Here is a 57671-nt window from a genome sequence, read left to right as displayed (position 1 = left end):
TTAAACTTGAGGATGCTGACTCGTTGGAAATGAACCCACAAACTCATAATCCTGTTATCAACCTAATGGAGGAACAAAAGAACGTTACTGAAAAAGGTGGTACAATGCGTTTAGGTGCTTATGAATGTCATTTAAAAGAAGGATCTAATTGTGCAAAAGCATACAAAAAATTAGATATTACAGAACGTCACCGTCACCGTTACGAATTTAATAACGAATATCTTAAACAGTTTGAAGATGCTGGTTTAAAAGCTACAGGTTTTAACACTGAAACAGGTTTGGTAGAAGTTGTTGAAATTCCAGATCACAAATGGTTTGTTGGTGTACAATTCCATCCAGAATATAAGAGTACCGTTATAAACCCACATCCTCTTTTTGTTGAGTTTGTAAGAGTTGCTAAAAGCGATAAATAATATAAAATTATCAATAAGATAGGTTAAAATATAGAACCGTTAACACAAACGGTTCTGATATTAAACTATATAAACTGAAAACGAATAAATGGATAAAAATTCAATTTGGGGATTAGTCATTATTGGAGCCATTTTGATTGGGTATACTTACCTAACCAAACCATCGGCCGAAGAAGTACAGGCTCTAAAAACCCGCGACTCTATTGCTAGAGTTGAAGAAGCACACGATCTAGAATTAGAGACGGAAAAATTAGCTACTCAAAAAACCATTGAGGTTGAAAGGCAAAAAGATCCTGCAAGCCTACAAGAGGCATTTGGTGTATTTTCTTCATCGGCAGCTCAAAAAGAAGAATTTATTACTCTTGAAAATAAACTTGTAAAAATTAAGGTTAGCAACAAAGGGGGACGTATTTACTCTGTTGAGCTTAAAAATTACAAAACTCACGATTCATTACCATTAATCCTTTGGGAAGGTGATAAGAATCGTTTTGGTATGACTTTCGATACTGACGGTAAATCGATAGACACTCAAGATTTATTCTTTACTTCAGATGCTGGTTTTGACAATATTGATGCAAGCTCTAGTCAAAAGGCCTTAAGCATGAAACTTAAGGCTAGTGACGATCAATACCTTGAGTATGTATACACCCTAGCTCCAGATAGCTACATGCTTGACTTTGATATCAAAGCAATTGGTCTTAAAGATATTATTTCTCGAAGCGAAAAAAACCTAACATTCAACTGGCAAGCCGATCTTTATGGTAAAGAAAAAGGTCGTAAGAATGAGGATATGTACTCCGCTCTTTATTTTAAACCCAATGAAGGTGATGTAGATGAATTAAACGTTAGTGGTGAAGATGAAGCATCTGTGGAAGATTTAACGCCAGAAATTAAATGGATTGCTTTTAAGCAACAGTTCTTCTCTTCGGCTCTTATTTCTAAAAACACATTTAAGGTACAGAGCTTGAAATCCGTGGATATGGGTAAAGGTTCTCCTATTATAAAGAATTACGCAGCCGAAATTTTACTCCCTTATAATGGTGAAGTGAAAGAAAGCTACCCTATGAAATTCTATTTTGGTCCTAACAAATACAAAACGCTTCGTAAGTACGGAAAAGACATCCAACTTGAAGGAGTAATCAACTTAGGCTGGGGCATTTTTGGATGGGTTAATAGATACGTTGTAATTGAAGTATTCGATATCCTTGAAAGATTTATAGGTAATTATGGTTTAATTATTTTGATTCTGACTATTCTAATCAAACTGGTTCTGTCTCCTCTAACTTATAAGTCGTACTTATCAACGGCTAAGATGAGAGTCTTGAAGCCTCAAATTGATGAAATAAACGAGAGAATACCAAAAGATAAATCAATGGAGCGTCAGCAAGCTACCATGGCCCTGTATAAGAAAGCTGGGGTAAATCCGATGGGTGGTTGTTTACCAATGGTAGTTCAATTCCCTATTTTGATTGCTTTATTCCGATTTTTCCCTGCATCTTTTGAACTTCGTCAAGAAAGTTTCCTTTGGGCAACAGATTTATCGTCTTATGACTCGATAGTAACTTTACCTTGGGATATTCCTTGGTACGGAGATCATATTTCTTTATTCTGTATTTTGATGGCAATCACCAACTTAGTTTACACTAAGATGAATGGTCAAATGCAATCGTCAAATCAGATGCCAGGTATGCAAGCTATGATGTATATGATGCCAGTTATGTTCCTAGTTTGGTTCAATAATTATGCATCAGGTTTATCGTACTACTACTTTATTGCAACTTTATTTACAATCGTTCAAACTTGGGCAATTCGTAAATGGATGGTTGATGACGATAAGGTATTAGCTATGCTTGAAGCATCGAAGAAAAAGCCAGTTACTAAATCGAAATTTCAAAAACGTTTAGAAGAAGCTGCAAAAATGGCAAACAAGAAAAAGAAATAAGTTAAATCTTATTATCTGAATATAAAAAAAGAGTCTCAAACGAGACTCTTTTTTAATGTCCTAAGCTAGTGAAACCTTCTATATTAAGGAAAGCTAGAATGTCAAACTTAAACCTATAAGCGTCCGTCAAAATCGTTCCTGAAAGATACTGTGATTAAATCAAACATAAATAAGGGTAAAGGAAATTCAGTTTACCCCAACTATAAAGGGAGACTGAATTTCAAACATTCCCTTTTAGAGAACTAATAGGCATCGAAACTATTATCCCGAAAGATTTAAGGCTTACTTTCTCTCTGTTTTAAAGAGAAAGAAGAGCGTAAAACCTCCCAAAAGGAAGATTATACTACCAGCAAAGATTAAGGCCTCTCCAATGCTAAAATGATCACTATACCAACCCAAGAAAGGCGCAATAATGGCAAATAGAATACGAATAATAAAGTTCCGTAGCGATAAAACAGTTGCCCGCATATCAGAACTCGTAATTCGATTGATATAATCCTTAAGAATAGGTGTCGCTATACCTCTTACAATATAGAACCAGAATAGACAAATTATGCCCAACTGAGTAGTCGTTACACCTGAAAAAACAAAACCACTTGAAACTCCAATTAAAATAAATAATGAGGTTCCTATCTTTCCCAAACGACTTTCAATTCGATATGCAAACAAAGCTGTGAAACCAACCGTCAAATTCAGCAAAGTCCAGATAATACCTATTCGACTTACATCCATATCGAACTGTTTTAAATAGGGCTGAACAAACCACGCCAAAGAGAGCGTTGCACAACCAATTATAGACGAATACAAGATATTTAGTCGCAATTCTGAGTTATCCCATAAGGCATATCGAACGATCTTTAAAACGTGTACAAATCCATTTTTAGTTTGATTCTTTTTCTTTTCAACTTCCAACAGCAAGAAAGATGCAGGTACAGCCATAAAGGCGATAAAAATTTGGAATATAAAAGGTGTTCGCAAACTAATTAAGGCAAGACTACCGCCAGCAATACCTGCCAGAGCTTCGGCAAAATTACCAACTGACATCATTCTACTCTCCTGCTTTAAATAAGTACCCTCCTTCTTGTCCTGCAACAAGCTATCGTAAAGCAAAGCTGAATCGGCTCCCGAAATAAAACTTGATCCAATTCCCAAAACAATCTCAGCCAATAAAAATCCATAAAAATCGGAACTAAAGCTATAAACAACAAAACCCAAACATCCCAATATACTACCTAGTATTAATGTTTTCCTCCTACCCCATACATCAGCAAAATATCCCGAAGGAATCTCCATAATAACAACTGCAACCGAATAAAATGCTTTTAGAGTTAAAACATTCTGCATACTAAGTCCGTTCTCTTGATAAAAAAGAACAATAATAGGCATCGTAAGCATAAACCACTTTGCCAACTTAATAATATAGAGTTTGGGAATATTAGAAGAATAGCTTCTAAGCATTAATATTTGTTTTTTTGTGTTCGAAAAAGGTTAAAACATGCGAATTTAGTAAAGGGTTTGACGGAAATAGGCATGTATCTGAAAAAAAAAGATGAAAATATAAAAATAGATATTCTGACAGTTAGATATTTAAGTCAAACTCACCAAAAAGCCTAAGAAAAAGCTCTAAATTATTTGTGTGAGACAATAATTAATCCCTATATTTGCATCGCATTAAAAGAAAAATGGTCCAGTAGCTCAGTTGGATTAGAGCAATAGCCTTCTAAGCTATAGGTCCCAGGTTCGAGCCCTGGCTGGATCACTTAATTTTTTTGCAACAATACATTACAAGGATGGTCCAGTAGCTCAGTTGGATTAGAGCAATAGCCTTCTAAGCTATAGGTCCCAGGTTCGAGCCCTGGCTGGATCACAAAAAGACGATACGAAAGTATCGTCTTTTTTTGTGCCTAAAAATTCCACGTCCTCCTTTTGAAACTGATCCAAAATTGAGTTAAGCATCAACAAGTTTAGTACTCACTTTTATACTGTTTAAATTCTAACTCGTTTCCATATTTATTTAGACTTTAATTATGTACATTTACTTGTTATATAATTAAGCAGAAACTAAATTATTCAAAATAAAACCTGATGCTGCCTGCTGCACCTAAAGAATTGAAACCAAACAGATAGTCTATTTAAATAAAATCTAAAATTTAACAAAAAAACTTATTACTATCAACAATAGAAGAGTTTTTAAATAAATCACACATTATCTTACTTCTGCTAAATGTATTATGCAGTCAAAAAAATAATAGCAAATTATAATGATTCAAGAATACAAAAAGGGAAACAAAATTTATAAATTCATAGATGATTCAGTAAATTATTACGAGAATGTTTTTACTGTACTAGTAGGTAAAAATGGAACAGGTAAAAGTAGACTATTAGGAAATTTAATCAGAAATAATATAAACGAATCTAACAATTATTATCTTAAACAAAAAGAATTAGGTTTCGCATCATGTGGAGAAGGTGTTATCAAAAGCACAAAAAAACCAGCTAAAATAATTGCAGTTTCTACAAGTCCATTTGACAAATTTCCACTCCAAAATTTATATAAGTCTAGAGAATTAAATCAAGACAACTACTGCTATGTAGGTATAAGAGATTTACGACATCACAACTTTAGTTTAGCATTTATGTCTAAAATAATTGGTTCTTTAATGAATATTGCTCACTATAAACAAAACCAATTTTTTAAAATCTCTGATGTGTTAAACTACTTAGGTTATTCTGATAGAATTCATGCAAGTTTTGATGTTCAATTAACACGTCGAAGTTTCGATGAGTTAATTGCAAATAAGAAAATTCCATATGAATTTGAAAAACTATTCGAATTAAGAACTCGATCTAATAATCGTTTTTTTAGAAATGAAAATAATGAGATTGATGTTCATAAAATAGAAAAGATCATTAACATTCTAAATAATTTCGATGATTGGAGAAAGAAAAAATACGAAATAACAATTTCTGTTTTAGGCATAGATAATATATTTGATTATCAAGATTTCAGTTTCTTAGTTGAATCAGGCATGTTAAAACTAAGAAATGTTGGATTAAAGAAATTAGATTCACAAAATGTATTTAGAATAAGTGAAGCCAGTTCAGGTGAACAATGTATTTTCACTACTTTCTTGGGAATTGCTTGTGAAATTCAAGATAACAGCTTGATATTTATTGATGAGCCAGAAATTTCATTGCATCCTTCATGGCAAGAAAAATATATTACTCTTCTAATGACTACATTTCGTAGTTACAAAAACTGCCATTTTATTATTGCAACACATTCTCCTCAGCTAATTTCTAGACTTGATACTGATAACTGTTTTATTTTAAAAATGGATAATTCTGAACTAAAACCAGCAAAAGAATATATCAATCATTCTATAGATTTCCAATTAGCAAGTATTTTTAATGCTCCTGGATATAAAAATGAGTATTTAAATAGATTAGTTTTTTCAATAATGGCTAAAATAGCCAAAACAAAAGTATTTGATCAAGAAGATCTCTCAAATTATAAAATTATAGAATCCCAAATAAGTTTTATGGAAGATAATGACCCCCTAAAAAACTTATTTTATTTGTTAACTGATTTAAAAAGAAAATATGCCTGATATTACCATTCCTGTGCATTTTAATTCTAAGGAGAGTAAAATAATATCAGGAAAGATGAATAATCCCCAATTCACTTATAAAGACTGGGGAGATGAAGATCTACAAGCAATAAGAAAACATATAAGAAATCACTATCGGGATCAATCTGGAATTTGTCCCTATTGTAGGAAAGATATTTCAATTCGTTCAGTATACAATGCAAATATTGAACATATAGTACCAAAATCAATAGCGCGAGGTTTTATGTTTAAACCTAAAAATTTATGTGTTATATGTTGTGATTGTAATGAAATTAAGAGAAATCAAGAAGTTGAAGAAGAAGAAACAAATCCTTTAAGTAGAGTAAAAGAGTATACAAATTATCCAAGCTCTTCAAATTCTTTTAAGATTGTACATCCTCATTTCGATAATTATGATGAACATATTTTAAAGTGTGGTGATATATATATTGATAGATCTAAAAAAGGTAGTTTTACGATTATGACATGTGAATTAAATCGTAAGGCACACAAATATGGAATAGAGACATCATTACTAGAAAAATCCGAATTAATAACTATGATGCATGAGTTTGAATCTACAACTAGCTTTACAAAAGAGATGTCTGTGATAAATAAATTAAGAGAATATTTTATTAGACTATAAGTCATAATTATAGATGAAAGTTTATTGTTGAGAAATATCAAGTAATAAAAATTAAATTAAAAAAACAATCTAATCGATGTAAGGGTTATGGTTTAAGCCTAATTTCAAAATAACGATATTTAATGAATCTTTTAATTTATCAAACACACAGTACCTCAACAAACAAGCTAGTTTAATTACTTAAGTTATGATACTAAATAAATCACAAAGGAGAATAAACAGATGTTTTATTCTCCTTTTTTTATGGATTAAATTCTAAAAAATTCTCCTCTAATTATAGAGAAGGATGTATATTAATTTATTTTGATTGTGCAGATCAATCTAATCTTAAGAAAACTTGAGTAAAATCAAATTAAGAAAACAGCTCCTATTGTAAATTACTTGAAGATAGAGCTTGTAGGAATCTTTTGCTGAAAACATGATACCAAATTTAAGTCAATAAGGATTCAATTATTTTTATCATCCTCCAACTTTTCAATTTGACCTCAGCCTCAACTTATTTAAAAAATTTACTATAAAAATGGGAAGTATATATAAACAAAAAATCGCCACCAAATAAATGGAGGCGATTCTTTAACCTAGAGGGTGGAAGCCCCTTGATCTAGGAAAGGTTTTTATTGTGAACACGGAGGGATGACTCCTCTCTTCGTTCGTCATGAATATATTACGAACCCCTTTTAGGTTCTCATCCCTTCTACTTAGTGGGATATTCAATCTATATGTGAACACGGAGGGATTCGAACCCCCAACCTCCTCGGCCGTAACGAGGTGCACTATCCAGTTATGCTACGCGTCCATTATGTTTTTCGAATCAGAATTCTGAATTATTTCCTGATTCCTATAATATACAAATCGTTATTTGTATAAACCTTTATTGTGAACACGGAGGAATGACTCCTCTCTTCGTTCGTCATGAATATATTACGAACCCCTTTAGGTTCTCATCCCTCCTTCTTGGTGGGAAATTCAATCTTTAAGTGAACACGGAGGGATTCGAACCCCCAACCTCCTCGGCCGTAACGAGGTGCACTATCCAGTTATGCTACGCGTCCATTAAATTTTTCGAATCAGAATTCTGAATTATTTTCTGATTACCTATAATATACAAATCGTTATTTGTATAAACTCTTATTGTGAACATGGAGGGATGACTCTTCGCTTTGCTCATCGAGAACATGTTAACTCCTCTCTTCGTTCGTCATGAATATATTACGAACCCCTTTAGGTTCTCATCCCTCCTACTTGGTGGGAAATTCAATCATTCTGTGAACATGGAGGGATTCGAACCCCCAACCTCCTCGGCCGTAACGAGGTGCACTATCCAGTTATGCTACACGTCCTTTTCTTAATTGCGATGCAAATATAAGGTTTTTTTTTCTAATGCTGCAAGCATTTTTACATCAAAACTATACACAAACCCCTTTATTCACTATAGAAAGCTGAATCTAAAGAATATACAAATCAAAAAAAAATTATAGTCCAACGAAATCTACACCTTTAAGCTTAATTTTTATTAAAACATCTGCTTGCAGAATTGTTCTAAAGCTAAAAAAGGCTAATTTTAATATCTAAATCATAAACCTCAATTAATAAGTCAACTTTGTAAATATAAAATTACTAAAATGAAGAAATTCCTTAAAATTTTTGGTGGCGTAATGATAGTTCTTATACTGCTATTAGCTCTACTTCCTTACCTTTTCAAAGATCAAATTATGGATCGTGTAAAAGTAGAAATGGACAAAGCAGTTGATGCAAAAATTGAAATTGCAGATGTTAGCTTATCTATGTTCAAAAACTTCCCAAAACTATTTGTCGAAATTCAAGGCATATCGGTTGTAGGAAAAGGTGATTTCTCGAATGATACTTTGGCCTATGTAGGTAGTTTGTACACAGCTATTGATTTAGGTTCTGCAATTTCGGGCGAGCAGCTTAATGTTGGGGCTATCGTTTTAGCAAAAACAAAGGTAAATGCACTCGTCTTAGAATCTGGCAAAGCAAACTGGGATATTTCTAAATCAACAACCGAGAAAGAGGTCGCTGAGGACGAAAGCTCTGAAGCTTCAGATTTCAAAATTATATTCGAAGAAGTTCGTGTTGAAGATTTCGCTTTGGAATATCACGATGCGACTCTAAAAACAAACCTCGTTCTTGCTGATCTGGATTTAAACCTAAATGGAGATTTCTCAGCTAAAGAAACCAATTTAAACATTAATTCTAAGGCTACAGGTATCACCTTAGATTACGAAGGTGTCAAATACCTTAACAATGCTAAACTAGGTCTAGAAGCCGCTTTGGGTGCCGATTTAGAGAATATGGTTTTTAACTTCAAAGAAAATAAGTTAACTCTAAACGATTTGGAATTTGGTATGACGGGTAATTTTGCCATGCTGAAAGATGCCTACGATATGGACATCAAACTAGATGCTAAAAAGACTGATTTTAAATCCTTATTATCTATGATTCCTGAGACCTTTATGAAAGATATTAAAGGTTTAGAGACATCGGGCAATTTAGTTCTGAATGCTTTTGTTAAAGGAGAATACAGAGAAGATCATATGCCTGCTTTTGGAGCCAAATTAAAAGTAGCCGATGCCAATATCAAATATCCTGAGCTTCCAGAAACCATCAACAATATTAATATTGATGCTGAAGTGAATCACCCTGGTGGCGATTTAGATGCTCTTGTTGCCGATGTGAATGCATTCCATCTAGAAGTTGCCAACAACCCGATTGATGCTGAGATTCACATAAAAACACCAATGAGCGATCCTGAGATTAGTGGTCTTTGTAAAGGTGTTATTGACTTCGCCAAGATTCGCCACGCCATTCCAATGGATAGCATTAAAATTGCAGGTATCATAACTTCAGATATTAGTTTCAACGGTCGTTTATCTGCTATTGAAAAAGAAGAATATGAAAAATTTATGGCTAAGGGTGATGTTAAACTTAAAAACTTTGAATTTACCACACCTGACTTCCCTCAGGGTATTCGCATCATTAGTTCTGTTTTAAGTTTTACGCCACAGTTCATCAACTTAAGTTCATTCAATTCTCTTATTGGAAAATCGGATGTTCAACTTAAAGGTAAACTTGAAAACTACATTCCTTATGCCTTAAAAGGAAAAACACTTAAGGGTAATTTCAATATGACATCTAAGGTATTCGACCTAAACGAATTCATGACCGAAAGTGAAACCGAGACTGTTGAAAGTGCAGATACCATTCCAATGTCTGTTGTTCCTGTTCCTGCAGATTTAGATATCAAGTTTGTTGCAAACATGCAAAAAATCAAATTTGATAAAATGGATATCGAAAATGTGAAAGGCTTAATCGTTGTTAAAAATTCGGTAGCTAAACTAACAAACCTTTCAATGGATATGCTAAAAGGACAAATGACCATGAATGGTTCTTATAGCACCAAGGATATTAAAAAACCTAATTTCGATTTTGGTTTAGATGTTAATAATTTCGACATCAAATCAACTTACGAATCATTGACCATGGTGAAAGAAATGATTCCTATGGCATTAAATTGTGAAGGGAAAGTTTCTTCTGATCTAGAAATAAAAGCTCAATTAAACGAAGAAATGAATCCTGTGATGAATACTTTAAATGGAAAAGGAGCATTCCACTCACAAGGCATCATCATAAAGGATAGTAAAGCTTTTGTTGCCCTGGCTAAGGCTCTTAAAAATGATAGCTACAAACGTATTTCGGTTTCAAAATTCGATATGGATTTTGTTATCACTAACGGTAATATCATTGTAAAACCTTTTACTACAAAATTGGCAGGGCATCCAGCAACAATCTATGGTACTCAATCAGTTGATGGTAAACTAGATTTTACAATGGATATGAAACTTCCTAAAGAAGAACTAGGTAGTGATGTAACTAAATTTCTTGACAAAATACCTGGTAACAAAAGCATTGAAAAACTTGATGTCTCTGTTAAGATTACGGGAACAGTTGACGATCCTAAAGTTAACTTAGATTTAAGCAAGGCAATTAAGCAAGCCAAAGATGCAGCAATGAAAGAATTGAAGAAAAAAGGAACAAAAGAACTTGAAAAAGCAGCTAAAAACTTATTAAAAGGTTTCTTTTAGACTTCTTAAAAAAGAAAACAAAGGGCTGATTCTGAGAATAGAATCAGCCCTTTTTCATTTCTAAAAAGGAAGCCCGGCATGCAGAACACGTCGGGATTTTTCAATAAAATAGATTATATATATTACATAGCTAAACCTAAGATTGTTAATAGAGCACCTGCTACAACAAAAACGACAACAATTCCAATTAAGCTAATAACAAGACCTGCTACTGATAATCCCATTCCTGTTTTCACTTTTTTAGCTTTAGAAATTCCCATAGCACTAAAAACAAGTCCTAATAGCCACATAACCCAACCTATAAAAGGAATCCAACCTAGAAATAATGTTAGTAAAGCTAGTACAAAACCTGCTGTTCCAATTCCATTACTTCTATTATCTACTATTTGAACTGTTTGTTCACTCATAATTCTAATTTAATATTCTGCCTTACCTTATTTTAGGGATTTTTCAGGTCAATTACTTATCCCACACACCGTAATATAAATTTGCTTTAAAATATGTGGCGTCAAAATTAAGGAAATCAATATCAAATTTCGCATATCAATAAAATATTAAATACAATAATCCGAAATAAACAGTCACTCAACATCAATTCGATTTCAGAAAACTAATAATCTAAAAAAGAGCAGCTGCGCAAAACGCAACCACTCTTTAACTTAACAACTAACTAAATTCTTATAAACCCACAAACGTAAAAATTTATGAGTATACACGAGACTCAACCTTTGAATTCTCCTAATGTGATAAAATTGGAAATAATAGGGTTTTCCTTATCAGCCCAAATCTGTTTACTACAAGAAACAATTTGAACACAATCTTATAAAATAATCTACTGGCTTTGAAGGCAATTTACGAACAAAGCCAGTAGAAATAATTGTGTTTTGATAATTACAATATCATTTTTAATCTCGAAATTATTCTTAAGAAATTAAAATTCTAAGAATTGATTTTTTATTACAAACCACTTTCCGACATATACATCATAAACCAAATTGTAGGATCGTCCTTTTTAACTAAGGTGAAATTTACATTGTCTTCTGAAAACAAACTAAATCCACTATCAGAAAATAACACATCCATGATCGCTTGCCCCTCTGGAGTTGTTAAACGGTCTTCAATATGATATTTAAACATGTTTGAATACTTATCGACATAAGTATCAAATTCAAATTTAATCTCACTTTCAGACATTTTTGTAATTTCATTATCTTTCAACTTCGCATATGGATAATCATTAGGCTTAAATTTGAATGTTATACCGCTATAAGAGTAATATCTTGAAAATTGAATTTCGGCAAATAGAGGATACAACTCACTGAAAGGATCCATGATTGCTTTGAAATTTTTCCCGTAAGAACTAATGGTTCCATATTTAGAATTGATAAATGCATCGGCAACACCAGCAATCTCTGCAGGAGGCAATGGAGAAATAATAAATTCAGCCGTTGATTGATCCGATGGTGTTTTAAAAGAATTATCAGTCGCGTTATAATCTAATCTGCTAACTACATTTCCATCAACCTCTAAAGAGTCAATAAAAGACATCCCTGTCTTATCAAATTTTACACGTAGAATACTCTTGTTTATTTCAACCCCATCTGCAGTATTCTTATACTCTGTAGTTGACACAGCACGATAATACGAATCATATATAAATGAAACTTTCGTACCATCTTCAAACTGAAGAACTGGAAACGCATAATCACTGAAATACGTTTTTCCAATTAGTGCTTCTTCTACCTTAAGCACTTCATTCAATGCATCAATATGTGATTTTGTATCGGCCTTTGTAAAAATAAATGAACCTTTATTTACTTTTCCCTCGCAAACAATCTTATCATCAGAAATTTCTTTTACCAAAAGCTCAACATCTCCACCTAAACCAGTTCCTCCACTATTGTTTGGATTCGAGAAATAATTCATCTGAGAAAACGTAGTAAAAGCGATCGTCATTCCCTGTGTATAATTAATCTCATACAAAGAAGAATCTATTTCTGCTTCATAATCATAAGGGCTAAAATCAGTACTTAAATACACCTTACCATCGTCGTTAAATGTTACATAAGCACTGTAAGCGCCTTTATTTTCAGCTCCAGGAATAACTTCAATTACCCAACCATTTTCAGAGCTCGTTAAAATATCTTTATATTCTATTTTTGCATCATTAATCCTTTCCTGAGATGATTGTTCAAACAACTCATCTACCTCGTTATCACAGGCTGTAAATGCAAGCAAACATGCTAATATGATTAATATCGTATTCTTCATTTCTTTTAATTTTTGATTTATGAACTTTAAAATCTTAAAGGAACCTGCTATGCTATTAAACTATATTAAACACACGGCATAAGTTCCTTGTTCATTCTCAATGGCTAAATTACTCTCCTGCCACCTCTTCCAAATCCATTTCCTGAATGACTTTATAGATATCTGCTTGCAATGCATAGATATCAATGTGCCAAACATCTTGAAAATAGTTTGCGACAATCTCTTCTTTTGTTCTAAGTAATTTTTGTCCAGCAGAAGATCCTCGCAATAAAATTGCATCGTATTGATCCTTACTATTGGTAAGAATAGTAGCAATTGTTTCAACAAAATTTTCGTCAACATCCAATTTGGAGTATGGCGTAATAAAACCTTCACTTAAAGCATCCGTTTCGCTCACGTTCATCCATGCCGAAGTATATCCACCAGCCGTAACCAATTTAAATTCATCAGGATACATAACCGTTTGGTGCAAAATATGTCCAAATTCGTGATGCATTACATGAAGCATTCTCTTTAAAAAAGCCTTACTTGAATTTTGGTATTCGGGATCGAATTCATTCAGCTGATAAATCACAACTTTTCTTCCCCCTACTGCAGTTCCTTGTACCATAGTTCCATCGTCATTCATATTACGACTTCCAACAAGCACAAGCAATTTAGGAATGTAAGTTCTAATAAATGTTTCGCCTCCATGAATTTCGTAAGGTTCAATCCACGATTTTTTTAATGTTTTTAAGAATGGTAATACTTTATCGAGAGCTGGGGCAGCTAAAACTTTATCGTTTTCCAATTCTGTATCATCCCATTCGTATTTAACCTCTATATTGTACGTTTTAGTAAGATTATCATAAATCCATTGATCAATTTCATTTTTTGTATCATCAATCACGATATTCGACTTGCCTAAGTCTTCCTCATCATCACAAGCCACAAATGTAGTCGCTAATAATATCAGGAATATATATTTATATAATTTCATATCAATTTCTTTTATTAGGTTGTAAACCATTTGCGATTGCTATTTCTGGAATTTGAAGTGCTTTTTTAGGATCTTTTGCTTCCAATTTATAAATTTCACCCTCTGCCGTTTCATGAGTTACTTCCAATTCGAACCTTCTAATATCAAACCAACGCATTCCTTCGTGAATAAAATCTTTTCTTTTCAGATCGTGATAAAATTTCCACATTGATTCAGTAAGCTCCGCAATCTCTTCATCTGTTTCATAAGTTGGTAATACATATGGAGGAAAAAGAACCTGCTCTCCAGTCGTATAAAAGTGATTGATATCGTACTTTGAAACTGTTACAGCTCCATACTTATCATCTACCCTCTGACTAATAATTACATTAAAATTTTCCAAAGCAGCATCAACATCACCCATTTTCAAAAATGCCTCAAGTCTATTGTAGACCAACTCATCAGTTGTAAACAAAGGCATCATAAAGGAGGGAACAAAAGAATTGGAATTTGGATCATCTTTAATCTCATGATTTCTCCATTTTGGAAAATGTGGAAAATCATTTCCTCCATGAATGATATGTGAATAAGTCATTCCCCATTTCAAAGTTGCCGAAAACATAAATATTTTCTGATTTAATGGGGCAGACAAAGAAAATCTCAAATAAGGATAATAATACCCCCAATTATCAATACACTCGGACAATAATAAATTTGGTTTTTCATCAGCTTTCGTAAATTGTGCCTGTTTTTCAGAATAACTAGCACTTGTATAAAAACCATTGTAGTCTCTAATCATTGCCGAAGGATTTACACCCAAAACATCATTTGCATAGGAAATTGATTGAGATAAATCACTTTCATCTCTTTCTCTCCACAAATAAAATCTTGACGCAAATGCTTTTGCTGCTGCAACTGTAAAATGATATTTTGGCACTGAATAGCGATTATCATCTAAAAGATCCAATCCTTCTAATAAATCAGCTTCCACTTTTTCATATACTTCAGCAACCGTATTTCTTTTATATTCTTTAATCAATTCTGTTTCAACCTCCTCTACATAAGGAATTCCTAAATCGATAGTCGCTGTAGTTTTATCGTAATCTACAGCAAACAAATTCACCAACATAAAATGAGCATAAGCTCTACAAACCAGAGCTTCTCCTCGATATGAATCCAAATCTGAGGCTCCATTCGATTCCAATTCCTCAATTTCTTTTATTGCCTGATTTGCATGTGCAATTGCTGCATAAGCATAGTTCCAATAAAAGATAGGTGTATTTTGATTTTCTTTAGTGAAGTTCTCAACGTATTTATATGCCTCTGTATTTTCAGTAGACATAAATTCATCACTTCCTTTATCTCCAACATTATCGGACATGGTTTCGCAAAGCGCAGCATAACTTGTTTTTGGATATGCATTCACCAAAAGTTTACCAATTTGCTCTTTTTCCTTAATATCAGTTCTGTTGTCGGGTACCTTATCTAGGTAATCTTCGCAAGAGAACAATGTCGATCCTACTATTAGTAGTAATAAACCTTTATATATTATATTCATCTGTTCTATTTTTATATTTAAGTATCAGATAGAACTTACCAGTATAAACCAATCATTTTCTAAATCTAAAAATGATCTCATAATGGACGTTTCATAATCATTTACTTTATAATCCAACTTTCAGTGTTACTGTAAATTGCTTTGGTTGAGGTAATGCAACTCCTCCCGAACTATAGAATTCAGGATCTTGGCCATACAAATCCTTATCCGAATAAATCAGCCATAAATTGGTAGCCTGTGCCTTTAAGCTAGCATTATTTAAACCTAACTTATTAACCATTTCTTTTGGAAAGTTATAAGTTAAAGCCAAAGATTTTAAACGAACAAAATCTCCATTAGCAACTCTTGCAGAGCTATAGTTGTAATAACTCATTGGATAATCGTACAATTCTGACTCTTGTCGTTGACCTAAGATGGTTGGAATATTGGTAACATTCTCATCACCAAACATGGTCCAACGGTTCTTAAATTCATTCGACATGGCATCCATATCGTTATATTGCGATTTAAAAATAGAATTCAAACGAATCTTGTTCCCTGCAGCGTAAGAAATAAATACACTTAGATCCCAATTTTTATATTTGAATTTATTATCAAAACCACCTGTGATTTTAGGATCAACAGGACCTTCATATTTAAGGTAATCGGTAACATTCGACTGAAGATTAATTTTCTGAGTAACTTCACCGTCTTCACCGTAAAAAGTTGGTACGCCATATTCATCTAATCCAGCAAATGGAATAGAATATAAAGAACGTACTTCACTGCCTTCAATTGGTCCACCTTCAGCTAATATCAAGTCATAAACTCTAGGCTTACTCTTTAAATTGGTGATTTCATTTTCATTATAAGCAAAGGTGAAGTTCGAAGTCCATTTAAAATCTTTCGCAACCACATTTTTTGTATTCAAGGTTAACTCTACACCTTTTGATGTCATATCGGCATAATTACCATATTTGTAACCTTCTCCACCAATACCACTTGTTTTTAAAACACCAATTAAATCGAAACCTTGACGGTAGTAAACATCAGAAATAATACTAATTCTATTTTTAAACAAGCCTAAATCAATACCTATATTTGTTTCGTATTGTTTCTCCCATGTTAAATTTGAATTTTCTAAACTTTCAATTTTAATTCCAGTTTCTTTCTCTGATAAATAAGGTCTGTTGGTAACTTGATTTTTTAAGATGGCAGTAGAATTAGTCGCTGCCCCCATAGAAGCAGTCAAACCATATGTTCCACGTAGTTTTAACATTGAAACAATATTTTGATCTTTCATCCAATCTTCTTCAGTTACATTCCATGAAGCTGAAAGATTCCAAGTTGGTAACCAATTTGAACGACTATTCTGTCCCAATTGATTCGATCCATCAACACGCGCAGTACCGTTAATAGTGTACTTACCTTTGTAGGAATAGGCTAAGTTGGTAAAAAAAGCAAGATAACGATCGTAAGTCCAACCCATGCTGTAAATATCCTGATTTCCTTCTAATGCTTGCTTATAATACCTGTAATCGGTAAAAGGCACACCACCAGATCCATACTGATATCCAGGTCCATTATTAAAATACTGTTGGCGATCGGATGATTTTATTTCCTGACCAAACATGGCATTAATAAGGTGTTTTTCCTTAATAGTATTGTTATAAGTCAATACATTTCGGATGTATGTACTCTTCAAATAATTCTCATACCTATTGTAGAATCCACCTTCAGGAAGTACCGAAACTTTCTCTCCATTAACATCTTCAGGATCTAAATACAGCAATTGATTTGCTTTACGTACAACAGAATTCGGAGCCATTCTATGAGCCTGTGCATAATTACTTTTTTCGTTAATTTCGTGCTCTCTGGTCGATTTTACATATCGTAAAGATCCAATAAAGTTATAGGTCAAATGCGGATTAAACTTGTATTCTAAATCAGCCTGAAGATTTAAATCTAAAATATTCAGCTTGATTTTGTTATTCTTTAACTCGTGTAAGATATTAAAAGGAGCAAAATCACGTTTATAGAATTCATAATTTCCATTATCATCATAAGCTCTCATAGTACGAGAGGTATTCAATGCATAAGAAAATGGATTAATATCGAAAGAACGAGAATAAGCACCTTCGAATACATTATCGACACGTTTGGTCGTTCCTGGAGCATTTTGCTCTCGAATAGAGCCAACAGAACTAAAACCAACTTTTAATTTATCGTTGATTTGGACTGTATTCTTAAAGTTGGCAGTATAACGCTTCACCTTAGAAGAAATAGACCAACCTTCGTCATTGTAAAAACTAGTAGAAACATACGTTTGAGAACGCTCTGTTCCACTTGATAAACTCACAGAATGTTCTTGTGCTATTGAGTTTTTAAATAGAATGTCAAACCAATCGGTATTGGCCATTTCGTACTTTTGTAGAAATCGATCACGCGCTTCAGACGTATTTTCCAATCCAAATCCTGTAGCTGGATCGTATTGATTGATCAAATCATACATCTTTAAGAAAACGCCGCCATCTTTTCTTTGGCTTACATCGGCATGATTCAACCAACCTTTGTCTTGCATTTGAGAATAAACAGACATCTGATCTTTCGAATTCATAATGTTATAATCTGAATATTCAGGTTTCATTTTAACCGTCCAATTGGAAGTGTAGCTAATTCTTGTTTTGCCTCTAACCCCTTTTTTGGTCGTAATTACAATAACACCATTCATCGCTTTCGCCCCATATAATGCAGTTGCCGCAGCATCTTTCAAAATTTGGAAACTCTCTATATCATCTGAGTTGATACCTGCAACCGAAGAACTAATTAAAGTTTCGGCATCTCCTGAAGATAATTCATCAGCAGAAACGTTCACTAGATCTTCCAAAACAACACCATCAACAACCCATAAAGGTTTCTGATCGCCATAGATAGAAGAAGCTCCACGAACACGAATTTTCGGAGCTGCTCCAAAAGTACCTGATACATTTTGCACCTGTACACCAGCCGATCGACCTTCGATCATTCTACTCACATCTACAATACCTTCAATTTTGGTGTCTTCTGCAGTTAATTTGGTTGCAGAACCTGCAAATAGCTTTCTATCAATTTTCTGATAACCTGTTGTTACAACAACTTCACCAAGTTGTTCTGAATGACTAACTAAAGTAACATTAACCAAATTATCTCCAGATTTGAGAACATATTCTTGAGAAATCATCCCAATAAATGAAAATATCAAAACGGTATCGTGGTCAGAAACACTAATGGTATAATTACCATCAAAATCGGTTGTTACCCCATGTGTAGTCCCTTTTACAACTACAGAAACACCTGGAAGAGGAAGTTTACTCTCGTCTACAACTTTCCCCTTAATAATCTTCTCTTTTTCTTGATTAGTGTCGACCTTTAAATCTAGAGCTTTAATAAGGATCGTTTTATGATCGACCTCATATCCTAAGCCTGTATTCTTAAATGCCTCGTTTAGAACATTTTCAACAGACTCATTTTGAGCGCTGACTGAAATTGGGTTTACCTCTCTTAATTGAGAAGCATCATACAAGAAACCTAAATCGGTTTGTTCTTCAATAATTTTAATTAAATTTTCAATACTAGAATTTTTCAAATCAACATTAACTCGACTTTGTGAAAAAACACCAGCACTGGCTTGAAACCCAAACGCGATTATTAAAACAATCACATTTCTCATGGTACGTAAGATTCGCATCCACCTTATAAAAAAGGCAAATGTGTTCTGAAAAAAGATTTTTTTCATACATTTGTAAATAGGTAGTTAAACATCGAATACCCGCATGGTATTCATTATCTGTATTAGGAATCGGAATATGTTGACGCATTTTCCGATTTTTTTATGCTTACTCTTTAAAAGAAATCACTACGGCATCTTTATTTTTCCTCATTTTCACTCCTGATATTTTCTCCATCATATTTGCTATCACATTAAAATCTTCAAATCGATACAACTTCCCTGTTAAGCGTTTATTCTTTAATTCTGGATTTTGGTAAAAAACCTTAACATCATACCATCGTGCAATATTTCTCATTAAATCCTCTAAACGTTGATCTTCAAAACGAAAATAGCCATCAATCCATGATGTATACAATTCTGTCTTAACGACTTTACTATTTAATTCACCACTTAAATTATCCCAACTAGCTTGCTTCCCTGGCTCCAAAAACAAACTCTTCATAACACCATCTTTAACAGCAGCAACCTTTACTTTTCCTCTTAACAAGGTTGTTTGAACAGTCTCTTCATCTTCATAAGCCATAACATTAAAACAGGTTCCCAAAACTTCTATGGTCATATCTTCAACTTCCACAAAAAATGGTTTCCCATTTTTCACAACCTCAAAATAAGCTTCACCTTTCAACTCTACTTTTCTTGTATCTCCAGTAAAACTAACAGGGTATCTTAATTCAGAACCACAATTTAAATGAACATGAGTTCCATCAGCTAATTCGATTTGATATTCGCCACCTTTTGACGTTCTTAAAATATTGTAAGCTGGCTTATTTTCTTTCGGTGATTTTTTTTGCTCATACTTTAATCCTGCTTTTAGGTACTTTCGAATATTCACACCATCTTCTTCTACAATCGACTCTTCAGCACCATTCTCTAATTCATATGTTTTACCACTTGATGTGATCAATACAGCCTGATCTCTTACGCTGACAACATCATTAGAAATAACTTGAGCTAAATCTTGCTCTATTTGCTGATTAGTAAAAAATAAAACATAAGCTCCTGCAATAAGTGGTAGTAGAATAACAGCAGCATACCTAAGAATTTGGTGGAGAACAATCACTCTATGCTTTTTCTCTAATCTGCTCATGAATTCATCTGTGGTATCTTCAACAGAATCAATATCCAAATCTTCGACATGAGATTCTTTGTGATTTTTTACTTTTTCGAAATACGCCTTATGCTTTGGTGAAGAATTTATCCACAAATTAAATTCTTCGTTTTCACTCGAACTTAATCTTTCATTTAACTTTTTGTAGATAATATCTAAACTTAATTTATTCATTCCTTTTTTTCCTTATTAATCTAATTCGACTTTTAGGGGTAATTTCGATCTTAAGACGTGCAATAATGAAAAGGGTTAACAAGAATCTCTCATTATTTTAAATAAAAAAGATAAGCAACTGAAATTCTTAGAGATACAGGGATAAATAAATTCCATGAATTAGGAAAGATGAACCTTTTTTAAGGATACGAAACCCGCAAATAGTAACAATAGCTCTTTGATATTGTATAAAGCTTCACGTAGGTTTTTCTTAGCTCTGAAAACCTGAACTTTTACGGCACTAATCGAAATATTGAGTTCTTCGGCAATTTCAGCGTGTTTCAAACCATCGTAAATCGACATTTCATATACTTGTCTGCACTGTTCTGGTAATTCTCGTATTGCCTTTTTAATTTTCCCTTTAACCTCATCATCAAAATCCAAGTCAACAGAGTCTGATAGAATTTGAGCTTCCATCAATTTTTGTTTCTTCTTATCTTCCAACTTAAGCGTACGCAAATAATCAATACATCTATTGCGAACCATTAAAAACAAATAAGAGCGCAAAGAACCATTTATTCGAAGATCCTTATTTTCCCAAAGTTTAATAAATATTTCTTGTACAATATCTTCGGCTAATCCTGGACAACATACGTAAGTTTCGGCAAAACGAAATAGGGGTGCGTGGTAAGTCTCAAAGAGAATACGAAAAGTTCTTTGATCATGCTTAAGCTTACCATCTATAAGTATATTTCCCTGATTATTCATTTAAGCTTCTTCTCTTCTTAGTCGATTAATATATTGAAGTAGGGCGAATGTAAAAAAAATATTCTACAGAAAAAACACATGCATTAACTAAATTTAACAATTCCAAAAATAATAACTTGCATAAAACAGGCTTCGAAAACGTTTCCCTTCTGAACTATCTAAACTATAAGATCAAGTTCATTTAAATTTATTCTAAATAAGATCAAATTCAACTACAGCAAGATATTCAAGCACATTGACAGCGACAATTCATCAATTTCAAAACATTAATTCTATCACTGTTTTCTCTTTAATTTTAAAATTATTGAAAAATAGGATGATTCTTTTTCACCTATCTTAACACCATTAGATTGCCATATGATAGGAAAAAAGAAACCGTGTCCGACTACCCCTTTAATCATATTACCAATCTTTGATGTAATCATCAAAACCCATTACAAAAGCAAAAATTAACATCAACAACTTTTATTAAAGAAGAATTTTGTTGAAAGTTCAAACTTGAAATTTTGATTATGTATAAGTTGCAACGACTAAATTAAACGATCAAGATCTTAAAATATTTACAACAAATATGCCCCCTTCGTTACTTAGCTAATTCAATATTTGTTTACTTTACCAAAAGATTTATTCATATTCTTTAAGAACCAAAACCAACTAAATATGTTTCAAGATATTATCATTGTACTAGCTATTATGATTTTAGGACTGGGTATTGGCCTATTTATTGGGAATAGACCCAAAATTATTAAAATCGTAGGCGCATTAACATCATTCTCTATCTTCCTTCTACTTTTTCTTCTGGGAATAGGTGTTGGCACCAATGATAAGATAATTAACAACCTACCTACGATTGGAATACAAGCATTAATACTAAGTTTTGGAGCTGTTCTTGGTTCTTTAATTTGTGCTTGGTTTACCTACAAATTCTTCTTTCAGACTAAAAAAGTTGATTAAACTTAACACCTACTAAATACCCGAACAAAATTCTATACTTCCACATCTATTCTCTATGAAAGGTAGCTTAATCATTCTCAGTTTCTTCGTTTTAGGTTTAATTCTAGGGCTAACTCAATTTTTACCAAACTCATTATTAGAAGGCGACTTTAGTATCTACGCACTTTATCTGCTCATGTTTTTAGTCGGTATTGGAATAGGTACCGATCGTGATTCTTGGAAAGTCATTAAAGAGGTTAATATTAAAATCATACTTGTCCCCTTATCCGTAATTGTAGGCTCTTTAATAGGCGTTTCGGCAGTATCTGTTCTACTATCGAACATCAACTTTGGTGAAGCGATGGCAGTGGGTGCTGGTTTTGGTTACTACAGTCTATCATCGGTTATTATTACCGAATTCCATAGCGAAACATTAGGGGTAATTGCCTTAATATCAAATATTATTCGAGAAATCCTCACCCTATTAGCAACACCATTATTTGTGAAATATTTTGGTAAACTCGCTGGCATAGCATCCGGTGGTGCTACAGCTATGGATACAACCATGCCTATAATTGTTCAATACTCTGGTAAAGAATATGCTATTATAGCTGTTTTTAGTGGCATTGTATTAACAATACTCGTTCCAATCATAGTTCCTCTAATTCTTCAATTTGTGTAAAATGACCATACTAATAGTGGTATAGAATTGAATACAAATAACAACCATCAAAAAAAAAATTTAATAAAAAAAACTATCTACAATTCTTCTCTATCTTCAGCTACTAAACCAACGATCTCACAAGCCTCTTTATAATGCAAATCCTCACAAGCACTATAGAGAACTGCAAAAGCTGCATTGATCAAAACTAGGGAAAGTAAAATACCAAATCCAAATAAAACAAGGCCAAGTAAGATCATCACAAAGGATAGTATGCCCATACCAAAGATGGTCCAGAAATAACCTTTAGTCATCTGAAAGCTTAACTTAAGAGACTCAACAACACCGTGTTTTTTATCCATTATTAGATATGGAACAAAAACTAGACGACAAATAAGAAAAACACCCGGAATTATGAATAAAACGAAACCTAGAACAACAATTAAGACCACCAATAGATTACTTAGAATAGCTCTTGAGTAGGTTTTAAAACCAGAGAATGTTTCCTCGAACACAAAATCTTTTTTTCTAGCAACTTTTGTAAACACGTAAGCTACTCCATATGAAAACACAGATGCAACAGCGAAATAATAAATAGTTCGAGTTAATTGCAAAACACTAGAAGTAAAACTAAAACTATCTGAATTCTGTTGAATATGTTTCACAAACCACATAGGACTATCTATAACTCCTCCTACAAAGACAATTAGAACCAACATCCAAAAATGCTTCTTCAATAATGAAAAGGCTTCCTCAAAACATGCACCCGCAGATGGATAAACTTTGAGAATCATATCCTCTTTACTATAATCAAATTTCATGAATGAGTCTTTAAATCTTGGATTTATGATTATAATGAAATAAGATGAAACACACGATCCATCTTATTTCCAAACTTTTATCTTAACTACATTAATCGTTTTTCACCGCTTAACTTACGTATATCGGTAAGATCTTGACTCACCTCGATACAACCTTTGTAAACACCTTGTTCATCTCTTAATGCAAAGTATTGAATGAGAATAAAACTACCTTTCATTTCTATCCAAAAAGGCTCACTATCCTTACTCCCATCCTTAAATGCTTGGACCAATTCCTCAACAATATGTACACTCTCTGGTGGATGACAATTCTGTACCGTACGTCCGATAATTGCTTTTGATCTTGGGAAAAATCTATCTTTGGGATTAGAAAAGAAACAAACCTTATCGTTCTCATCAATCATCGTAATATCCACAGGCAAATTATTCAACAAAAGAATAGCTTGCTTCAAGGTCATTAATCCGGTATCGAAATTAAGCAGTGTATTCTCTAATTTATGTTCGTTTAAATAATCGGTATCAAGTGTTTCAGTTTTGACATGCTTTACCAACTCCTCTACTTTTGGGGCTTCGATATAGGCATATCCAATCTCCTCACTTTGGTGAATCATATCAGACCAAACTTCTTTGTTTACAGCATTTAAAACAACGGGAAATAATAAATATTCTTCTCTAAAAATGATGGTATACATATCGAAGAATAAGTCGCCTAATAATTTATTAATATGCTTCTTATCTAAATCGACTTCTAAAAGTGCCAACATTAAAGCCTTTTTAGTTCTTCTAATATCATCATGAATAGACCACATAACGCCAAGGCATTTGTATTTTGGGTATTCTTTTTCAAAGTATGGGAATAGTATATTTTCCTTACGGACATAATGCTTTTCCATTTGCATTAGGTCTTCTATTCCAACTCTAAGATGTTCAGCTGCTTTTATGCTATCAAGATTTGGACTATTAAAATCCTTAACCCAAGATTTTAAATTTTGTAGTCGCCTTTCGAGCTCTCTATTTTCTTTTTTCAAGTAAGCTAAAAAATGATTCTCTGGTAAAAAAATAGGCTCGAGATTCATAATTTGCTTATGGAATGCATTTAATGCTTTATTGATTCCAATTTTTAAATCATCCATTGGCAAATCGGCTTCTACCAATCGATGTACTACAATGATAATATCATTTGCTGTTAAATCGTTTATTGCAGCTTGATGCGCTTTAATGAGGTCCGATCCTTTTTCACCAATAGTTAATCGATAACAAAAATCGTAAAGAGAATCAATTCTAGCTTGGTTGTTATTTATAAATTCCGACATCTTTAATCTTAAGTTTAATTGAAACATCAATTTAAACTATTTTATTAAAAAAATGATCTTAACACATAAAATTATTACATAAAAAAAGGGAATACCTAACGGCATTCCCTTCTAAAAATATATGATAAAATTGGTATTAGTCCAATTTGTGAATCAATAATCCTGAACGTAATTTAGGCTCAAACCAAGTTGTTTTAGGAGGCATAATATTACCTGTATCAGCAATATCAATAAGCTGTTGCATAGAAACTGCGTATAAAGCAAAAGCAACTTTCATGTTACCGCTATCAACACGTTTTTTCAACTCACCTAATCCACGAATACCACCTATAAACTCAACACGAGTCGTTGTACGAAGATCTTTCACTCCCAATAAATTATCCAATACATGGCTCGAAAGAATTGTTACGTCCAACACACCAATAGGATCCTTATCGTCGTAAGTACCTGCTTTAGCATTTAACTTATACCATTTGTTATCTAAATACATAGAAAACTCATGAAGTTTAGCTGGCTTGTAAATTGCTTTACCCATACACTCTACGGTGAAAGTCTCTTCCAATTTAGCTAGTAATTCAACTTCTGTCAATCCGTTAAGATCTTTAACAACACGATTGTAATCGATAATTGCTAATTGATCATCTGGAAAGTGAACTGCCATAAAATAGTTATACTCTTCGTTTCCTGTATGATTAGGATTCTTAGCAGCAAACTCATCACCAATACGAGCAGCAGCAGCTGTTCTATGATGTCCATCAGCTACGTAAGTTGCAGGTACTTTAGTTGCAAATAATTTTTCCAACTCTTTATTCGTATCCGCATCGTTTACAGGCCAAAAATGATGACCGAATCCATCTTCAGCAACAAAATCGTACTCAGCCTTTTCGTTCTTTACAATGTTAGCTACAATAGCATCAATCTCTGGAACAGCTTTATATGAAAAGAATACTGGCTCAAGATTAGCCTCAGTATAACGAGTTAAGATCATACGATCTTCCTCTTTGTCTGGACGAGTAAGCTCGTGTTTCTTGATAACACCATTCTTGTAATCTTGACAAGAAGCATTAGCAACGATACCGTACTGAGTACGTCCGTCCATAGTTTGAGCGTAGATATAGAATTTAGCTTCTGAATCTTGCTTCAACCAACCTCTTTCTTGCCATAACTTAAAGTTAAACACAGATTTTTCGTAAACAGTCTTAGAATGAACGTCTGTTCCGGCAGGACAGTCGATCTCAGCACGAGTGATGTGAAGTAAAGAACAGTCTTTACCTTTAGCCATCTGTGCAGCTTCTTCAGAACTCATTACGTCATATGGTAAACATGCTAAATCTTTAGCGATATCTTTTGTTGGGCGTAAGCCTCTAAATGGTTTTACAATTGCCATGATAAGGTATTTGTGTTTGTGTTTGTGTTTGTGTTTGTGTTTGTAAAATTGTTAATTCGATTTTTGTGAGTTTGAGATTTGTTAGATATGACGTATTAAAACTTATTTTTTGTTTTTTATTTCAACTAACTTCTTCTCAAGATATTTTTTATAACCCGAAGCCATTTTCGATAAATCAATTAGAAGTTCTCTAGCCTCTCTGTTATCAGTTATAGAAATATATCCTTGAGAAAGTGCAATTGAAGAACACACGACACACTCTCGAACTGAACCTTTTGAAATTCTCAGATATCGTATATTTAATGGGACAGATTCTCCATAACCTTCACCTAAATTCAAAGCTATAGAATTGGCTGCTCGTCGATATTGACTTGTTAATCCATAAATTTCATCCCTCGGGAAAGTATTCGTTTGTTTATAAACCAAATTTATAAATTCCAAAGATTTTTGATATAGATTTAAATTTTCAAAATCAAAACTTCCCATAATTCACAATTTTGTTATCCAAAATCACAAAAATCAAACTCTCAAAAATTCCTATTTATTTACTCTAAATGTTTCGTCTCCCTTTTCAATAAGGTTTACTATTTGATTAGCACCGGCAATACCAGCGTTAATATTTGCTTCGGCAGTTTGTGCTCCCATTTTCTTAGGCGTAAAGAAAAAGCGGCCTTCAAATTTAGCAGCAAATTCATCTTTACAGTCAGGTGCAATATCTGAGATATAAGCAAAATCCTTACGATCTGCCATCAATTTCAACATACCTTCTTCGTCAATTACTTCTTTACGAGCTGTATTAACAAGGATACCACCCTCAGGCATTCTGTTCAACAAATCGTAATTAATTGATTTTTTAGTTTTATCGTTAGCAGGAATATGCAAAGACACATAGTGACAAGTGCTATATAGCTCTTCTACTGTATCTACAGCCTTAACACCATCAGCTTCAATAGCTTCTTTTGCAACAAAAGGATCGAATGCATAAACTATCATTCCAAAACCTTTAGCAATAGTCGCAACGTGTTTTCCTACGTTACCATAAGCGTGAATACCAAGACTCTTACCTCTTAACTCAACTCCAGCTTTTCCGTTATAACCGTTACGAGCAAGAAAAACCATCATTCCTAATGCAAGCTCAGCTACAGCATTTGAATTTTGACCAGGCGTATTCATAGCCACAATACCTTTTTCGGTACAAGCTTCAAGATCGATATTATCGTATCCAGCACCTGCACGAACAATTACCTTTAGCTTTTTAGCTGCTTCAAGTACCTCACGAGTTGCTTTATCAGAACGAATAATCATTCCATCAACATCAGCAACAGCTGCAATTAAGTCAGCCTGATCTGTGTATGATTCTAGCAAAGCTAGTTCATAACCTGCACCTTCAACTACTTCGCGAATTGCATTTACAGCAGCGGGAGCAAAAGGTTTAGTGGTTGCAATTAAAACTTTAGTCATTTTATTAATTTTAAACGTTAAAAATAAAATGTCATTGCCAGCCAAATCGAAGTTATCCTTTCGGATCCCTTTAGTCGTTCCTCATGCTTTAATGACTCAAAATAAAGATTTGAGGATGTTGCCATTCTCAAATCTATATAATCAGGTAATTACTTGACGTGTAGTGTTTCGAATTCTTTCATACAATCTACTAATGCTTGAACAGATGATTTTGGTAAAGCATTGTAAGTAGAAGCACGGAAACCACCAACTGAACGGTGACCTTTAATTCCAGACATACCTTTTGAGGTAGCAAATTCTAAGAAATCTTTTTCTAATTCTTTGTACTCATCAGTCATTACAAAACAGATGTTCATTATAGAACGATCTTCTTTGTTGATAATAGTACCTTTGAACATAGGGTTACGGTCAATTTCATTGTAAAGAACCGCAGCTTTTTCTTCGTTCATTTTCTGCATAGCAGTAACTCCACCTTGTTCTTTGATCCATCTCAAAGTTTGAAGAGCAGCAAATACAGGAACTACTGGAGGTGTATTAAACATAGAAACACCTTTAATGTGTGTTCTATAATCTAACATAGTAGGGATCTGACGATCTACTTTACCCAATAATTCATCTTTAACGATTACAAAAGTAACACCAGCTGGTGCTAGATTTTTTTGAGCTCCACCATAAATTAATGCATATTTAGATACATCAACTGGACGAGAAAAAATATCAGATGACATATCTGCGATAAGAGGAACATTCACGTCCATATCGTATTTTATCTCAGTACCATAAATGGTATTATTTGTAGTAATATGAAAATAATCTACATCAGCAGGAATTTCATATCCTTTTGGAAGATAGTTGTAAACTGTTTCTTTAGAAGAAGCAACTTCAACAACTTCGCCAAAAAGCTTAGCTTCTTTTTGTGCTTTGTTTGCCCAAGCACCCGTATTTAAGTAAGCCGCTTTCTTATTCATGAAATTGTAAGGAATCATGCAGAACTGAGTAGAAGCTCCACCACCTAAAAATAGAACTGAATATCCTGTAGGGATATCTAATATTTCTTTAAACAAAGCAATAGCTTCATCCATTACTGCAACAAATTCTTTGCTACGGTGAGATACTTCCATTAAAGAAAGAGTTGTTCCGGCAAAATTCTTAATAGCAGCAGCAGTATTTTCTACTGTTACATCAGGAAGGATTGAGGGTCCTGCAGAAAAATTATGTACTTTCATTTTCAATGTTTTTAAAAAATGTTAATGTTTGCTTATTCTCTTGCAAATTTGCAAATAAAAATGAAGAATAACGAAAGCAAAAATCATTTTTTACATGTTTATCAACAAAAATTATAAAAGCTTATATTCATTACTTATACATCTAAATATCTTACAGTTAAAAAGGCAATGATTTATAATTAAAAATTATTTTTTGACATATAACTTGAACAAACAAAAAAAGCAGGTTTGCGATACTTCACAAACCTACTTTTACAATAAAATTAATGATTACAACTATCGCAAAACCATGGAATTGCAAACCCAGTCAATAATCAAATATGTTTAAGCCTTATAAAAAGGAATTTTTACAATTTTTGCTTTAATTGCTTTCTTTCTTACACGGATATAAATCTCAGTACCAACCTTATAGAAACCTTCTTTTACGTAACCCATACCAATAGATTTTCCAAGAGCTGGAGCACTAGTTCCTGAAGTTACTTCACCTATTTCGTTACCATCAGCATCTTCTATTTTGTAACCATGACGAGGAATACCACGATCGATCAATTCAAAACCTTTTAAACGACGCTTAGGTTTATCAGCTTTTTGCTTCTCAAAAAACTCTCTATCGATAAAGTCGTTACCGTCAACAAATTTAGTAATCCAACCCAAACCGGCTTCAATTGGAGTATGATCGTCATCAATATCGTTACCATATAAACAAAATCCAACTTCAAGACGTAAGGTATCACGAGCAGCTAAACCAATAGGCTGAATACCAAACTCTTTACCTGCTTCCATTACAGCATTCAAAAGTTTTTCTCCATCTTCATTAGCAACATAAATTTCACATCCTCCTGAACCAGTGTAACCTGTAGTTGAGAAAATAACGTTCTCAATACCAGCCATATTCACACTTTTGAAAGTATAATATTCCATATCTTCAACAGGAACATCAATAAGTTTTTGCATTGCTTTAAGAGCTAAAGGACCTTGAACGGCTAACTGACAAATTTCGTCAGAAGCATTATAAAGTTCTTTACCTATCTCTAAGCCCATTTCTTTAGCATGCTTAGTACACCAAGCCCAATCCTTATCAATATTAGCTGCATTTACAACCAATAAATAGGTTTCAGAATCGATACGATAAACTAACAAATCGTCCACAATACCATGTTTCCCATTAGGAAGACATGAATACTGAATCTTTCCATCAGTTAAAACTGCCACATCATTAGTGGTTAATTTTTGAACAAAGCTAAAGGCTTTTGGTCCTTTTACCCAAAACTCCCCCATGTGAGAAACATCAAATACACCTAATTTCTCGCGAACACACATATGTTCATCCTTAATACCAGTATATTCAATAGGCATATTATAACCAGCAAATTCTGCCATTTTAGCGCCTAATCCTTCATGAAAACTAGTGAATGCAGTTCTTTTCATCTGTTTATTGTTTGTTGTTTAAAGTACAAGATATCAATACATTTCCCAATAATTAGGGAAAAGCATTTCAATTCTTATTTTAAGTATTGTTTATTTAAATTGCTCAATTACAAAGATTAATCTTTTAAAATTACTTCTTTAATTCTCCAAAGAAAATCTTCGTTCTATTATATTCTACAAATGTAAAAGAATACAAATTCTAGGCAAAAAAATACCAATGAAATTCTTGTTAGTTATGGTTAATTATTAGATATACTGTAATTCGATATTATTTTTCTATTCGTATTATTTTCAAAACTTACAATAAAGGCAGTTTCAACACCACACTTGTTTTTATAATAAATTGCATCATCTAAACTTTCATATTCCCCAATTGTATACCTATACCATTCACCATCGTAAGCACAAGTTATCTTGCCATTACCTCTGTACAAGTTCTTTAAGTCAGAATCTTTAAGTTCTAGCTTTGAAGCTACAATCTGAATTTTATAAGTTCTTTTCACAGCAGCTACCTGTTTAACAACTGGCTCGGGAAGCGAAATTATTGATGGTGTAATTTCAGCTTCTTCTACTAAAATAGTGTCATTAAATTTCTCAACAGGTTTCACTGCTTCTTCAGATTCTGCCTTAATTATCTTTTTGGGGCTCAACTTTTTCGTGTATATGTCAAACCTACCATTTTCACCCCTATTAGAATCAAACATGAAAGAATCATTTTCGCTCAAAAAGAAATGACATTCATCGTAAGCTGAATTAATAGGAATACCCATATTTTGAGCTTCCATCCAATGACCATTATCATCTTTTACCGACTTAAAAATATCGTACCCTCCAATAGAATTTCTTCCATTAGAACTAAAATACATGACCTTTCCATCTTCTGATATGGAAACATCCTTTTCATCAAACACAGAATTTATCTGATCGCCAAACTTAACTGGTATGCTCCACTCACCATTATTACCTTTTTTACAATAGTATATATCCCCCTGATTTTGATCTCGATCACTAACAAATACAACCGTATTCCCATCTGGTGTAAAAGAGGCCGAAGATTCATTCGATTTTCGTTCATTTACAAAGAATAGATCCATTTCTTTTGTCCAGAATCTATCCTCTTTTTGCATAAATATTAAATCGCCATTGCCCGAATTTTTATCGTAAAACAAATACCTATTCGCATCAACTTTAGAAAGCATTATTGGCAATTCTAAAGACTTATTCTCATCATTTAAAATACTAAAATTCGTCCATTCACCATTTATAAGCATTAGGCTAAAACCTCTTAAAACAGGCTTATTTTTCTTATTATCATTTGCCAACAACCTATCTGAATTGAAGTATAATTTTGAGCCAGCTTTTATTGCTAAAACATCATTAGCATCAGAATTTATTGGTGAAGCGAGCTTTTCCACGTCGTAACTAGAGCGTTGTTCTAACAATATTTGACCATTTTTGCATTGTTCTATATACCTATTTGCAATTTTCAAATTCTCATTATTTCTATTTGCATTATTGTGTTGAAGAATTTCCACATAAGTTTTATAGTTTAATATTGCATTTGAAAAATCACTATCAAACTGACAAGCTAATCCCAAAAACAAATATAATTCCTCATTAAAATTTGGTTTCAAAGCCTTGACTTCTTCAAAATATGATTTTGCTAATTCTCTCTGACCATAAATCAAATACGCTTGTCCAATATTATAATTTAGTTCTGCATTTGAGCTATTAAAGGCATTGCATTCCAATAGAAGTCTTATACATTCTGGAAATGAAGATTCTCCATTAGCAAAAAGTTTCTTTGCCTTGTTTATTTTTTTCATAATCAACTTTCCTTCATCAGTACCTCCTGTGAATTCATCAGAATTAACACGTACAAAATTTTGAGAACAAACACTTCCATATGAAAAGACAAAACAAATAATAAGTAGTCTCAATATTGACATAGATTATATCTTTAGTTAAATAAACTGCAACAAAATTAAAAAATTAAAGAACATGGGATAAATAAAGCTCTATTATTAAAATTGTAAAAAAATATTTAATTGAAAATAATTTATTACTATTACTGCAAGATGTAAATAAGGCTTCAACAAATACATTCTTCTTATTAATTTTTATTGTTTAAATTTATTTATTCGTAATTTGATTTTACAATAGAATAGAAATTGCTGATAGCAAAAAAAGGAGCAATTGCTTAATTAATCATTTAAAGATTTAAAATGGATTCAAACACTAAAATAATTGACTTATCATACTTAATAGAGATGTCTGATAATAATAAAGATATTATGATTGAGATGATTGATATTTTTATTGAACAAAGCACTGAATTTACCGAAGGCATTTCTAATCATTTTAAAAACAAACAATGGACTGAACTTGGTGCTATTGCACACAAGGCTAAATCATCTGTTAGAATCATGGGAATGGATGAAACGGGTAAATGTTTAGAGAAAATTGAACACTATTCTAAGGGCAATCAAAAAATTGAGTTACAGCATAAAATTAACAACAGACATAAACTTAATAAAGAAGACTTAAGGATTTGGAACAATGTTAAAAACGAAGATATTAACGATATTGATCTAAAATTAATTCCCGACCTTATTAACCAGTTTCTTAATCAAAATCCAGTTGCTATTACGGAATTAAAAAAAGCTATTTTAGAGTTTTAATATGACTAAAAACACACCACACATACTCGTTGTTGATAATAACATTACAAGCCTAAAATATATTGAGTTCACATTAACAAGTATTGGATTCAAAACAACACTTGCAAAAGATGGTGTAGAAGCTATCGAAAAAACAAAAAATCAGCATTTTGATCTTATCATATCAGAGCTCAACTTGCCTTTAATGAATGGTAGTGATCTTGTTAGACAAATTCGAAAAACGCCTGAATACAGACTTACACCTTTTATTATTCTTTCAGATAGTAAGGAAGAAGAAACTTGGATAGAGAACCTAAATGATGGAGCAGATGATTTTATTATAAAACCTTTTAAACAAGAACTCTTTATTTCAAAAATCAAGGCTCACCTAAAAAAATCGGTTCTTAGAAAGAAAATTATAGATTCATCTAGAAAAAACATACTTGATTTTGATAACGGCTGTATTATTTATTGCACTCCTAGCACAAATCAGTTTAAACTATCGCAACACCTTATAAAAACACCCATTAAACACATTGAGTCGGATATAGAACTGTTTTCCTACTTAAAAGAAAAAAATGTTTTACGAATTATTATTGATGACAATGCAATTTGGGCCATTTCAATTTTAGATAAGATTAGTAAAACAACTCAACATCTGATTCCTATTGACATTTTAATTTCCGACTCGAAGGATACAGACAAAATAGATTATCTGCTAACCAATCGTATCGATTTTTTTCTTTACAAACAGCTTGATGAGAGGTTAATTCTTCATCAAATCAATTCATCAGTTCAACAAGCATTGGATATTAAAAACAAATATTTTAACGCCCTCAATTCAGCTGCCAAACAGTCTCCAATAAGGTTCGAAGATCAATATAGCGAAGACATTAAGGACTTTAACATACAAGTTATTCATCAAGCCTACAACAAGCTTGCAGGTGGCGATTTTTACGAAACTTTCACGGTTGATAACGATAGAAAAATTATTGTTGTAGGTGATGTTATGGGTAAAAAATGGGATGCTTGGTTTTTAGTACCTGCATATATTGCCTACATAAGAAGTACAATTAACTTTTTCTTAAGCCGTGAGGAATTTGATTTCTTCAAGTCTCCAAGTAAGTTTTTAGAAATAATAAACAAAGCTATATTTAAAGATCTTAAACTTGGCGAAGTTTTCACAACCCTAAGTATTATAACGGTTTGCACAAAAACATCTCAAATCAGCATTGCTTCGGCTGGCGCCCTTCAACCGCTCTTTTATAATGCCAAAGAAGGTAAATTAGCTCAACTTAATATTACCGGAACTCTATTGGGAGTTATTCCTGATGCTCGATATCTAAACTTAATTCAAGACGTTGAACAAGGAGATAAACTATTACTTTATACTGATGGTTATATAGAAGCTGTAAATGATAGAACTGGTTGTATGATTGGTAACGAAGATTTTCTTGAAAGCATAAATAATACTATCGGGAAAGAAAGTATTACACTTTCTGATATTGATTATCAATTAAAACATAATTTAAACATATCTAAGTTTGATGATGACAGGACTCTTCTCCTTGTTCAAAAAAATTAAGCACTAACTTCTTCTGTTCGCATTTAATTTTGTTCATTTGTCAAAAAATTAAAAATCATGACGCCAAACGAAATTATTGGATGGATGGGAAGCATCCTTTTCGCAATTTGCGGATTACCTCAGGTTATTCATACGTTTAAAACTAAAAAAGTAGATGACCTTAACGAGCTATTTATATGGCTTTGGTTTTTGGGAGAAGTATTCACGTTTTGGTATATCATTATTGACGACATCAACAATCAAATATATCATATACCCCTTTACTTTAACTACCTCTTCAATCTTATTATGGTATTCTATCTTATCATTGCTAAATATAAATACAACAGTATTCCAACATCATTAGCAACACTAAAACATAGATTACTAAAATAGATCTTACTCTTAATTAAAATATCGTGAATATAATCATCATTGATAATTTCGATTCATTCACCTATAATCTTGCGCACGCTGTAGAACAATTCTCAGATCAAGTTATTGTTATGCGAAACAATGAGATTAATTGGGAAGCTATAAAAACTTGTGACAAAATTATATTCTCTCCCGGACCTGGATTACCAGAAGATGTAACAGTTATGGGGAAAATACTAGACCAATACAAAACAAGCAAACCCATACTAGGTGTCTGTTTAGGCATGCAGTATATTGGCATATATTTTGGCGGAAAAATCTATAATATCGAAAAGATTATACATGGTATTCCTAAAACAACACACGTATTAGATTCTACAGAATGTTTATTTCAAGGAATTCCTCAAAATTTTAATTCGGGAAGATATCACTCTTGGGCTTTAGACAAATCTCAATTGCCTGCTTGTTTTACTATTACAGCTACTGATAATGATGAACTTATAATGGCCATTCGACATACCGAATTTGACATTTGTGGCGTTCAATTTCACCCTGAATCTATAATGACAGATCAGGGGTCTCTTATTCTAGAAAATTGGATTAAGGCTTAAATTTATAGATCTAATCTCAAACAATAACTTTGTCATCCTATTGTTTAAATGACCAAGCTTGTTGATATTAATAATCTTGCCATACCTTCTTCTTCTCATATTTTAGATCTTGTAATACAGAAGATAGAACATTAATTTTGAAATTATAAGATTGGTATGTACCAAATGGAATTGTATTAAAAGTCATTTGCCAACAATGCAGATCACGAGTTAAGGAAAATTGAGTTGCTGTAATTGATTTATCAGCAAAATCGTAGCCTGTAGAAAAAGTAATCTTCCACTTAGGTGTTAAGCTAAAATTACCTCGTAAACTCACGTTCTGTGTCGTATTACTTTCTGTCTTAGGTTTAGAATAAGTCCATCCATAATTCAATGTAAATGACCAAGGTATATCAAAGTCAATATATTTCATTTCATCGAGATTAGGCTCGTTCTTTTTACCATCTTTACCATCTTCGCCCTTACCTGCTCCTTCTCGTTCTCCTTTAAAATCAGTCGATGACAAGCCAAAACCCAAGTCGATAGATGCATTAGTCATACGAGGACCAAACTTATCAATTTTTATATCATTTGCATTCAAGTCGTAAGGATCAACTGTTGAACTAACACTAAGATCTAACTTATTATTAAAAAGCTTAGTACGACCACTAATACGAATCGTCGACCAGTTTAAAGAGTCAGCAAACATATTATAACTTGTAGAAAATTTAAGACTCTCCAGAATTTTTACTTTCTTAAAATCCTCATTTCCTGTCGTGTCATTTGCCGTCTTAATCTTTGCTTCAATATTATTATCAAGGCTCAAACTTATACTTCCAGATTCCAATGCTCCAGTTGGTGTACCATACAAACTTCCTTCAAACATAGAATATTCCACATCATCGCCATCACCATTTTTATAGGTTTTGTAATACTTTTCTCTAGGGATACCAATTTCAGGTGTATACCCCACACTAATGGATGGTGTCATTACGTGACGAATGGCCTCTATTTTAGAAGATTCTTTAAAGGTATACATACCATAAATTTTAGGACTTAACGACAATGAGACTGAGGTTGAATAGTTATGAGCATATTGAAGACCTTGAATTGTATCGATCAAAACGCCACCAGCATTATCGTTCAAACTTTCGTCCCATGATTTACGGATAGATTTTGAATACAAAACACCTTTATAATTAAGAGTTGGTGATAAGGTTAAATCAGTAGCTAACTTAAAATTTGTAGTAATAGGAATACTATGCTGATAACCATTCTGCCAATCTTTCGTTAAAGAAGAGGACATCAATTCATCCTCTTTAGTGTTAATTCTATTCTCAAGTTTCGATGAATAACTCACCCCAACTTTATCATACCATTTTAAATTAGAACTCTTCCCCTTAGATCTAAAAGGGTAAATCTGAGTCATATTTAATGATAAACTCGGCAAAGTAAGTGATATAGTCGTATCTATACTATTCTGCGAGTGTCGTAAAGATCCATTTAAACTAAAAGGACTATCTGGCCATTTTTTACTATAAGAGATACTCGATTGCTTTTGATTATTTACAATCTTATTAATATCTGTTGAGTTATTTCTATCATTCTCCGATGTAGAAAAGTTTACCGAAGCTGAAAATGTACGATATGGATTTGCTTTTGAATCCTGAGTATGTGTCCAACGAATAGCAAAATCGGTAGATTCAGAATAATCATCCAAACCTTTATCTCCATATTGATTTTTATGATACTCACCAGACAGACTTCCACTAAATTTGTATCGTTTTTTATATTTTGAATCTATATCAGTTCCCCACGATCCATTCGAGAAAATATCAAACCTTGTTGCTAAATCAACATAATCATTAATAGCCCAATAATACCCCAAACCTCTCAAGTTAAAGCCTCTTAATTGCTCCTCACCATAACTAGGCAAAAGAATACCTGATGAATACTTACTACTAAAAGGGAAAAACCCAAAAGGAAGGAAAACGGGTAAAGGCACATCCTCTAAGACTAAATATAAGGGGCCAGAAACAATCTTATCATCTTTAATCATCTTAGCCTTAGTCATCTTCACATAAAAGTGTGGATGCTCATGATCACAAGTTGTGTATTTCCCATTTTTCAGAAAGAATGTATTTTCATCCATTCTCTTCGTAAATTCACTATGTACATAACCACTTTCTTGTTCAGTTATAATTTCGTTAACCAAACCTTTACCTGTATCAAAATTATATCTCAATTGCTTACAAGCAAACTCTTCTGTACCATCTTTAAACTCAGGCGTATCAATAAATTTACCTGTACTATCTTGAATTCCGTATGCAAAAGCTTCTTTTTTTGCTATATCAAGTTCAATATAATATGCCTTCAGTTCAATCGATCCATATTTTACAAATGCATTTTTAGTCAAAAAAACTTTCTGCCCCGTAAGTGAGAAAGTGACACTATCGTCTGCATTATAATCAATCGCAGTTTCAAAGAATGGCTTTGGAGCAGTTGAATCAGCAGCTATGGTATCACTTTTAAGATCTTGTTCTTTTTTAGACTTTAAATCTAAAGAATCAACTTGCTGTAATAATTCCGCATACCAATTTACCTCAACTGGAGATTCTTCTGAATTCTCCCATTTAGAATTTTCGACTAAATTTAAACCCGCAAATATATTTAACGGAATTAAACTAAGAATGAAAAGTATAAAAAGCTTTTGTTGTAATTTCAATTGCAATTTTTATCGTTATTTTTGTAAAAGAATGAGATAAATTAATAAACCTAAAATTAGACATAGAACATTAAGTTTTAATCCGTTAAGGTGCTTTACATCATATAATTACTATATATACTAGTAGACAGAAAGGTCTCAAGACGCCAAAATTACAAATAAAACTACTATATTCCCTAATCTAAATGATGTTCAGAATCATTTTTTACGTTCTTTTATGAAAATTTCTCATCTGATTTTTTTTCAAATAAAATTTTAAAAAATATAATGAGTAGAGTATACGTTTTTTTAATGTTTTTTATTCTTTGTTCAACAAGCTTTTTAAGTATTGGACAAAACTCTGAATATAAAATCAATACAATTGTTATTGATGCAGGTCATGGCGGGAAAGATCCTGGTGCTGTAGGGAAACATTGTTACGAAAAAAACATAGTCCTTAGTATAGCACTCAAAACTGGGCAGTATATAAAAGATAATTTTCCTCATATAAAAATTATATACACACGAAAAACAGACGTGTTTATTCCTTTAAAAGAACGACCTGAAATAGCTAATAAAGCTAAGGCTGATCTTTTTATATCCGTGCATGCAAATAGTCTTGAAAATAACACAACAACATCTGGAACTGAAACCTTTATTTTAGGTCTTCATAAATCGCAAGATAATTTAGCTGTTGCAATGAAAGAAAATTCCGTAATGCTTTACGAAGATGATTACACGAATAAATATGAGGGTTTTGATCCTAAAGATCCGGCATCATATATCATTTTTAACTTGATGCACAGCCTGCATATTGACAACAGTACATCAATGGCTCAGCACACTGAAAACCAATTCAAAAATAGAGTTGGAAGATACTCTAGAGGTGTAAAATCTGCAGAACTTTGGGTTTTAAGAAAAGCAAGCATGCCATCAGTATTAATCGAAGTTGGTTTTATATCTAACCCAAAAGAGGAACGTTTTTTAAAATCGGAGAAAGGTCAAGATTATATGGCCTCGGGTATTTTTAGAGCCTTTAGATCGTATAAAGAAGAAATTGAGCGCCATAGTTCTCGCACCTTCGAAGTAGCAGAAGAAACAACAAACAGCACTATAGAAGAAGCTACTGAAATCATAAATGAGGTTTATTATTGTATTCAGGTAAAGTCGTCGTCGAAACAAATTCCACTAAATGCTAAGGTATTTTCGGGCTTAAATAATGTAATTGAAAAGCAGGTGAATAACATGTATAAATACTCTGTGGAACAAAACGCTAACCTGAAAGTTGTTATCAACAAAAAAAAGGAAATTAAAAAACTAATACCTGACTGTTTTATTGTTGCTTACTATAAAGGGAAACAAATTCCCATTAAAGAAGCCAAAAACATTCAGAAATCATAATAAATATTCAATACCTTTGATTAAGAAGAAATAAAGTATTCACACAATATCACTAAATGAAAATATCAAAAGAAGCTACAATTGGAATATTGGTTATAGCTGCCATTATAATTTTTATTTGGGGAATTAACTTCCTTAAAGGAGAGAGTATATTCTCAAAAGATCAATTATTTTACGCCAAATACGAAAGAGTTGACGGTTTAAAAGAATCGAGTCCTGTGACTCTAAGAGGCTTGAAAATTGGGCAAATTAAATCTATAAAATTCAACGATACAAATGTTAAGGGTTTAATTGTTTCTTTTTCGGTAAACGATGATTTTAAGTTCTCCGATAATACGACAGCTAGAATTATTAGTTCGGATATTATGGGAACCAAAGAAATTCAAATTATTCCTGGCACATCTAAAATAATATTACAAGCTGGAGACACTATTAATGGAAGTATTGAGGGTGACTTAAAAGAACAAGTTAGTATGCAAATGCTACCTCTAAAAAATAAAGCTGAAAAACTGATGTCAAGTGTTGACTCTGTGTTAACAGTTGTTCAATATATTTTTAATGCTGATGCACGTAATAATATCTCACAAAGTTTAACGAGTATTAAGAACACAATAAACAAACTTGAACACACATCGGGAAGTCTCGACACATTGGTTAGTGGTCAAAGATCTCAAATGGAAAAGATACTTGCAAATGTTGAATCTATAACTAGTAACCTTGACTCGAACGGTGAAAATATTAGCCATATTTTAACCAATTTTTCGAGTATATCTGATTCTTTAAAACAAGCCAATATTACTTCAACAGTAAACAATGCCAATGCAGCTTTAGCTCAAGTGAATGAAATATTCCAACAAATAAATGAGGGTAAAGGTAGTATGGGTGCTCTACTTAAGAATGACAGTCTTTATAAGCATTTTGAATCTGCCTCAAAACACTTAGATGAACTTTTAGTAGATCTTAAAGCGCATCCAAGTCGTTACGTTCAAATCTCAGTTTTTGGACGTAAAGACAAGAAAAAGAAATAATTTAGAAATTCATATCCACAAAAAAGCCAGATTTAAATCTGGCTTTTTTTTTAGTTTAAAATAAGATTGTTTAGATCTTCGTAAGATGTCCTTGCGTTACTATAAACATCAGAATAACGCATAATTTTCTTAGTCAAACTAGCTGGCGCTTCAAGCAATAAATTATCAATATATCTGATTAAATCTCCCGATCCCATCAAGTCGTCTATAGAGACACTTTCCAGTTCTTTAAGAAAATCAGCATGATTCATCGCTGGCGCACAGCCTACAAGTGTAAAAAATGAATCCATCCGCATATATAATTAGTTTCACACTCTATAACGCAACCTTTTTCATTTTAGTATACCAAATTTGTAAAAGGTCCTCATATCCTATGAAATCAACAAATTAAGCTGATCTTCTTCAATCATTTTTCTCAAATTAATAAGAGCATATCGCATACGACCAAGTGCCGTATTAATACTTACATCAGTATCATCGGCAATCTCCTTAAAGCTTAAGCCCTTATAATGACGTAAAATAATAATTTCACGCTGATCTAAAGGAAGACGATCTACCAAATCTCTCACTTCAGAATGAATCTGCGATCGTATCATAACATCCTCACAATTCTCATCACTAAATTGATCTGAATTAAATAGATCTAGTTCAAAATCATCATTAGAATAAACCTTATTCACCTTCCCTTGCCTAAAATGATCAATAATCAAATTATGGGCAATACGAAATACCCAAGCTAAGAATTTACCGTTATCACGATATTTTCCTGCACGTAAAGACTGAATAACCTTAATGAATACATCTTGAAAAATATCTTCGGTTAAATCTTTATTTTTTACTATTAAATAAATGTAGGTATATACCCTATCTTTATGGCGAGTTATCAGCATTTCAATTCCAGACGAATCGCCAGAAATAAATTGCTCAATATAATATTGATCGCTTTTTAAATCAAATTTCTCCAATTTCACATCTTAGATTTTAAGTTATAAAGTGTAGAGATCGATCTATAAGCAAAGTAGAAATTGGTGAGTAAATATTATATTACTTGCAAGATTATAAATAATAAAGAGTTTTGCAAATCAATAGAACTTAAATAAATTTGTAAGATTTTACATTTCGCTCAGAAATTCTAGGAATAAACATGATTAAGCAAGATAAATTCATCACCATAAAAGGAGCAAGAGTCCATAATCTTAAGAATATTGACTTAAAAATTCCTCGCAATAAATTTATTGTAATCACAGGACTGTCTGGTTCAGGGAAATCATCCTTAGCTTTCGATACGCTTTATGCTGAAGGCCAACGACGCTATGTAGAGAGTTTGTCTGCCTATGCGCGCCAGTTCCTTGGACGAATAAATAAACCAGAAGTTGACTTCATTAAGGGAATCCCTCCTGCAATAGCTATTAAGCAAAAGGTAAACACACGAAATCCTCGTTCTACAGTTGGAACATCAACAGAAATTTACGACTACTTAAAATTGCTTTTTGCCCGAATAGGAAAAACCTACTCTCCTATTTCTAATACGTTAGTAAAAAGACATAGTGTAAGTGATGTGGTCAATTTTGCACTAGATCATGAGGAAAATACAACCGTCATGATTATGACAGAACTTCACCCTAAGAGTGATCGTTCGAGAAAAGAGCAGTTAGAAGTTTTATCACAACAAGGTTTCTCGAGAATAGAAATCAAAGGAAAAGCACTTAAAATTTTTGATGTTTTAGAAGATGAAAAACTGTTATCAAGCAAAGATAAAATACTTATCATTATTGATCGATTGCGTATTGATAATAATAAAGACACCCAAAATAGATTAGCAGATTCAATTCAAACGGCTTTTTATGAAGGAGAAGGAGAATGTTTGATATCAGTTTCAGACTCAAAATCTCAAAATTACCATAGCTTTTCAAATCGTTTTGAAGCTGACGGAATTATTTTTGAAGATCCCAATATACACACCTTCAGCTTTAACAATCCTGTTGGTGCATGTCCTAGGTGTGAAGGATTTGGTAAAGTTATTGGTATTGATAAAGACTTGGTAATTCCAAACAAAACCTTAAGCATATACGAAGATGCTATAGTTTGTTGGAAAGGTGAAAAAATGCGAAAATGGAAAGATGAATTCGTGCTAGTTGCTGATAAATTCGATTTTCCAATTCACAAACCCTACTTAGACCTAAGCGACGAACAAAAACAGTTGCTTTGGACAGGAAACAAACATTTTAAAGGTCTAGATGCCTTCTTTGCTTATGTTGAATCTAAACAATATAAGATTCAATTTCGTGTTATGCTATCGCGATATCGCGGTAAAACAGTTTGCCCCGATTGTAGAGGTACTCGATTAAAAAAAGAAGCTGGATACGTTAAAATCACAGGGAAAAGTATTCAAGACTTAGTTCTGATGCCAATCTCTGAACTCAACGAATTCTTTAATAATATAAAACTTGAAGGTAGCGATATAAAAGTTTCAAAACGCCTGCTAATTGAAATTCAAAATAGACTTCAATTTCTTTCAGATGTTGGACTCGGCTATCTAACTCTAAACAGATTATCGAGTAGTTTATCTGGAGGTGAATCTCAACGTATTAACCTGGCAACATCGCTTGGAAGTAGCTTGGTTGGTTCTCTTTATATACTTGACGAGCCAAGTATTGGTTTACATTCAAAGGATACTGAACTCTTAATAAAAGTACTACGCCAATTACGCGATTTAGGCAACACGGTTGTTGTTGTGGAACACGACGAAGACATTATTCTAGCAGCAGATCAGGTTATTGATATAGGACCTTACGCTGGCAGACTTGGTGGTGAGTTGGTATTTCAAGGCAACTTGGAAGAGTTAAAGAGTTCAAATGCGAGCCTAACTTCGCAATATATTTCAAAATCGCGATGTATTCCAACACCTACTACAAGAAGAAAATGGAACAACTATATAGAAATTATAGGTGCTAGCGAAAATAACTTAAAATCCTTAGACGTTAAATTTCCACTTAATGCCATGACTTTAGTTACTGGTGTTAGTGGTTCTGGTAAATCATCATTAATAAAAACAATTCTCTATCCAGCACTAAAAAAACACTACGGTGGTTATTCCGATAAAAGTGGCCATTTTAATGCCCTAAGAGGAGATTTGCATATGATTAGCAATGTCGAATTTGTTGATCAAAATCCTATTGGTAAATCCTCTCGTTCGAATCCTGTAACCTACCTTAAGGCTTACGATGAGATCAGAAAACTATATGCCGATCAGCAAGCATCGAAATATAGTGGATTCAAATCGGCACACTTTTCTTTCAATATCGATGGAGGAAGATGTGATGAATGCCAAGGCGAAGGGATTATAAAAGTAGAAATGCAATTTATGGCTGACGTTTATTTACAATGTGAAAGTTGTAAAGGGCGTCGTTTCAAAGATGAAATTCTAGAGGTTAGATATCGAGGGAAAAACATACACGACATTCTTGAAATGACTGTAAATGAAGCCACAGAATTCTTCATGGAGTCAACAGGGAAAACTGAGAAAAAGATAGCTCAAAGATTAAAACCATTGGTTGATGTTGGTTTGGGTTATGTAAAACTTGGCCAAGCATCAAGCACTCTTAGTGGAGGAGAAAGTCAACGAGTTAAACTAGCCTCATTCTTAGCAAAAGAAAAGGCTGAACCTTGCTTATTCATTTTTGATGAACCAACTACAGGTCTCCATTTTCATGATATTAACAAACTAATGGATGCCTTTAATGCTTTAATTTCAAGAGGGCATAGTTTAATTGTAATTGAACACAATATGGAAGTTATTAAATGTGCCGACTGGATTATCGATCTCGGCCCTGAAGGTGGCGTTAAGGGTGGCAACCTTTGCTTCGAGGGTTTACCAGAAGATATTATAAAAAAATCAGATTCTTACACTGGTAAATATCTAAAAGAGAAACTATAAACACCACAAAAAAAAATAATTCTAATTACAAAAACAAAGAGTCTTAATATGATAAATTTAAGTTTAAAAGATGAAACGCTCGTTCTAAAAAGTATAGAAAACTTACGCGCAAAAGGTAATATTAAAGACTTGGATGCAATTCTTGATTATTTAATAAACCCTAGTCATCCTGAAGTTGAAAAAGCTTTATATAATTTCCTATTCGATATTAAAGTTTCTAAGGCAGTTGAACCAATCGTTGCCGCTATTCAGAACGAAAAATATCAAGCTATTCAGAAAAACCTGATTGAGGTATGCTGGCAATCAAATTTAAAATTTACAAAACACCTTGGTCTTTTTGTTGATCTATTGATAGAAAGTGATTTTGAGGTTGCTTTTGAAGCTTTAACCGTAATCGAAAATATGGATGAATTTTTTGAGCCTGAATCAAAAGAACTAGAAATGGCTAAACTAAAAAATGCGATTTCAAACGCTAACGAAGACCGTAAAGGCTGGCTACATGAGGCGTTTCATATAATAGAACAAACGGCAGAATAAACCATATTTAAATTCAATATTTTATTTAAAGCTTCATTACTTCAAAAGTAGTGGAGCTTTTATTTTTACTAAACGTTTCAAAAAAAAGAGGATTCACAAACTCATCATAATCAAATGTTTTCGTCACAAACTAACAAATAATTCGTATATTTTAGTGTTTTAGGATAGGGTATAATTCTGATTAAGCATCATAGTAGTAGAAAGACAGAAAGATAAGGCCAATCCTTCTCAAAATAAAAGTCAAACAGGTTTATACATATTTAAAATATACTATCATGAAAACAAATTTCAGAAAACACCTTTCGATATTGCTTTCATTCATACTGGTTCTTTCATTTAGCCATGTAATGGGAGCTGATAATATCAACTTAAAGAAGAAAAAAACTAAAACACAACAAGTAATCGATACCCTAGAATACAATGTGTACAAGGGAAAAATTAAAAATAAGGAAACTGGTGAAACTCTTATTTTTGCCAATATATCTGTTAACAATTCAAATGTTGCTACTGTTTCGAATAGCGATGGTGAATTTTTATTGAAAATCGCAAAAAATTCTAACTCTAAGACTATTACTGTTTCTCATATCGGTTTTAAGAACAGAGAATTTACGATATCAGACTTGAAATTCCGAAAAAACACACTTGAATTAGAATCTGCAATTATTCCTCTTGGTGAAATTAATGTACACCCTCACGATCCACAATTATTGGTTAGAAGCATTCTACACCGACTTGCTCAAAACTACTCTTTAGATCCTAATATGATGAAAGGATTTTATCGTGAAACCATTAAGAAGAACAGGACTTATGTTGCCTTATCAGAGGCTGTAGTTAATATTAACAAGTCTGGTTATAACCAAATGCGAGACGATCAAGTTCAAATATACAAAGGACGCAAGGGGCAAGACGTTAAAAAAATGGATACCCTTTTATTTAAGCTACAAGGTGGACCCAACACAACTCTCCTACTTGATGTCATCAAGAATCCATACAATCTGCTTTCAGGTGATTTTCTTGAGAACTACGATTATACATTTAAAAATATCACAAAACTTAACGACAAAGTTCACTATGTGATTGAATTTAAACAAAAAGAAGGTATCGATTTACCTTTATACTACGGACTTTTTTATATTGATGCAAAAAGCTTAGCCCTAAGTAGCGCTAGGTTTAGCTTAAATATGGAAAATGAATCAGAGGTAAGAAGGATGTTTATTCGCAAAAAACCTTCAGGTGTAAAAGTAACACCACTTTCTGCTGACTACATCGTTAATTATCAAGAAAAAGATGGTAAGTGGTATTTTACTTATGCTCGTGGAGAAATAAAATTCAAGTGTAACTGGAAACGTAAACTATTTAATTCTAAGTTCTCGGTTATGACAGAAATGGCAATTACAGATAGAAGTGATAATGAACCGATGAGATTCAAAGGAAAAGAAAGGTTCAAATCCCATCAAGTAATGGCTGATGAAATTGGAAGTTTTAGTGATGAAAATTTTTGGGGAGCATCAAACACTATTGAACCAGATCAATCAATCGAATCTGCAATTAGAAAGTTAAAAAGAAAAGGGAAATAAGCCTTCGTTCGTTTAATAGACAATATCCTGTAGTTTAGGCTTCAGGATATTTTCAAAACAAATTATTAAAGTATCGAAAAAGACATGAAAAAAGACCTATTTTTAATTAGATATTAAGAATACACGAAGCAGAAATTACGAATGTTAGACGACTCTCAAAATAGAATAAAGCAAATAAGAGAAGGCAAAATAGAAGAATTTGAAAAAATTTTCAAAGAATTGTATCCACAACTATGCCTTTATGCACTTCGCTTTGTCAAAAGAAAAGATCTTTCAGAAGAGATTGTACAAAACATTTTTTGTCAAATTTGGGAAAACAGATCAGACTTAAACATTCACACGTCAATAAAGGCATATTTATATCGATCAACATATAACAATGCGCTGCAAGCTTTAAGAAAAGATGGCAGTCATAACAAATACAAAGAATACATTAAGCACCATTACAATGAAAACAATTCTTCGGCTAACAAACTAGAAGAAAAGGAAATAAACGAAATTGTACATAAAACCCTTTTATCTCTACCTCAACGTTGTGGTATCATTTTTAAAATGAGTCGCTTTGAAGGTTTAAAATATCAAGAAATAGCTCAAAAACTATCCATTTCTATTAAAACGGTTGAAGCTAATATGGGTAAAGCGCTAAAAGCATTCAGGCACAGTTTAAAAGATTACATGTGTTTATTTTAAGCAACCATATATCAACATAACAAGTTAATAAAGACTATTGCCGCAGTTATAATTCAAAAGTAGCTGCAAAAAACAAAAAAAATGAAAAAGGAATTTTCACATATACTGGATTGGGAAATCATTTCGAAATACCTAAGTGGAGAAATGACAGAATCGGAACTAGAAGCTTTCGAAGAGGAGTTGGCCGTGAATCCAAACTATGCTGAAGCTATAAAAGCTTCTGAAAAGGATTTAACGCGCGCTGATTCATTTCTTGCTGAGGAAGCTTTTAACTCTGAAGACGCTTGGCTTAATGTAAAAAATAGAATTACTAGAAATCAAAAAAATAATCCGAAACTTAAAATTAAGAAACCCTCTCCTTTTAAAAGTTTTATGAGAGTTGCAGCCTCAATTATAATTCTATTTGGGATTGGTTTAGTAAGCAAAACAACATATACTCATCTTTATTCGAATAAAACATTTGTTTGCGAAATAGGTGAAGCTAATAAAAGTATCAAGCTTGATGATGGATCAATTATCACTCTTAATGCCAATTCAAAGCTTATTTATCCCAAAGAGTTTAGTAAAAACGAACGTCGTGTAGAACTAATTGGTGAAGCATTCTTCGACATATCAAAAAATCCCAATAAGGCGTTTATTATTAATGCTAAGAATGCTGAAGTAAAAGTTCTTGGAACATCTTTCAATATTAATACAACGTTTAATAAGGTAGAAGTTCTTGTAAAAACTGGAAAAGTTCAATTTTCATCAATAGATAAACCTGAAAATAAACTAATTCTAATTCCTGGCGACTTTGCAAGTTTACAAGAATATAATCTCGAAAAAGGAATTAATCGTGATGATAATTATTTATCTTGGAAAACACGTCGAATGATTTTTAGAGATACTAAACTAAAAGAAGTCGCTAAAGTTCTTGATCGAACTTATCATGTACAAATTCGTTTCCAGGAAGATGAGCTTAAAGAGCTACCTCTTACCTCAACGTTCGATCACGATCAACTAGACAATATTTTAAACTATATGTGTAGTCCTTTCAATTTGGTATATGAGAAAAATGGAGACCAAATTATAATTAAAAAGGCTAATTAAAAAAGCCTCAATTTGTAGACGAGAAGCATGACAACTTAATGCTAAAATAAGACTAGGTTTCAACTCACTCTCAACTAAAATACAAATATGCTAGGGATTAGTATTCATACTTTCAATAAAGCAAAAGCGAAGCGTTTAATTATCTTCCTTTGTTTCTTTACGGCTAGTGTGATTAGCCTAGCACAAAATAAAGACCTCAATCAAAAAATAACAATCTGTTTAAAAGAAATTAGCCTAGAAAATGCTCTAGATTCGATAGCACAAAAGACGAATACATATTTTACTTATGATGCACGTATCTTACAAAACAAAGCTCTAGTGAACATTGAGGTTAAAGAAGTTGTTTTGGCTGTTGTACTAAGACAAATTATTCCTGATACCACATTGAATTTCCAGCAAATAAACAAGCAAATCATTATCTTCCCTACCAAACAAAAAAACAATCGAGAAACACATATTCTTAAACCTCAATTGCAATTTAAGAAGGTAAAAGGTCGAGTCGTTAATAAAAAAAACAAAAATGCATTAGCCTATGCTAGTATTGGCATTAAGGGCAAAACAATTGGAACAATTAGCAATATTGATGGTGATTTTTTATTGAACCTACCCGAAAAATACTTTAAGGATACACTCACATTTTCTTTCATTGGATTTAAGAACACAGAAATACCTATACATGAGATAAAGAATAATGAACTTAGTATAGAACTCCGAGAAAATTTAATATCTCTTCAAGAAGTCGTTATTCGTAACACAGCTCCTCTGGCTTTACTCAAGTCAAGTATCAATAGGTTTGATAAAAATTACCCAAATCACCCTAGCCGACTGACTGCTTTCTATCGGGAATCAGTCAGTAAAAATAAAAATTATATGATTTATCTTGAATCCATTCTCGACATATATAAATCGGCCTATCAATCTACTTATAGAATGGATATGGCCAAGGTTTTCCAATCTCGAAAAATATACGATTCAAGCCGTTTAGATACCGTTTCGTTACGATTAAAAGGTGGTGTTGATGCCTGTTTACATCTTGACATTATAAAAAATAGAATAGATTTTCTCGATACGGATAACTTTCATCTTTATAACTTCCATTTAGCTGATATCAGCTCATTCGATAATCATCCTGTTTATGTCATCCATTTTGAACCTAAAGGTAGCAACAGTCTTCTCTTGATGCAAGGTGATATCTTTATAGACACTAGAAGTCTAGCTATTATTAGAGCCGAATTCTCTTATCCCTCCTCTCGAATTGGTGAACTAAAAAACCACTTTATAGCACATAAGTCATCCAAAACTAAAGTTAAACCCTTGAGAATAGGCTATGCTGTTTCTTATAAAAACATCAATGGGAAATATTACTTAAACCACACAAAAGGCAATCTTAAATTTAAAGTTCGGCACAAACATCAATTCTTTGCTAAAACTTTTGAAACGAACTTTGAAATGGCAGTCACTCTGGTTGATACCACTAATATTAAAAGCTTTAAATATAGAGAACGCCTACATCCTAATACCGTTATGTCTAAGTCTAAACAACCATATGATGCCACATTTTGGGGGACTCAAAATTATATTGAACCTGAAGAAAATATTCAACAAGCCTTAAAAAGAATTAATACCAACCTAAAACAAGTAGCTAAAAAAGACAATTAATAATAACTAATCGACACATCCTTTCCATTCAAAAAAAGAAGCTCATTATACATCAAAAGTTTCTTGTATCTTTGTACCATCTAATATTAAAATAGCATTTCTTGCTATTTACAAGAAAATCAGAAATACATCAATGAAATTCAATCAATATAGTTTTAGTTCAGAGATTAAAAGCAACTTAGAAAGCTTAAATTTTAAACGTCCTACGGATATCCAATTCAAAGCAATTCCTCCTATTATGAAAGGGGAAGATGTTTTAGCTATTGCTCAAACAGGTACGGGTAAAACGGCTGCTTTTGCCATTCCTATTATCGATAAACTACATCGAAATAAAAAGACTAAAGAATCACAAGGAATCAAAGCTGTTGTAATGGTTCCAACTCGAGAGCTTGCAATTCAAATTACTGAGGTTTTTCAAGAAATTGGAAAAAATACCAAAGTGATTAGTTTTTGTGTATTTGGAGGTGTAGAACAAGGACCCCAAATTGCCAAACTACAAGAAGGAATCGATATTCTTATAACAACTCCAGGTAGAATGTTTGATCTTGTACATCAAGGTCATATTTATCTTCGTGATGTTGAAACATTGATACTTGATGAGGCCGATCATATGCTTGATCTTGGTTTTATTAAAGATATTGAAGACCTCATAAAATATTTACCTAAGAATAGACAAACACTTTTCTTTTCGGCAACAATTAGTCCTCGAATTAAGAAACTAGCTTATTCATTAGTAACCAGAGCTATTCGTATACAAATTTCACCTAAAGATCCTGTTGCTAAAAACGTCAATCATTCTGTCGGATTTATCAAAATGGATGACAAACGATTCTTTCTTGAGCGTTTTATTAAAGACAATGCTGATAGTAAAATTCTAGTTTTTGTTAGAACAAAAGTTCGTGCAGAGAGAGTCTTTAAAGCCATGCAAAGAGTCGATATTAATACGATGACCATACATGGTGATAAAGAACAAAAAGATAGATTAACAGCTCTTAATGAATTTAAATCGGGTAAAACGAAAGTTCTAATTGCGACTGATGTTAGTGCCCGAGGAATTGATATTCCTAATGTAGACTATGTTGTTAACTATGACCTCCCTGATGTGGATGAAAACTATGTGCACCGCGTAGGACGTACAGGACGTGGAGTTCACAAAGGTGTTGCTATTTCATTTTGTAGCGAAGAAGAAAAGTTGATGCTCAATGAAATTGAAGAATATCTTGGAAAAAAAATTGTTGAGATGGAAATCTCAAAAGAGGATTATTCTACAACTATTGACTTTTCGGAAGACTATTCGAAAAGTTTGAAAGAACTAATGGAAGAAGCTGAGAATTTTGAGATAGACAACAAAAAAGCCAAGGCTAAAAAGGCAAAGAAAAAACAGAAAAAACAAAAGAAATAGACTTATAAAATTTTATGCAAATCTAGCTCTAAGTAAGAACACTTAGAGCTTTTTTTTACACCTCAATCACCTCCTTTTAGCATAACCTATCATATCCTCTCTGTTCCGTTTTTTAAATTCACCTTTTTTAGAAAAAGTTTGTAACTTTACTTTATTAAATTATTAGTATAAACTTAATTTATATAAAAAATAAGTTGATAACTGATAATGTCTATTTTCAATTTAACATATCAAATATTATTAAACAGATTCAGTTTTTCATCGCTTTTTAATAGCATAAAATATACCTTTGAAATATTAAGAATTTAACCTTAAGTACATTTCAAAGAATATTTAATTTCCCCATACTTCGTTCTAGTATTAAAAGAAAATTAAAAAGAACTCGATAAACTAAACCAATAAATTAATATAAATAGGTGATAATTTATCAGAAAAACAATTGCACCAAATTAATCATATAGTCTACATGTTAAAAACGCAACTCTCTCTTCTAATTATCCTATTGAGTTTAAATCTCAATGCTCAAAGCAAAAAAGATAGTTTACAAGAAAATTCACGTCCCAAAATTGGATTAGTCTTAAGTGGTGGAGGTGCAAAAGGCTTTGCTCACATTGGTGTACTCAAAGTTCTTGAAAAATTGAATATGCCAATAGATTATATTTCTGGTACGAGTATGGGAAGTATTATTGGTGCTTTTTATGCAATGGGGTATTCTGCTTCTGAAATAGAAGAATTAGTCTTAAATCAGAATTGGGAAGAATTATTGACAGATGAAATATCTAGAAAATACATTAACGTAAAATACAAACAAGCTCTTGATCGATATGTTATCTCCTTCCCAATAAAACCTAAAGGCATTCAATTACCAGCTGGGATTGTAAAAGGGCAAAACATTATTAATCTATTCGATCGTCAGACCATTGAATATCACGATAAAACTGACTTTAGAAAATTCCCCATCCCATTTGTATGTGTTGCAACCGACCTAGAAACAGGCGATGCTGTTGTTCTTGATAAAGGGAATATTTCAGAAGCTTTAAGGGCAAGTATGGCTATACCTACAATATTTACGCCTGTTGAAATTGATGGTAAATTATTGGCTGATGGTGGTATGGTTAACAACTTTCCTGTTGAAGAAGTTGTAAAAATGGGAGCAGATATTGTAATAGGTGTAGATGTTCAAACTGGACCAAGAAGCAAAGACGAATTAAACTCTATAGAAGATATCATTAACCAGACTATCAGCCTAATGGCAAAAAAAGAGTTTGTTAAAAACAGAAAACTATGTGATATTTATATTAAACCAAATATTAAGGGTTATAAGGTTGCTGATTTTCAAGATGCTGATTCGCTTATAAAACGTGGCGAACAAATTTCTCAGAAACAAATTACTGAATTAAAACAACTTATAAGTAAATACCAACTTACAAAAACACAAAATCAAAATTATCCTCACACATGTGACACAACTAAATTTTTCATTAAAGATCTTGTCATAAATGGGCTTGATCATGTTAAAGAATCAACTTTACTTGGTAAACTAAATATTGAGAAAAAAACATGGACAAATTTAAAAAATATTAAAAAAAGTATAGATAGAGCCTATGGAAGTAAGTATTTCGACAAGATAGATTTTCAACTTAATGGAACTGAGGAAAAGACATTGGTTATTAATGTAATAGAACGAAATTCAAAACAATTTAATGTAGGTATACATTACGATAACGACAATAAAGCCGCTGTTTTACTAAACACAACTTTTCAAAATAAAATACAAGATGGCTCTAGTCTTTCATTAGACCTAAAGCTTTCTGAAAATCCTAGATTTACGGCCATATACGATGTAGACAATGGTATTAAACCTAGTTATCAATTAAAATTTGATATAAATGATTCTGATGTGTTTGATTACGAGGATAACAATAAAATAGGCAGCTACGATCTAAGACAATTAAAACTAGATGCAAATATTCATTCTACATTTCGTGAATCCTACTCAGTCGGTTTTGGAGGTAAAATAGAATTCTATAAACTATCAGAAAACATTGAAAGCTCTGATGTTAATGAAGATTTTGAAGATCACTACTTCACCTACTATGCATTTATTAAGATAGATTCCCATGATAAAGGTTATTACCCTAAAAAAGGATTTAGTTTACATGGGGAATATAAACTAATAACAAAAAATGGTATTGATTTTAATGGTGATAAATCTGGAGTTGTAGCTTACTTAAAAGTAAAAAAAGCTATAGCCTATAATGATAAACTAACACTTTACCCTCAGTTTTTTGGTCGAGCTGTTTGGGGGAGTAATATTCCTAAAGTTTTTAAGACCTATACAGGAGGTCAGGATCTGACAAACTACTTCGACATACAAGTTCCCTTTGTTGGCCTAAGACGTATGGAAATTGCATCAACAAATTCATTTGTATTTAGAACAGATATACAATATGAATTATTTAGAAATAATTACTTAATTCTAAAACCTAATATAGGAACAGTAATCGACGATATTGATGACACACTAAGCGATGCTCATTGGATTAAAGGTATTGGATTAACCTACTCCTATAATTCTCTCATAGGTCCTATGGAAATAACTCTTTCACTATCTAGTTTCGATACTAAATTAAGAAGCTTTATCAATTTAGGATATTGGTTCTAATGCTTTATTCTTACTTATTGCATTTTGATAGTTTCATAAAATGAAACATGAACAGGTCATATTCCATAACAAGTATAAATAACGATTTCTAATTTTTCGGAAACTGTAATAAAGTTTGTTTATATGGCTGTTAGGTAAACTACTAAAAGATGGACGATGCCAATCAGAAACTGGGAAGTGATATTAAATCATTAAAAATATTTGAAAAAAGGGTCAGACAAAAGCCTAACCCTATAGAATTCATTTACACATTTATGAGATAGTATTAAATATGCCCCAAATGTTCTATCCAACATTTGAGAGCGTACTTATATTAAATAATACTAACTAGATTTCAAGCTTTCTAATTTACGATCTGACTATATTCTTCTAATATTACTTCAATAGGTATTGCAAAAGCGCATGTCCGAGTCGATCGAGCAATTGTAACACCAACAATTTCGCCTCTTACATTAATAAGGGGTGTTCCACAATCTATTGGTTTTATAGCTATATCAAATGTAAAGGCCTTGGCAAATCCTTCTTTTTTTCCACTTAGCTCAACCATATAGGCTGGATGATGTTTATTTTCATACGGACCTAATTTTACCCTTGTTTCAAAATCTTCGCTGCCTCTCTTCAATCTTACATCAACAACTTGATTGGGACAAGTATTCTCCATAAATGACTTGTATTCATCCTCAGTATTAAAAACCATAGAATTTATACCAAGGATCTGATCTCCCGCCTTAATTCCAGCAACAAAGCTATTACTATTATCATATACTTTTGATACACTTAAACCATCAACTTCCATTCCAAACATCCCCGAAACTTGAACAGGTACATTCCTGGTATCTACACCTATCACTCCAGACTGATAAACATTGTTTTCAGCATCAACAACACCAATAAAATCGCCTATTTCTCTTTCTGAACTAACTGTTAATTGAATTTCTGCTAAAGAATCTGATTTTAAAAATACCAAATCATTCTCTTCACTTCTTCCAATAACATTTGCCTTCACAAAAGTCCCATTTTTACGCTTACATCTCACAGCATCCTCTATTATCATGGATGACTTAGAAACAATAATTCCATCAGAAGCTATTTGTGTAGCATGTATTATTAGTTCATCATCATCATCCAAAGAATAAATAGGATAAACAACAGCTTCGTCTATCTGGCTTTTCTCTTTTATGAGCTTAGATATTGCATCATTACTCATTTGAAGAACAAACGGACCTTTTTTAACCTTAGCTTTTGTAATCGTTTTATTATAGTACGCAGGATTAGTAAGGTTAAACTCTTCTCCATTTTTTATACGATCCCAATCTTTCATAATTCGATCTGTTGGAGAGAAATAATTTTCATATTCCTTTTCCCAACAATAACTGTTTATTCCGATTAACTCACCATTTAAATTGAATAATGGACCTCCAGAATCACCAGGCATCATTGTACATGTTGTTCTTAAAAATCCAGTTGCTGTATAACCTCGAACAAAACCAGAACGAAGAACTGCAGGTCTATCCTCTAAATATCCACCAGAATGACCAAGCATTAAACAAACCTCATTACTACTTAAAGACTCACTAGATCCAATTTTCACGTAGGGCCATTTCCTATCTTCTTTCAATTTCAAAAGAGCAAAATCACCGATCATACTTCGTCCTAAGCGCTCAACTTCTCGCTCAACACCATCTTGCAATTTAACCGATAGTTTTTCACCAGTTTGCATAAAATTTTGAATAACATGACTCGCTGTCAACACATAGCCATCTTCAGAAACAATTACGCCGGAACAACCTTCGCCAATACTCACGGTACATTCAAGAATGTGTGGGTAAATAAGTTTTGTCTGCTTTTGAATATTTACAATTTTCTCCTCATTAAGATTATCTCCATCTATGTTTTCTAAAGCTTTTGCCGAATAAGCAAACAGTAAACTCAGGATCAGTAATTTTACTTTTATAATATTCATCTTCTTCTCTTTATTTTTCCTTAATTCCTAAACTTTTAAATATCAAAACTCATTGATAAAGTATGTGATTTGAATCTAAATTCATTCACTACATAATCAAAATTGGTATATAGGTGTTCGTAGTTGTATTCTAACAATAGATCTTTCTTATAAATTTTCATTTTCACACCTATTCCAGCGCGAAAACCGATACTAAATTTATTCATCTCAAAATCCCGAACAAATAAATTGTCAGAATATTGAGAGTTATCAGTAATCGTAGAATTTCCAGTTATCTCGTAAGCAGAAACCAAACCTAACGATAAAACCGGTGTAAATCTTTTATATGGTAACTCATAATAAGCCATAATAGGCAACTGAATTTGAGTAGATTTCAATTCAACCTTCCTATTTAACTGATCCATATTTCGAGACATAACCGTATTCTTTCTACTTATTATTAACTCTGGTTGAAGTGATAAAGGTTTATCTTCTTTTGAAAAATTCACATAGAAACCAAGATTAAATGTTTCTCCCCAACTATTATCATAATTGTAATACTCTGATCGCTTATCTGAAAAGCTAATTGTATTTATTCCTCCACCTAATTTTACACCTTTTCTAACAATTGTTTTTCGAATATTAACCTCATGATTACTTCCCATTTTACCGTTATAATAATCAACTAAACGAGTTAAGCTATTATCACTAAAAATAGCTGAACGCACTTGCTTTGAGACACCTTCACAATCTTCTAATGCTTTCAATAGAACAACTTTAAAACGAACATCAATTTTAGGAACACGATTTTCGACATAAGCAGTCTCGTATGCTAAATAATAATACTGACCTTCGTTATCAAGCAAATAAATCCCATCTCCTTTATACAAATTTGCTTTACCATTTGTTAATTGTAAAAACAGGTTTGTTTTCATTTCATTACCTATCTTATAGCGAATCCTTCGGTAATTTGTCTTATTCTCAAGACATAAACCTTCAATATCTTGTGCATTTATTGACTCAAAACTATCTTGTCCTGATTTTTTGAATAGGATACTATCGTACATGTTCGATTTTAATTTCACCTCACCATATATTGTATCCTTGTCAATAATATATGCTTCTTTTATTCGAGTATTATTCTGAGCATCAACAATTAGTGATGAAAATATTGCAAGACTTAAAAATAACCACTTCCTGAATTCAAGTTGCAAATGCAACTTTTTGATTATTTACAACATAATTATATTTTTCATTTGGAGTCAAGTAATTTAGACGCTTTCTCGGCCTATTATTTAGTTTATCTTGAACCCATTGTACTTTTTCATTTGTTATTCCATCA

42 protein-coding genes and 5 tRNA genes (1 of these 47 running past the window's edge) are annotated in these 57671 nt (G+C 32.5%); 23 read left to right on the top strand and 24 right to left on the bottom strand.

Translation table 11 applies throughout. The features are described 5' to 3' along the window. Together EMN46_RS09945 and yidC are read left to right on the top strand one after the other, a co-directional pair. A protein-coding gene (locus tag EMN46_RS09945; protein WP_368667518.1) for a CTP synthase crosses the window boundary here: on the top strand, positions 1–413 show its end. 1192 nt of this gene lie to the left of the window's left edge; 413 of the gene's 1605 nt are visible here — the last part of the coding sequence; its start codon lies off the left edge, out of view; the stop codon is at positions 411–413. A gap of 88 nt (positions 414–501) precedes the next feature. Beyond that, complete coding sequence (gene yidC / locus EMN46_RS09940) at positions 502–2355, top strand: membrane protein insertase YidC (RefSeq protein ID WP_154200653.1); 1854 nt, start codon at positions 502–504, stop codon at positions 2353–2355. 282 nt (positions 2356–2637) lie between these two features. Here yidC and EMN46_RS09935 read toward each other — a convergent pair whose 3' ends face one another. Next, on the bottom strand, positions 2638–3813 hold the full coding sequence (locus EMN46_RS09935; RefSeq protein WP_154200652.1) for an MFS transporter: 1176 nt from the start codon (positions 3811–3813) through the stop codon (positions 2638–2640). A 226-nt stretch (positions 3814–4039) separates the two neighbouring features. Here EMN46_RS09935 and EMN46_RS09930 point away from each other — a divergent pair. The 4 genes from EMN46_RS09930 (at position 4040) to EMN46_RS09915 (ending at position 6612) form a co-directional block, all read left to right on the top strand. Beyond that, positions 4040–4114, top strand: a tRNA-Arg gene (locus EMN46_RS09930). Between the two features lie 33 nt (positions 4115–4147). Beyond that, positions 4148–4222 (top strand) — tRNA-Arg (locus tag EMN46_RS09925). A gap of 394 nt (positions 4223–4616) precedes the next feature. Continuing rightward, positions 4617–5966 (top strand): AAA family ATPase, encoded by a 1350-nt coding sequence (locus EMN46_RS09920; RefSeq protein WP_154200651.1) that lies wholly within the window; start codon positions 4617–4619, stop codon positions 5964–5966. Beyond that, positions 5959–6612 carry an HNH endonuclease gene (locus EMN46_RS09915; RefSeq protein ID WP_154200650.1) on the top strand — a complete coding sequence of 218 codons (654 nt, stop codon included), beginning with the start codon at positions 5959–5961 and terminating at the stop codon, positions 6610–6612. The genes EMN46_RS09920 and EMN46_RS09915 overlap by 8 nt, the downstream gene beginning before the upstream one ends. Positions 6613–7334: 722 nt before the next feature. Here EMN46_RS09915 and EMN46_RS09910 read toward each other — a convergent pair. The 3 genes from EMN46_RS09910 to EMN46_RS09900 all read right to left on the bottom strand — a co-directional run bounded on the left by EMN46_RS09910 (position 7335) and on the right by EMN46_RS09900 (position 7952). After that, positions 7335–7408, bottom strand: a tRNA-Arg gene (locus EMN46_RS09910). Between the two features lie 182 nt (positions 7409–7590). Further along, positions 7591–7664: transfer RNA gene (locus EMN46_RS09905), tRNA-Arg, on the bottom strand. A gap of 214 nt (positions 7665–7878) precedes the next feature. Then, positions 7879–7952: transfer RNA gene (locus tag EMN46_RS09900), tRNA-Arg, on the bottom strand. Positions 7953–8234: 282 nt separating this feature from the next. Here EMN46_RS09900 and EMN46_RS09895 point away from each other — a divergent pair. After that, a complete protein-coding gene (locus EMN46_RS09895; protein WP_154200649.1) occupies positions 8235–10715 on the top strand; it encodes an AsmA-like C-terminal region-containing protein in 2481 nt (826 codons plus the stop codon). Positions 10716–10837: 122 nt separating this feature from the next. On the opposite strand, the gene EMN46_RS09890 is transcribed toward EMN46_RS09895, so the two are convergent. The 7 genes from EMN46_RS09890 to EMN46_RS09860 all read right to left on the bottom strand — a co-directional run bounded on the left by EMN46_RS09890 (position 10838) and on the right by EMN46_RS09860 (position 21279). Further along, positions 10838–11122: a hypothetical protein gene (locus EMN46_RS09890; RefSeq protein WP_154200648.1), complete on the bottom strand. Its 285-nt coding sequence runs from the start codon at positions 11120–11122 to the stop codon at positions 10838–10840. Positions 11123–11672: 550 nt separating this feature from the next. Continuing rightward, complete coding sequence (locus EMN46_RS09885; protein ID WP_154200647.1) at positions 11673–12986, bottom strand: DUF4302 domain-containing protein; 1314 nt, start codon at positions 12984–12986, stop codon at positions 11673–11675. Positions 12987–13095: 109 nt separating this feature from the next. Next, positions 13096–13965, bottom strand: a complete 870-nt coding sequence (locus EMN46_RS09880) for a putative zinc-binding metallopeptidase (RefSeq protein WP_195715236.1) — start codon at positions 13963–13965, stop codon at positions 13096–13098. Position 13966: 1 nt separating this feature from the next. Further along, complete coding sequence (locus tag EMN46_RS09875; protein ID WP_154200645.1) at positions 13967–15502, bottom strand: RagB/SusD family nutrient uptake outer membrane protein; 1536 nt, start codon at positions 15500–15502, stop codon at positions 13967–13969. Positions 15503–15608: 106 nt separating this feature from the next. Next, positions 15609–19256, bottom strand: a complete 3648-nt coding sequence (locus tag EMN46_RS09870) for a SusC/RagA family TonB-linked outer membrane protein (protein ID WP_154200644.1) — start codon at positions 19254–19256, stop codon at positions 15609–15611. Positions 19257–19356: 100 nt separating this feature from the next. Then, the gene (locus tag EMN46_RS09865; RefSeq protein ID WP_154200643.1) at positions 19357–20532 is read right to left on the bottom strand and encodes a FecR family protein; all 1176 of its coding nucleotides are present in this window, start codon (positions 20530–20532) and stop codon (positions 19357–19359) included. Positions 20533–20691: 159 nt separating this feature from the next. Next, positions 20692–21279 carry an RNA polymerase sigma-70 factor gene (locus EMN46_RS09860; protein ID WP_154200642.1) on the bottom strand — a complete coding sequence of 196 codons (588 nt, stop codon included), beginning with the start codon at positions 21277–21279 and terminating at the stop codon, positions 20692–20694. Positions 21280–21939: 660 nt separating this feature from the next. Between EMN46_RS09860 and EMN46_RS09855 the strand changes: the two genes are divergently transcribed. Beyond that, positions 21940–22233, top strand: coding sequence for a LysO family transporter (locus tag EMN46_RS09855; RefSeq protein ID WP_229130330.1), 294 nt, complete (start codon positions 21940–21942; stop codon positions 22231–22233). 55 nt (positions 22234–22288) lie between these two features. Next, positions 22289–22894, top strand: a complete 606-nt coding sequence (locus EMN46_RS09850; protein ID WP_154200641.1) for a lysine exporter LysO family protein — start codon at positions 22289–22291, stop codon at positions 22892–22894. Positions 22895–22971: 77 nt separating this feature from the next. Here the strand turns inward: EMN46_RS09850 and EMN46_RS09845 are convergent, their stop codons facing one another. The 8 genes from EMN46_RS09845 to EMN46_RS09810 all read right to left on the bottom strand — a co-directional run bounded on the left by EMN46_RS09845 (position 22972) and on the right by EMN46_RS09810 (position 32458). Further along, positions 22972–23694 carry a hypothetical protein gene (locus EMN46_RS09845; protein WP_154200640.1) on the bottom strand — a complete coding sequence of 241 codons (723 nt, stop codon included), beginning with the start codon at positions 23692–23694 and terminating at the stop codon, positions 22972–22974. An 86-nt stretch (positions 23695–23780) separates the two neighbouring features. After that, positions 23781–25034 (bottom strand): DUF438 domain-containing protein, encoded by a 1254-nt coding sequence (locus EMN46_RS09840; RefSeq protein WP_154200639.1) that lies wholly within the window; start codon positions 25032–25034, stop codon positions 23781–23783. A gap of 109 nt (positions 25035–25143) precedes the next feature. Next, positions 25144–26394: a DUF1015 domain-containing protein gene (locus tag EMN46_RS09835; RefSeq protein ID WP_154200638.1), complete on the bottom strand. Its 1251-nt coding sequence runs from the start codon at positions 26392–26394 to the stop codon at positions 25144–25146. Between the two features lie 102 nt (positions 26395–26496). Next, the gene (locus EMN46_RS09830; RefSeq protein WP_154200637.1) at positions 26497–26880 is read right to left on the bottom strand and encodes a four helix bundle protein; all 384 of its coding nucleotides are present in this window, start codon (positions 26878–26880) and stop codon (positions 26497–26499) included. A gap of 51 nt (positions 26881–26931) precedes the next feature. Continuing rightward, the gene (locus EMN46_RS09825; RefSeq protein ID WP_154200636.1) at positions 26932–27855 is read right to left on the bottom strand and encodes an NAD(P)-dependent oxidoreductase; all 924 of its coding nucleotides are present in this window, start codon (positions 27853–27855) and stop codon (positions 26932–26934) included. 149 nt (positions 27856–28004) lie between these two features. Next, positions 28005–29081 carry a 3-phosphoserine/phosphohydroxythreonine transaminase gene (gene serC, locus EMN46_RS09820; RefSeq protein WP_154200635.1) on the bottom strand — a complete coding sequence of 359 codons (1077 nt, stop codon included), beginning with the start codon at positions 29079–29081 and terminating at the stop codon, positions 28005–28007. A gap of 324 nt (positions 29082–29405) precedes the next feature. Next, positions 29406–30509, bottom strand: a complete 1104-nt coding sequence (gene gcvT, locus EMN46_RS09815) for a glycine cleavage system aminomethyltransferase GcvT (protein WP_154200634.1) — start codon at positions 30507–30509, stop codon at positions 29406–29408. Positions 30510–30748: 239 nt separating this feature from the next. Next, positions 30749–32458, bottom strand: coding sequence for a PD40 domain-containing protein (locus EMN46_RS09810; protein ID WP_154200633.1), 1710 nt, complete (start codon positions 32456–32458; stop codon positions 30749–30751). Positions 32459–32734: 276 nt separating this feature from the next. Here EMN46_RS09810 and EMN46_RS09805 point away from each other — a divergent pair, with 276 nt between their 5' ends. The 4 genes from EMN46_RS09805 to EMN46_RS09790 are packed head-to-tail and all read left to right on the top strand — an operon-like array spanning position 32735 to position 35719. Beyond that, on the top strand, positions 32735–33190 hold the full coding sequence (locus EMN46_RS09805; RefSeq protein ID WP_154200632.1) for an Hpt domain-containing protein: 456 nt from the start codon (positions 32735–32737) through the stop codon (positions 33188–33190). Between the two features lies 1 nt (position 33191). Then, positions 33192–34754, top strand: coding sequence for a fused response regulator/phosphatase (locus tag EMN46_RS09800; RefSeq protein WP_154200631.1), 1563 nt, complete (start codon positions 33192–33194; stop codon positions 34752–34754). Positions 34755–34811: 57 nt separating this feature from the next. After that, positions 34812–35129: a PQ-loop repeat-containing protein gene (locus EMN46_RS09795; protein ID WP_154200630.1), complete on the top strand. Its 318-nt coding sequence runs from the start codon at positions 34812–34814 to the stop codon at positions 35127–35129. Between the two features lie 23 nt (positions 35130–35152). After that, positions 35153–35719 carry an aminodeoxychorismate/anthranilate synthase component II gene (locus EMN46_RS09790; protein WP_154200629.1) on the top strand — a complete coding sequence of 189 codons (567 nt, stop codon included), beginning with the start codon at positions 35153–35155 and terminating at the stop codon, positions 35717–35719. Positions 35720–35786: 67 nt separating this feature from the next. On the opposite strand, the gene EMN46_RS09785 is transcribed toward EMN46_RS09790, so the two are convergent. Next, the gene (locus tag EMN46_RS09785; protein ID WP_154200628.1) at positions 35787–38423 is read right to left on the bottom strand and encodes a putative LPS assembly protein LptD; all 2637 of its coding nucleotides are present in this window, start codon (positions 38421–38423) and stop codon (positions 35787–35789) included. Positions 38424–38690: 267 nt separating this feature from the next. On the opposite strand from EMN46_RS09785, the gene EMN46_RS09780 reads away from it, so the two are divergent. Further along, positions 38691–39803, top strand: a complete 1113-nt coding sequence (locus tag EMN46_RS09780) for an N-acetylmuramoyl-L-alanine amidase (protein ID WP_229130329.1) — start codon at positions 38691–38693, stop codon at positions 39801–39803. Between the two features lie 56 nt (positions 39804–39859). After that, a complete protein-coding gene (locus EMN46_RS09775) occupies positions 39860–40831 on the top strand; it encodes an MlaD family protein (RefSeq protein ID WP_154200627.1) in 972 nt (323 codons plus the stop codon). 50 nt (positions 40832–40881) lie between these two features. Here EMN46_RS09775 and EMN46_RS09770 read toward each other — a convergent pair whose 3' ends face one another. Further along, entirely contained in the window at positions 40882–41121 is a 240-nt protein-coding gene (locus EMN46_RS09770; protein ID WP_154200626.1) for a hypothetical protein, read from the bottom strand. An 81-nt stretch (positions 41122–41202) separates the two neighbouring features. Further along, a complete protein-coding gene (locus EMN46_RS09765; RefSeq protein ID WP_368667517.1) occupies positions 41203–41802 on the bottom strand; it encodes an RNA polymerase sigma factor in 600 nt (199 codons plus the stop codon). A gap of 173 nt (positions 41803–41975) precedes the next feature. On the opposite strand from EMN46_RS09765, the gene uvrA reads away from it, so the two are divergent. The 8 genes from uvrA to EMN46_RS09725 all read left to right on the top strand — a co-directional run bounded on the left by uvrA (position 41976) and on the right by EMN46_RS09725 (position 54387). Then, positions 41976–44768: an excinuclease ABC subunit UvrA gene (gene uvrA, locus EMN46_RS09760; protein WP_154200625.1), complete on the top strand. Its 2793-nt coding sequence runs from the start codon at positions 41976–41978 to the stop codon at positions 44766–44768. A 48-nt stretch (positions 44769–44816) separates the two neighbouring features. Further along, positions 44817–45305 carry a hypothetical protein gene (locus EMN46_RS09755; RefSeq protein ID WP_154200624.1) on the top strand — a complete coding sequence of 163 codons (489 nt, stop codon included), beginning with the start codon at positions 44817–44819 and terminating at the stop codon, positions 45303–45305. Positions 45306–45580: 275 nt separating this feature from the next. Beyond that, positions 45581–46882 (top strand): carboxypeptidase-like regulatory domain-containing protein, encoded by a 1302-nt coding sequence (locus tag EMN46_RS09750; RefSeq protein WP_154200623.1) that lies wholly within the window; start codon positions 45581–45583, stop codon positions 46880–46882. A gap of 141 nt (positions 46883–47023) precedes the next feature. Next, a complete protein-coding gene (locus EMN46_RS09745) occupies positions 47024–47572 on the top strand; it encodes an RNA polymerase sigma-70 factor (protein ID WP_154200622.1) in 549 nt (182 codons plus the stop codon). A gap of 81 nt (positions 47573–47653) precedes the next feature. After that, positions 47654–48661 carry a FecR family protein gene (locus tag EMN46_RS09740; RefSeq protein ID WP_154200621.1) on the top strand — a complete coding sequence of 336 codons (1008 nt, stop codon included), beginning with the start codon at positions 47654–47656 and terminating at the stop codon, positions 48659–48661. A gap of 87 nt (positions 48662–48748) precedes the next feature. Then, the gene (locus EMN46_RS09735; RefSeq protein WP_154200620.1) at positions 48749–50320 is read left to right on the top strand and encodes a carboxypeptidase-like regulatory domain-containing protein; all 1572 of its coding nucleotides are present in this window, start codon (positions 48749–48751) and stop codon (positions 50318–50320) included. A gap of 133 nt (positions 50321–50453) precedes the next feature. After that, positions 50454–51722 (top strand): DEAD/DEAH box helicase, encoded by a 1269-nt coding sequence (locus EMN46_RS09730; protein ID WP_154200619.1) that lies wholly within the window; start codon positions 50454–50456, stop codon positions 51720–51722. A gap of 466 nt (positions 51723–52188) precedes the next feature. Beyond that, the gene (locus EMN46_RS09725) at positions 52189–54387 is read left to right on the top strand and encodes a patatin-like phospholipase family protein (RefSeq protein WP_154200618.1); all 2199 of its coding nucleotides are present in this window, start codon (positions 52189–52191) and stop codon (positions 54385–54387) included. A gap of 343 nt (positions 54388–54730) precedes the next feature. Here EMN46_RS09725 and EMN46_RS09720 read toward each other — a convergent pair whose 3' ends face one another. Continuing rightward, complete coding sequence (locus tag EMN46_RS09720) at positions 54731–56350, bottom strand: S1C family serine protease (protein WP_154200617.1); 1620 nt, start codon at positions 56348–56350, stop codon at positions 54731–54733. A gap of 35 nt (positions 56351–56385) precedes the next feature. Then, positions 56386–57543, bottom strand: a complete 1158-nt coding sequence (locus EMN46_RS09715; protein ID WP_154200616.1) for a porin family protein — start codon at positions 57541–57543, stop codon at positions 56386–56388. Between the last annotated feature and the right edge of the window lie 128 nt (positions 57544–57671).

Source organism: Ancylomarina sp. 16SWW S1-10-2 (assembly GCF_009669305.1).
Classification (GTDB): Bacteria; Bacteroidota; Bacteroidia; order Bacteroidales; family Marinifilaceae; genus Ancylomarina.
This window is presented reverse-complemented; position numbering and strand designations above follow the sequence as displayed.

Coding starts and splice junctions, on each gene's coding strand:
- yidC (WP_154200653.1), top strand. CDS start 502: ATGGATAAAAATTCAATTTGGGGATTAGTCATTATTGGAGCCATTTTG.
- EMN46_RS09935 (WP_154200652.1), bottom strand. CDS start 3,813: ATGCTTAGAAGCTATTCTTCTAATATTCCCAAACTCTATATTATTAAG.
- EMN46_RS09920 (WP_154200651.1), top strand. CDS start 4,617: ATGATTCAAGAATACAAAAAGGGAAACAAAATTTATAAATTCATAGAT.
- EMN46_RS09915 (WP_154200650.1), top strand. CDS start 5,959: ATGCCTGATATTACCATTCCTGTGCATTTTAATTCTAAGGAGAGTAAA.
- EMN46_RS09895 (WP_154200649.1), top strand. CDS start 8,235: ATGAAGAAATTCCTTAAAATTTTTGGTGGCGTAATGATAGTTCTTATA.
- EMN46_RS09890 (WP_154200648.1), bottom strand. CDS start 11,122: ATGAGTGAACAAACAGTTCAAATAGTAGATAATAGAAGTAATGGAATT.
- EMN46_RS09885 (WP_154200647.1), bottom strand. CDS start 12,986: ATGAAGAATACGATATTAATCATATTAGCATGTTTGCTTGCATTTACA.
- EMN46_RS09880 (WP_195715236.1), bottom strand. CDS start 13,965: ATGAAATTATATAAATATATATTCCTGATATTATTAGCGACTACATTT.
- EMN46_RS09875 (WP_154200645.1), bottom strand. CDS start 15,502: ATGAATATAATATATAAAGGTTTATTACTACTAATAGTAGGATCGACA.
- EMN46_RS09870 (WP_154200644.1), bottom strand. CDS start 19,256: ATGAAAAAAATCTTTTTTCAGAACACATTTGCCTTTTTTATAAGGTGG.
- EMN46_RS09865 (WP_154200643.1), bottom strand. CDS start 20,532: ATGAATAAATTAAGTTTAGATATTATCTACAAAAAGTTAAATGAAAGA.
- EMN46_RS09860 (WP_154200642.1), bottom strand. CDS start 21,279: ATGAATAATCAGGGAAATATACTTATAGATGGTAAGCTTAAGCATGAT.
- EMN46_RS09855 (WP_229130330.1), top strand. CDS start 21,940: ATGTTTCAAGATATTATCATTGTACTAGCTATTATGATTTTAGGACTG.
- EMN46_RS09850 (WP_154200641.1), top strand. CDS start 22,289: ATGAAAGGTAGCTTAATCATTCTCAGTTTCTTCGTTTTAGGTTTAATT.
- EMN46_RS09845 (WP_154200640.1), bottom strand. CDS start 23,694: ATGAAATTTGATTATAGTAAAGAGGATATGATTCTCAAAGTTTATCCA.
- EMN46_RS09840 (WP_154200639.1), bottom strand. CDS start 25,034: ATGTTTCAATTAAACTTAAGATTAAAGATGTCGGAATTTATAAATAAC.
- EMN46_RS09835 (WP_154200638.1), bottom strand. CDS start 26,394: ATGGCAATTGTAAAACCATTTAGAGGCTTACGCCCAACAAAAGATATC.
- EMN46_RS09830 (WP_154200637.1), bottom strand. CDS start 26,880: ATGGGAAGTTTTGATTTTGAAAATTTAAATCTATATCAAAAATCTTTG.
- EMN46_RS09825 (WP_154200636.1), bottom strand. CDS start 27,855: ATGACTAAAGTTTTAATTGCAACCACTAAACCTTTTGCTCCCGCTGCT.
- serC (WP_154200635.1), bottom strand. CDS start 29,081: ATGAAAGTACATAATTTTTCTGCAGGACCCTCAATCCTTCCTGATGTA.
- gcvT (WP_154200634.1), bottom strand. CDS start 30,509: ATGAAAAGAACTGCATTCACTAGTTTTCATGAAGGATTAGGCGCTAAA.
- EMN46_RS09810 (WP_154200633.1), bottom strand. CDS start 32,458: ATGTCAATATTGAGACTACTTATTATTTGTTTTGTCTTTTCATATGGA.
- EMN46_RS09805 (WP_154200632.1), top strand. CDS start 32,735: ATGGATTCAAACACTAAAATAATTGACTTATCATACTTAATAGAGATG.
- EMN46_RS09800 (WP_154200631.1), top strand. CDS start 33,192: ATGACTAAAAACACACCACACATACTCGTTGTTGATAATAACATTACA.
- EMN46_RS09795 (WP_154200630.1), top strand. CDS start 34,812: ATGACGCCAAACGAAATTATTGGATGGATGGGAAGCATCCTTTTCGCA.
- EMN46_RS09780 (WP_229130329.1), top strand. CDS start 38,691: ATGAGTAGAGTATACGTTTTTTTAATGTTTTTTATTCTTTGTTCAACA.
- EMN46_RS09775 (WP_154200627.1), top strand. CDS start 39,860: ATGAAAATATCAAAAGAAGCTACAATTGGAATATTGGTTATAGCTGCC.
- EMN46_RS09770 (WP_154200626.1), bottom strand. CDS start 41,121: ATGGATTCATTTTTTACACTTGTAGGCTGTGCGCCAGCGATGAATCAT.
- uvrA (WP_154200625.1), top strand. CDS start 41,976: ATGATTAAGCAAGATAAATTCATCACCATAAAAGGAGCAAGAGTCCAT.
- EMN46_RS09755 (WP_154200624.1), top strand. CDS start 44,817: ATGATAAATTTAAGTTTAAAAGATGAAACGCTCGTTCTAAAAAGTATA.
- EMN46_RS09750 (WP_154200623.1), top strand. CDS start 45,581: ATGAAAACAAATTTCAGAAAACACCTTTCGATATTGCTTTCATTCATA.
- EMN46_RS09745 (WP_154200622.1), top strand. CDS start 47,024: ATGTTAGACGACTCTCAAAATAGAATAAAGCAAATAAGAGAAGGCAAA.
- EMN46_RS09740 (WP_154200621.1), top strand. CDS start 47,654: ATGAAAAAGGAATTTTCACATATACTGGATTGGGAAATCATTTCGAAA.
- EMN46_RS09735 (WP_154200620.1), top strand. CDS start 48,749: ATGCTAGGGATTAGTATTCATACTTTCAATAAAGCAAAAGCGAAGCGT.
- EMN46_RS09730 (WP_154200619.1), top strand. CDS start 50,454: ATGAAATTCAATCAATATAGTTTTAGTTCAGAGATTAAAAGCAACTTA.
- EMN46_RS09725 (WP_154200618.1), top strand. CDS start 52,189: ATGTTAAAAACGCAACTCTCTCTTCTAATTATCCTATTGAGTTTAAAT.
- EMN46_RS09720 (WP_154200617.1), bottom strand. CDS start 56,350: ATGAATATTATAAAAGTAAAATTACTGATCCTGAGTTTACTGTTTGCT.